This window comes from Pseudomonas sp. RGM 3321 (assembly GCF_022836805.1).
GTDB lineage: Bacteria > Pseudomonadota > Gammaproteobacteria > Pseudomonadales > Pseudomonadaceae > Aquipseudomonas.
Genome location: NZ_JALHBH010000084.1, coordinates 1 through 52,720, shown reverse-complemented (window position 1 = coordinate 52,720; position 52,720 = coordinate 1). Strand labels below are relative to the sequence as shown.

Here is a 52,720-nt window from a genome sequence, read left to right as displayed (position 1 = left end):
GAACTCAGTAGTGAAACGATGTATCGCCGATGGTAGTGTGGGGTTTCCCCATGTGAGAGTAGGTCATCGTCAAGATTAAATTCCAGAAACCCTCATCGCTTACGCGTTGAGGGTTTTTGTTTGTCTGCTGCACAAAAAGCCACCATGAAAATACGTTTTCGTTTCTATGCAGCATGCTCCTGCGTGGCTATTATGCGTGCCTCATTGCCGGGCGACTCCAAATGCTGACCTTGTTAACGCTTCTTGCCGATGGTGCATTTCATTCTGGACAGGTATTAGGCAGTGCCCTCGGCATAAGCCGCAGTGCGGTCTGGAAGCAGCTTCAGCAACTTGAAGCTGACCTCGGCATAGAGGTGCACAAAGTGCGCGGACGGGGTTATCGACTGGCAACGCCTATTTCGCTTTTAAGCCCCGCTGGCATAGCCCAGTGTGGATTCCCTGCCAGTTGGTCTGTACGCACCTACGACACTATCGACTCAACCAATGCAGAAGCCACGCGTCTGATTGCTCAAGGGGCTCCTATGCCTTTGCTGGTGGTGGCCGAGCAGCAAACCTCGGGAAGGGGCAGGCGTGGTCGAAAGTGGGTAAGTCCATTTGCCGAGAACCTTTATTACAGTCTGGTCCTGCGAATTGATGGTGGAATGCGTCAGCTGGAAGGTCTCAGCCTGTTGGTCGGATTGGCTGTGATGAAAGTACTGCGTGACATTGGGGTTCAAGGAGCGGGCCTGAAATGGCCTAATGACGTGCTGGTAGGGAGGCAGAAAATTGCCGGTATTTTGCTTGAGCTTGTTGGTGATCCGGCAGATGTTTGTCATGTGATCATCGGAATAGGGGTGAACGTGAACATGCGGTCATCGAGCGAAGTGGATCAGCTATGGACGTCGATTCGACTCGAAACTGGCAGCCTTGCTGATCGAAATCGGATTGCAGCCCTTATAAGCAGTCAGCTTGAGTCTCTTCTGGCAGTTCATCGCAAGGAAGGCTTCGTGGCTTTTCAGGACGAGTGGGAGCGCGGGCATTTGTGGCAGGGAGCTACCGTCAGATTGCTTTCAGGAGCTGAGGCAGTTGAAGGGGTGGTGTTGGGGGTCGATTCGCTTGGAGCGTTGCGTTTGGAAGTGAGCGGGGTAGAAAAGAGCTTTAGTGGTGGCGAGCTCAGCCTGAGGTTGCGAGATGATTCTTGAGCTCGACTGTGGCAACAGCTTCATCAAGTGGCGGATAACGGCGAAAGTTGATGCAACAGTGATTAGCGGCGGGGTTGTGGACTCCGATGCTGCCTTGCTGATGCATTTGAGCAATCTACCTGACAAATCATTCACTGACTGCCGTCTGGTGAGTGTGCGTAGCGCCGAAGAAACGGCGAGGCTTGTCTCTTTGCTGGCTGAAACCTTTTCCGTTGCGCCTGTCTGCGCGGAACCTGCTCAAGAGCTTGCTGGCGTGATTAATGGCTATGACGAGTTTGCGCGTCTGGGTCTGGACCGCTGGCTGGCTTTTGTAGGTGCTTACCACCTCGCCAGGAGCGCGTGTCTGGTGATTGATCTGGGAACCGCTGTGACGTCTGACTTTGTCGACGCAGGTGGCGCCCATCTTGGTGGCTTCATCTGTCCTGGAATGCCCTTGATGCGCAATCAGTTGCGTACCCATACCCGTCGTATCAGATATGACGACACAGAGGCTGAGAAAGCCCTAGCCCGTCTTGTTCCTGGGCGTGCGACTGCTGAGGCTGTAGAGCGCGGCTGCTCGTTGATGCTTCGCGGTTTTGCATTGACTCAGATGGAGATAGCGCAGGGGTACTGGGGCAATGATTTTGCTATTTTTGTGACTGGTGGGGATGCTGCACTGGTTGCGGATGTATTGCCGGGGGCTCGTATTGTTCCTGATCTGGTCTTCGTGGGTCTGGCTCTGGCTTGCCCTTTGCGTTGAGGTCTCTATGCGTTGGTTATTTCTTCTGCTGTTGATGCTTAATGCCTTTTATTACCTCTGGCATCAGCAGGAGGCTCCGCTCAGGGCCAAAGAGGTCATGCCACTGTCATTGCATCGCGCATCCCAGCAGGATATTCGTCTGCTTAGCGAGTCGGATGCGGGGCGCATGTCGCATGATGCCGAGACGAGGTGTCTGTATGTCGGTGGCTTTGCCAGGCAAGAGGATGCTCGGCTGGTGGAGCAGCGCTTGAACAGTCTGGATATCCAGTCTCAATTTCAGTCGCTGCAAACGAGCGGGGCGACGGCCTACTGGTTAAGGATTGCCCCGGAAAGCCGACGTCTTGTGGAGGCGGGGGTGATCAATCAATTGAGCCAGGATTTCCCGCAATTAAAAAATCAAATAATGTCGTGCGAGGGCATTGCAACTGCTGAGTAGTTTACATAGAATGGCGCCCGCTTCGCAGCGAGGTGAAAGTCTCGCGAACGAGGTGGTAGTAGTCAACGCATGTAACCTCAGGTTTTTACTGAGAAAAAGGTTGACAGAAGGGCGGCATGAGTTGAGAATGCTGCCTCGCTTAGGAGGGGTTCCCGAGCGGCCAAAGGGATCAGACTGTAAATCTGACGTCTACGACTTCGAAGGTTCGAATCCTTCCCCCTCCACCAGATTTAGCGCGATCTGCAAATTGCGCGGGTATAGTTTAGTGGTAGAACCTCAGCCTTCCAAGCTGATGATGCGGGTTCGATTCCCGCTACCCGCTCCAGGTTTGTGGCTCATGCATTGTGTTTTGCTCTTGTAGCTCAGTTGGTAGAGCACACCCTTGGTAAGGGTGAGGTCAGCGGTTCAAATCCGCTCAAGAGCTCCATTGCTAAAGGCAGATATGAAAATATCTGCCTTTGTTTTAGGTGGTTGCGTTGTGCGTGATCCGCTTGAAGCTTGTTCGTGGTTTGTTGCCTGTAAGGCGCTCACTGAATAAGGTGTTGAAAAACTCTCGTCAGGTCCGCATAATGGTCGGCCTGATTTTGCTTTTAGGTCAGTAGCTCAATTGGCAGAGCGACGGTCTCCAAAACCGTAGGTTGGGGGTTCGATTCCCTCCTGACCTGCCAGATTTCTAGATGTAATCTGGCTTTCTTTTCACAGGATCTCCGTAGATGAATCCCAAGGCTGAAGCATCAGACTCTCGCTTTGATATGCTGAAGTGGCTCCTGGTAGTCGTTTTGGTTGTCGTGGGTGTTGTCGGTAATCAGTATTACTCTGCTGAGCCGATCCTGTATCGCGTTCTTGCTCTCCTTGTGATTGCTGCTGCCGCTGCATTTGTAGCGTTGCAGACCGGTAAGGGCAAGGCCTTCTTCGTTTTGGCGAAAGAAGCTCGCGCTGAGATTCGTAAAGTCGTATGGCCTACTCGCCAAGAAACCACTCAAACCACGTTGATCGTTGTGGCAGTTGTGCTGGTTATGGCGTTGCTGTTGTGGGGGCTTGATTCCCTGCTCGGCTGGCTTGTTTCCTTGATAGTTGGCTAAGGGTGTCCCGTGGCTAAGCGTTGGTACGTAGTGCATGCTTACTCGGGTTACGAGAAGCATGTCATGCGCTCGTTGATCGAGCGTGTGAAGCTGGCAGGCATGGAAGATGGCTTCGGCGAAATTCTGGTTCCCACTGAAGAAGTGGTTGAAATGCGTAATGGCCAGAAGCGCAAAAGCGAACGCAAGTTCTTCCCAGGTTATGTGCTTGTCCAGATGGACATGAATGAGGGTACTTGGCACTTGGTCAAGGACACCCCGCGTGTCATGGGCTTCATCGGCGGTACCGCAGATAAGCCTGCTCCGATCACTGACAAAGAAGCAGAAGCGATTCTGCGTCGTGTTGCTGACGGTAGCGACAAGCCGAAGCCGAAAACTCTGTTTGAACCGGGTGAGGTTGTTCGTGTCACCGACGGTCCGTTCGCTGATTTCAACGGCACGGTTGAAGAAGTTAACTACGAAAAGAGCCGGATTCAAGTGGCGGTGCTCATTTTCGGACGCTCTACCCCGGTAGAGCTGGAGTTCAGTCAGGTCGAAAAGGCATAACTGAGCTGGAATCCCATACCCCGCAGCCCAAGGCTGTGGGGTTTTTTCGTCACTGGGATATACGCGTAAGTAACCGGGGAGCCTTTATTGGCGCTTGAACCCGTAATTGGAGTGCCTCATGGCCAAGAAGATAACCGCATACATCAAGCTGCAAGTGAAAGCCGCTCAGGCTAACCCAAGCCCGCCAGTTGGTCCTGCTCTGGGTCAGCACGGTGTGAACATCATGGAATTCTGCAAAGCGTTCAACGCCCGTACTCAGGGTATTGAGCCAGGCTTGCCGACTCCAGTGATCATCACTGTATACAGCGACCGTAGCTTCACTTTCGAAACAAAAAGTACTCCTGCATCGGTTCTGCTGAAGAAAGCTGCAGGCTTGACCAGCGGCTCGGCTCGCCCGAACACCGTTAAAGTTGGCACCGTGACTCGTGCTCAGCTGGAAGATATCGCTAAAGCAAAAAATGCGGATCTGACTGCAGCTGACATGGAAGCGGCCGTGCGTACCATCGCCGGTTCCGCTCGTAGCATGGGCCTTAACGTGGAGGGTGTGTAATGGCTAAGCTGACCAAGCGTCAAAAGGCAATCGCCAGCAAGATCGAAGCCGGTAAGTCTTACAATTTCGTAGACGCCGCAGCCCTGCTGACCGAGCTGTCGACCGTCAAGTTCAGCGAGTCTGTAGACGTTGCTGTTAACCTGGGTGTTGATCCTCGTAAGTCTGACCAGGTTGTTCGTAGCGCTACCGTACTGCCGCACGGCACTGGTAAAACTGTACGCGTTGCAGTGTTCACTCAGGGTCCTGCTGCTGAAGCTGCTCTGGCTGCCGGTGCTGATCGCGTTGGTATGGATGATCTGGCTGCTGAAATGAAAGCGGGCGATCTGAACTATGACGTGGTTATCGCTTCCCCGGACGCAATGCGCGTTGTGGGTCAGCTGGGTCAGGTTCTCGGTCCTCGTGGTCTGATGCCTAACCCGAAAGTCGGCACCGTTACTCCTGACGTGGCTAACGCCGTCAAGAACGCCAAGGCTGGTCAGGTTCGTTATCGCACCGACAAAAACGGCATCATCCACACTTCTGTTGGCAAGGTCGGTTTCGACGCCGTCAAGCTGAAGGAAAACGTTGAAGCCTTGATCGCTGATCTTAAGCGTATCAAGCCTGCTTCTTCGAAAGGTATTTACGTCAAGCGCATCACCCTGAGCACCACTATGGGCCCAGGCCTGGTCATCGACCAGGGTTCGTTGGAAGCGTAAGACAGAAGCGGTGCGGTTTTACGCCGCGCCGTTTGAAAGATTGGGGTCCCTGCCTGGCGGGGGCTATCCAAGACCGTAGGCGACGCAAGTCTTAAACCTCAAGCCTACGCAGATGGTGCTCCCGGTTCCTTACCGAATCAGACACCAAAACGACATCTGACTCCGGTCGGATGAAACGGTAACAAGCAGGAGTTAAACCCGTGGCAATTAAACTCGAAGACAAGAAGGCCATCGTCGCTGAAGTCAACGAGGCTGCCAAAGCTGGTCTGTCCGCTGTCGTGGCTGATGCCCGTGGTGTGACGGTCGGCGCTATGACCGGACTCCGTAAAGAGGCCCGTGAAGCTGGCGTTTACGTACGCGTTGTACGTAACACCCTGCTCAAGCGCGCTGTTGCTGACACTGAATTCAGTGTCCTCAACGACGTGTTCACTGGCCCGACCTTGATTGCGTTCTCCAACGAACATCCTGGCGCTGCTGCCCGTCTGTTCAAGGAATTCGCCAAAGGTCAGGACAAGTTCGAGATCAAGGCAGCTGCGTTCGAGGGCAAGTTCCTCGCAGCTAATCAGATCGATGTACTGGCAAGCCTGCCGACCCGTGACGAAGCAATTTCTCAGCTGATGAGCGTGATTCAAGGCGCTACCAGCAAGTTGGCTCGTACTCTGGCGGCTGTTCGCGACCAAAAAGAAGCAGCTGCAGCCTAAGGCTGAGTCAGATCTTTTCGCGTATTTTTGTTTATTTTGATGGTCGCGTAGGCCGTCCCCCAATTCAGGAAATTGAGTCATGTCCATCTCTCAAGACGATATCCTTAACGCCGTAGCTGAAATGTCCGTTCTGCAGGTTGTAGAGCTGATCAAGGCGTTCGAAGAGAAGTTCGGCGTTACCGCTGCTGCCGGTTCGGCTGGTCCAGCTGTTGCTGTCGCTGTTGCTGAAGAACAAACTGAATTCAACGTCATGCTGCTGGAAGCTGGCGAGAAGAAAGTTAACGTGATCAAGGCAGTACGTGAACTGACCGGTCTGGGCCTGAAAGAAGCCAAGGCAGTCGTTGACGGCGCGCCAGCAATGGTTCTGGAAGCTGTTGCCAAAGACGCAGCTGACAAAGCCAAAGCTACTCTGGAAGAAGCAGGCGCTAAAGTCGAGCTGAAATAAGCATCGACTTTGAGTGTCCAGCCCACGCGATTAGCGAAAGGCTGATGGCTGGTGGCTTTTGCCACCGGCCTTTTTCCGTTATAGACGATTGGCGCTGTCAACGTTTGTAATGTGCGGTATCCACCGATGGCGGTGGCGCAAACCAAGGGGTTTGCAAGATTTTCTGGCTGCTTCCGTCGGGAGGGAGCCAAACAAGCAGGTGACCAAGCTGGGGAACGCTGATGGCTTACTCATATACTGAGAAAAAACGTATCCGCAAGGACTTTAGCAAGTTGCCGGACGTAATGGATGTGCCGTATCTCTTGGCCATCCAGCTGGATTCGTATCGCGAATTCCTGCAGGCGGGAGCGACCAAAGATCAGTTCCGCGACGTCGGTCTGCATGCAGCCTTCAAATCCGTTTTCCCGATCATCAGCTACTCCGGCAATGCTGCGCTGGAGTATGTAGGTTATCGCTTGGGCGAACCGGCATTTGATGTCAAGGAATGCGTGCTGCGCGGTGTGACTTACGCAGTACCTCTGCGAGTCAAGGTCCGTCTGATCATTTTCGACAAAGAATCGTCGAACAAAGCGATCAAGGACATCAAAGAGCAAGAAGTCTACATGGGTGAAATCCCCCTGATGACTGAGAACGGTACCTTTGTAATCAACGGCACCGAGCGCGTTATCGTGTCTCAGCTTCACCGTTCGCCTGGCGTATTCTTCGACCACGACCGTGGCAAGACGCACAGCTCCGGTAAGCTGCTGTACTCCGCTCGTATCATTCCTTACCGCGGTTCGTGGCTGGACTTCGAGTTCGATCCGAAAGACTGCGTATTCGTCCGTATCGACCGTCGTCGCAAGCTGCCTGCGTCCGTACTTCTGCGCGCTCTGGGTTACACCACCGAGCAAGTGCTCGATGCGTTCTACACCACCAACGTATTCCATGTGCGCGGTGAAAACCTGAGCCTGGAACTGGTGCCTCAGCGCCTGCGTGGTGAAATTGCCGTTCTGGACATCCTGGACGACAAGGGCAAGGTCATTGTCGAGCAGGGTCGTCGTATCACTGCCCGTCACATCAACCAGCTGGAAAAGGCCGGGATCAAAGAGCTGGAAGTGCCTCTGGACTACGTCCTGGGTCGCACTACAGCCAAGGTCATCGTGCATCCGGCAACCGGTGAGATCATTGCCGAGTGCAACACCGAGCTGAACACTGAAATCCTGGCCAAGATCGCCAAGGCTCAGGTTGTTCGTATCGAAACCTTGTACACCAACGACATCGATTGTGGTCCGTTCGTCTCCGACACACTGAAGATCGACTCCACCAGCAACCAACTGGAAGCGCTGGTCGAGATCTATCGCATGATGCGTCCTGGCGAGCCGCCAACCAAGGATGCCGCTGAAACACTGTTCAACAACCTGTTCTTCAGTCCTGAGCGTTATGACCTGTCCGCTGTAGGTCGTATGAAGTTCAACCGTCGTATCGGTCGTACCGAAATCGAAGGTTCGGGCGTGCTGTGCAAGGAAGACATCGTAGCGGTCCTCAAGACCCTCGTTGATATCCGTAACGGCAAAGGCATCGTCGATGACATCGACCACCTCGGTAACCGTCGCGTTCGTTGCGTAGGCGAGATGGCCGAGAACCAGTTCCGTGTCGGTCTGGTCCGTGTCGAGCGCGCTGTCAAAGAGCGTCTGTCCATGGCAGAAAGCGAAGGCCTGATGCCTCAGGACCTGATCAACGCCAAACCTGTTGCGGCGGCGGTCAAGGAGTTCTTCGGTTCCAGCCAGCTTTCCCAGTTCATGGACCAGAACAACCCGCTGTCCGAGATCACGCACAAGCGTCGTGTTTCCGCACTCGGCCCTGGCGGTCTGACGCGTGAGCGCGCCGGCTTTGAAGTTCGAGACGTTCACCCGACTCACTACGGCCGTGTGTGCCCGATCGAGACGCCTGAAGGTCCGAACATCGGTCTGATCAACTCCCTGGCGGCCTATGCCCGCACCAACCAGTACGGCTTCCTCGAGAGCCCGTACCGTGTGGTCAAGGAAGGTCTGGTCACCGAAGAGATCGTGTTCCTTTCAGCGATCGAAGAAGCGGACCACGTCATTGCCCAGGCTTCGGCCGCAATGAACGACAAGCAAGAGCTGATCGACGAACTGGTTGCTGTGCGTCACTTGAACGAATTCACCGTCAAGGCGCCAGCCGATGTCACCCTGATGGACGTTTCGCCCAAGCAGGTTGTCTCGGTAGCTGCATCGCTGATTCCGTTCCTCGAGCACGATGACGCCAACCGTGCGTTGATGGGTTCGAACATGCAGCGTCAGGCTGTACCGACCCTGCGTGCCGACAAGCCGCTGGTAGGTACCGGCATGGAGCGCAACGTTGCCCGTGACTCCGGCGTTTGCGTCGTGGCCCGTCGTGGCGGCGTGATCGACTCTGTCGACGCCAGCCGTATCGTTGTTCGCGTTGCCGATGACGAAGTAGAAACAGGTGAGGCAGGTGTAGATATCTACAATCTGACCAAATACACCCGTTCGAACCAGAACACCTGCATCAACCAGCGTCCGCTGGTCAGCAAGGGTGATCGTGTTCAGCGTAGCGACATCATGGCCGACGGTCCGTCCACCGATATGGGTGAGCTGGCGCTGGGTCAGAACATGCGCATCGCGTTCATGGCCTGGAACGGTTTCAACTTCGAAGACTCCATCTGCCTCTCCGAGCGTGTAGTTCAAGAAGACCGCTTCACCACGATCCATATTCAGGAACTGACCTGTGTGGCTCGTGACACCAAGCTTGGGCCTGAAGAGATCACCGCCGACATCCCGAACGTGGGTGAAGCGGCTCTGAACAAGCTGGACGAAGCCGGTATCGTTTATGTGGGTGCCGAAGTTGGCGCTGGTGACATCCTGGTGGGCAAGGTCACTCCGAAAGGCGAGACCCAGCTGACTCCGGAAGAAAAACTGTTGCGCGCGATTTTCGGTGAGAAAGCCAGCGACGTTAAAGATACCTCCCTGCGCGTGCCTACCGGTACCAAGGGTACTGTCATTGACGTTCAGGTCTTCACCCGTGATGGCGTCGAGCGTGATGCACGTGCCCTGTCCATCGAGAAGTCGCAACTCGACGAGATCCGCAAGGATCTGAACGAAGAGTTCCGTATTGTCGAAGGCGCTACTTTCGAACGTCTGCGCTCTGCGCTGGTGGGTCGTGTAGCCGAAGGCGGTGCTGGCCTCAAGAAAGGTCAGGAAATCACCAACGAAGTGCTTGATGGTCTTGAGCATGGTCAGTGGTTCAAACTGCGCATGGCTGAAGATGCTCTGAATGAGCAGCTTGAGAAAGCTCAGGCCTACATCGTTGATCGTCGCCGTCTTCTGGATGACAAGTTCGAAGACAAGAAACGCAAACTGCAGCAAGGCGATGACCTGGCTCCAGGCGTTCTGAAAATCGTCAAGGTCTACCTGGCAATCCGTCGTCGCATCCAGCCGGGCGACAAGATGGCCGGTCGTCACGGTAACAAGGGTGTGGTCTCCGTGATCATGCCGGTTGAAGACATGCCGCACGATGCCAATGGCACGCCGGTGGATATCGTCCTCAACCCGCTGGGCGTACCTTCGCGTATGAACGTTGGTCAGATTCTCGAAACCCACCTGGGCCTCGCGGCCAAAGGTCTGGGCGAGAAGATCAACCGCATGCTTGAAGAGCAGCGTAAAGTTGCTGAGCTGCGCAAGTTCCTCAACGAGATCTACAACGAAATCGGCGGTCGTCAGGAAGCTCTGGAAGACCTCACCGACAACGAAATCCTGGACCTCGCCAAGAACCTGCGTAACGGCGTACCGATGGCTACCCCGGTTTTCGACGGTGCCAAGGAAAGCGAAATCAAGGCAATGCTCAAGCTGGCAGATATGCCGGAAAGCGGCCAGATGCAGCTGTTCGACGGTCGTACCGGCAACAAGTTTGAACGTGCTGTAACGGTTGGCTACATGTACATGCTGAAGCTGAACCACTTGGTGGACGACAAGATGCACGCGCGTTCCACTGGTTCGTACAGCCTGGTTACCCAGCAGCCGCTGGGTGGTAAGGCACAGTTCGGTGGTCAGCGTTTCGGGGAGATGGAAGTGTGGGCGCTGGAAGCATACGGCGCGGCGTACACTCTGCAGGAAATGCTCACAGTGAAGTCGGACGATGTGAACGGTCGTACCAAGATGTACAAAAACATCGTGGACGGCGATCACCGTATGGAGCCGGGCATGCCCGAGTCTTTCAACGTGTTGATCAAAGAAATCCGTTCGCTCGGTATCGATATCGATCTGGAAACCGAATAACACGTGACGCGAATCGGGGGCAGGGCGGTATTGCCTGCTCCCTGCTCCGCCAGGAGGAAAAGCCTTGAAAGACCTACTGAATTTGCTGAAAAACCAGGGTCAAGTCGAAGAGTTCGACGCAATCCGTATCGGACTTGCATCGCCTGAGATGATCCGCTCTTGGTCGTTCGGTGAAGTTAAAAAGCCGGAAACCATCAACTACCGTACGTTCAAGCCTGAGCGTGACGGTCTGTTCTGCGCCAAGATCTTTGGCCCGGTAAAAGATTACGAGTGCCTGTGCGGTAAGTACAAGCGCCTGAAGCACCGCGGTGTCATCTGCGAAAAATGCGGTGTTGAAGTAGCGCTGGCCAAGGTTCGTCGCGAGCGTATGGCTCACATCGAGCTGGCTTCGCCGGTTGCCCACATCTGGTTCCTGAAATCGCTGCCGTCCCGTATCGGCTTGCTGATGGACATGACCCTGCGTGATATCGAACGCGTTCTCTACTTCGAGAGCTATGTCGTTATCGATCCAGGCATGACCACCCTTGAAAAAGGTCAGCTGCTGAATGATGAGCAGTACTTCGAAGCCCTCGAAGAGTTCGGTGACGACTTCGACGCCCGCATGGGGGCCGAGGCTGTTCGTGAACTGCTGCACGCTATTGATCTGGAGCACGAAATTGGCCGTCTGCGTGAAGAGATTCCGCAAACCAATTCCGAGACCAAAATCAAGAAGCTGTCCAAGCGTCTGAAGCTGATGGAAGCCTTCCAGGGTTCCGGCAACCTTCCTGAATGGATGGTGCTGACCGTTCTGCCGGTTCTGCCGCCAGATCTGCGTCCTCTGGTTCCGCTTGACGGTGGCCGTTTCGCAACGTCCGACCTCAACGATCTGTATCGTCGAGTGATCAACCGTAACAACCGTCTGAAGCGTCTGTTGGATCTGTCTGCTCCCGACATCATCGTGCGTAACGAAAAGCGCATGCTGCAGGAAGCGGTCGATGCATTGCTCGACAACGGTCGTCGCGGTCGTGCGATCACAGGTTCCAACAAGCGTCCTCTGAAGTCCCTGGCTGACATGATCAAGGGTAAGCAAGGTCGTTTCCGTCAGAACCTGCTCGGTAAGCGCGTTGACTACTCGGGCCGTTCGGTAATTACCGTAGGTCCGACCCTGCGTCTGCATCAATGCGGTCTGCCGAAAAAAATGGCTCTCGAGCTGTTCAAGCCGTTCATCTTCGGCAAGCTGGAAATGCGTGGCCTGGCCACGACCATCAAAGCTGCCAAGAAGATGGTCGAGCGCGAGCTGCCAGAGGTCTGGGACGTTCTTGCTGAAGTCATTCGCGAACACCCGGTGCTTCTGAACCGTGCGCCAACTCTTCACCGTCTGGGCATCCAGGCGTTTGAACCAGTACTGATCGAAGGTAAGGCTATTCAGCTGCACCCGCTGGTCTGTGCTGCGTACAACGCCGACTTCGACGGCGACCAGATGGCCGTTCACGTACCTTTGACGCTGGAAGCTCAGCTCGAAGCGCGTGCACTGATGATGTCGACCAACAACATCCTGTCGCCAGCCAACGGTGAGCCAATCATCGTTCCTTCGCAGGACGTTGTACTGGGTCTGTATTACATGACTCGTGAAGCGATCAATGCCAAGGGCGAAGGTCGTGTGTTTGCGGATCTGCAGGAAGTCGACCGCGTATTCCGCGCCGGCGAAGCGGCTCTGCATGCCAAGGTCAAGGTTCGTATCCACGAAACGGTCAACGACCGTGATGGTGGCAGCGTCAAGAACACCCGTATCGTCGACACCACTGTTGGCCGTGCGTTGCTGTTCCAGGTGGTTCCGGCCGGCCTGTCCTACGACGTCGTCAACCAGCCTATGAAGAAGAAGGCGATCTCCAAGCTGATCAACCAGTGCTATCGCGTGGTTGGTTTGAAAGAGACCGTGATCTTCGCTGACCAGTTGATGTACACCGGTTTTGCCTACTCGACCATTTCGGGTGTTTCCATCGGCGTTAACGACTTCGTTATCCCGGATGAAAAAGCTCGCATCATCGACGCGGCCACCGAAGAAGTTAAAGAGATCGAAAGTCAGTACGCGTCCGGCCTGGTAACCCAGGGCGAGAAGTACAACAAGGTGATCGACCTCTGGTCCAAGGCCAACGACGAAGTGTCCAAGGCAATGATGTCGAACCTCTCGAAAGAGAAAGTCATCGATCGTCATGGCGTCGAAGTTGACCAGGAATCCTTCAACTCGATGTACATGATGGCTGACTCCGGTGCGCGTGGTTCTGCTGCCCAGATTCGTCAGCTGGCTGGTATGCGTGGTCTGATGGCCAAGCCTGACGGCTCCATCATCGAAACGCCGATCACTGCGAACTTCCGTGAGGGCTTGAGCGTACTTCAGTACTTCATCTCCACTCACGGTGCTCGTAAGGGTCTTGCGGATACCGCACTGAAAACAGCTAACTCCGGTTATCTGACCCGCCGTCTGGTAGACGTTGCTCAGGATCTGGTGGTTACCGAGGTGGATTGCGGTACCGAGCACGGTCTGCTGATGACTCCGCACATTGAAGGCGGTGACGTTGTAGAGCCGCTGGGTGAGCGCGTACTGGGTCGGGTTATCGCCCGTGACGTGTTCAAGCCGGGTACAGAAGACGTCATCGTTCCTGCTGGCACGCTGGTAGACGAGAAGTGGGTCGAGTTCATCGAGCTGAACAGCATCGACGAAGTGATCGTTCGCTCGCCAATCAGCTGTGAAACGCGCTACGGCATCTGTGCCAAGTGCTACGGTCGCGACCTGGCTCGCGGTCACCAGGTCAACATCGGTGAAGCTGTCGGCGTAATCGCTGCACAGTCGATCGGTGAGCCGGGTACCCAGCTGACAATGCGTACGTTCCACATTGGTGGTGCGGCAAGCCGGACCTCGGCAGCCGACAGCGTTCAGGTGAAGAATGGTGGTACTGTCCGTCTTCACAACCTGAAGCACGTTGAGCGTGTTGACGGTCACCTGGTTGCAGTATCCCGCTCCGGTGAGCTGGCCATAGCTGATGACTTCGGTCGCGAGCGTGAGCGTTACAAACTGCCATACGGTGCAGTGATTTCGGTGAAGGAAGGCGACAAGGTCGACGCTGGTTCGATCGTGGCCAAGTGGGATCCGCACACTCACCCAATCGTCACCGAGATGAAAGGTACTGTTACCTACGTCGGCATGGAAGAGGGCATCACGATCAAGCGTCAGACAGACGAATTGACCGGTATGACCAACATTGAAGTGCTTGATGCCAAGGACCGCCCAGCTGCTGGCAAGGACATCCGTCCTGCTGTGAAGATGGTAGGTCTGGACGGCAAGGATCTGCTGTTGCCGGGTACTGACGTACCTGCTCAGTACTTCCTCCCAGCCAACGCTCTGGTCGGTGTGGCTGACGGTGCGCAGATCGCGATCGGTGATGTTATCGCTCGTATTCCGCAGGAAACTTCGAAGACTCGTGACATCACCGGTGGTCTGCCGCGTGTTGCTGACCTGTTCGAAGCCCGTCGTCCGAAAGAGGCGTCGATCCTTGCAGAAGTTAGCGGTACCATCGCATTCGGTAAAGAGACCAAAGGCAAACGCCGTCTGGTCATTACCCCGAACGACGGCAGCGATCCGTACGAAGAGCTGATTCCGAAGTGGCGTCACCTGAACGTCTTCGAAGGCGAACAAGTGAACCGCGGCGAAGTTATCTCCGATGGTCCTAGCGATCCACACGACATCCTGCGTCTGCTGGGTGTGAGTGCGCTGGCCAAGTACATCGTCAACGAGATTCAGGATGTATACCGTCTGCAAGGCGTGAAGATCAACGACAAGCACATCGAGACGATTCTGCGTCAGATGCTGCGCAAGGTTGAAATTGCCGAGTCCGGCGATTCCAGTTTCATCAAGGGCGACCAGATGGAATTGACTCACGTACTGGTAGAAAACGAGCGTCTGAGTAAGGAAGACAAGTTTGTCTCCAAGTTCACTCGCGTGTTGCTGGGTATCACCAAGGCATCGCTGTCCACCGAGTCGTTCATCTCCGCGGCCTCCTTCCAGGAGACAACCCGCGTACTGACCGAGGCGGCTGTGACTGGCAAGCGCGATTACTTGCGCGGCCTGAAGGAAAACGTGGTTGTGGGTCGTCTGATCCCGGCCGGTACCGGTCTGGCTTATCACAGCGAGCGCAAGCGTCGCCGTGAAATGGACAAACCGACCCGTGTCAGCGCGAGCGAAGTAGAAGCCGCTCTGACTGAAGCGTTGAACTCCAGCGGTAATTGAGACTAAAGCCTCGGCATTTTCATCTGGCAGACAGCACATTTTCGTGTTGTCTGCCTCTTGAGGATGTCGGGGCTTTGTCTTGACTGGGGGCGGGATCCTCTTTAGACTCTTGTACCCCTAAATTTGGCGGGGCTTGTGCCCTGTCATTTGCTTTTCTTGTAAGACAATAGCGTCGCAAGACAACAGTGGAGCTAGTAGATGGCAACTATCAACCAGCTGGTACGTCAGCCGCGTAAGCGTATCGTCGAGAAATCCGACGTGCCTGCGCTGCAGAACTGCCCGCAACGTCGCGGTGTGTGCACTCGTGTGTATACCACCACGCCGAAAAAACCTAACTCGGCATTGCGTAAAGTCTGCCGTGTGCGCCTGACCAACGGTTTCGAGGTTTCCTCGTACATCGGTGGTGAAGGTCACAACCTGCAAGAGCACAGCGTGGTACTGATCCGTGGCGGTCGTGTAAAAGACTTGCCAGGTGTTCGTTATCACACCGTTCGTGGTTCTCTGGATACTTCCGGCGTTAAAGGCCGTAACCAGGGTCGCTCGAAATACGGTACCAAGAAGCCTAAGTAGTTTTTGGCTTCTGTGTGAAATTGCAGATTTCTATTTTTCTGAGTCGATAAGAGTAAGGTCGGGCGCATCCCTTGCAGGATGGTGGTCCCGAGCTAACCTGAAGACCGTTTGAGGGCTTATCCATGCCAAGAAGACGCGTAGCAGCCAAGCGCGAAGTGCTTGACGATCCAAAATACGGCAGCCAGATCCTGGCCAAGTTCATGAACCACGTTATGGAAAGCGGCAAGAAAGCCGTTGCCGAGCGTATCGTTTATGGCGCGCTGGAAAAGGTTAAAGAACGCAAGAACAGCGACCCCCTGGAAATCTTCGAGAAAGCTCTCGACGCCATCGCTCCGCTGGTCGAAGTAAAGTCGCGCCGTGTAGGCGGTGCTACTTACCAGGTTCCTGTCGAAGTTCGTCCGTCCCGTCGTAATGCTCTGGCAATGCGTTGGCTGGTAGACTTCGCGCGCAAGCGCGGTGAGAAGTCAATGGCGCTGCGTTTGGCTGGCGAACTGCTGGACGCCGCCGAAGGTAAAGGTGCTGCGGTCAAGAAGCGTGAAGACGTGCACCGTATGGCTGAGGCCAACAAGGCTTTCTCGCACTACCGCTTCTAATTTCAGCGTCACTAATTTTGCGAGGGCTTTATGGCTCGTACTACTCCGATTGGCCGCTACCGTAACATTGGTATCGTTGCTCACGTGGATGCTGGTAAAACCACCACCACCGAGCGCGTCCTTTTTTACACCGGCAAAAGCCACAAAATGGGCGAGGTGCATGACGGCGCCGCGACCACGGACTGGATGGTTCAGGAGCAGGAGCGTGGTATTACCATTACTTCTGCTGCTATTACTGCCTTCTGGCAGGGTTCCGAGAAGCAACACAAAGACCAATACCGTTTCAACGTTATTGACACCCCGGGCCACGTTGACTTCACCATTGAAGTTGAGCGTTCCCTGCGTGTACTCGACGGCGCGGTCGTTGTGTTCTGTGGCACTTCCGGCGTAGAGCCGCAGTCCGAAACCGTATGGCGTCAGGCCAACAAGTACGGTGTTCCACGTATCGTTTACGTGAACAAGATGGACCGTGCTGGTGCGAACTTTCTGCGCGTAATCGCTCAGATCAAGCAGCGTCTGGGTCACACCCCGGTGCCGATCCAGCTGGCCATTGGTGCCGAAGACAACTTCCAGGGTCAGATCGATCTGATGTCCATGGAAGCTGTTTACTGGAACGATGCCGACAAGGGTATGGTTCCACGTCGTGAGCCTATCCCTGCTGAACTGCAGGAGCTGGCTGACGAGTGGCGCAGCAACATGGTTGAGGCTGCGGCCGAAGCCAGTGAAGAGCTGATGAACAAGTACCTCGAAGGTGAAGAGCTCACCAACGAGGAAATCAAGGCCGCTCTGCGTCAGCGTACTATAGCTGGTGAGATCGTTCTTGCTGTTTGCGGTTCTTCCTTCAAGAACAAGGGCGTTCCCCTGGTTCTCGACGCCGTGATCGACTACCTGCCGGCTCCAATCGATATTCCAGCTATCAAGGGTTCCGATCCTGATAACGAAGAAATCCTGATGGAGCGTCATGCAGACGACAACGAGCCGTTCTCGGCTCTGGCGTTCAAGATCGCTACCGACCCATTCGTGGGTACCTTGACTTTCGTCCGTGTTTACTCGGGCGTGTTGGCATCCGGCGACGGCGTGATCAACTCGGTGAAAGGCAAGAAAGAGCGTGTGGGTCGTATGGTGCAGATGCACGCCAACGCCCGCGAAGAAATCAAGGAAGTTCGCGCTGGTGACATCGCGGCCTTGATCGGCATGAAGGACGTCACCACTGGTGAAACCTTGTGCAACGCTGACAAGCCAATCATCCTGGTTCGCATGGACTTCCCGGAGCCGGTTATTTCGGTTGCCGTTGAGCCAAAAACCAAGGATGACCAGGAAAAAATGGGTATCGCTCTGGGCAAACTTGCTCAGGAAGACCCTTCTTTCCGCGTCAAGACTGATGAAGAGACTGGTCAAACGATCATCTCTGGCATGGGCGAGCTGCACCTGGACATCCTGGTTGACCGGATGCGCCGTGAGTTCAACGTCGAAGCCAACATCGGCAAGCCTCAGGTTTCCTATCGTGAGCGCATCACGAAGAATTGTGAAATCGAAGGCAAGTTCGTTCGTCAATCTGGCGGTCGTGGCCAGTTCGGTCACTGCTGGATCCGTTTTGCACCTGCTGACGAAGGTCAGGAAGGTCTGCAATTCGTAAACGAAGTGGTAGGTGGTGTTGTTCCCAAGGAATACATCCCGGCTATCCAGAAGGGTATCGAAGAGCAGATGAAGAACGGCGTTGTTGCCGGCTATCCGCTGATCGGCCTGAAGGCTACCGTGTTTGATGGTTCCTACCATGACGTCGACTCGAACGAGATGGCGTTTAAGGTGGCTGCTTCCATGGCGACCAAGCAACTGGCCCAGAAGGGCGGTGGTGAGTTGCTTGAGCCTATCATGGCGGTAGAGGTTGTTACGCCTGAAGACTATATGGGTGACGTGATGGGCGACCTTAACCGTCGTCGCGGCATGATCCTGGGTATGGAAGATACGGTTTCCGGCAAAGTAATTCGTGCCGAGGTTCCGTTGGGTGAGATGTTCGGTTATGCGACCGACGTTCGCTCCATGTCCCAAGGTCGCGCAAGCTACTCTATGGAATTCAAAAAATACAATACAGCTCCGTCGCACATCGTCGAAACTGTAACCAAAAAACAAGGCTGATTCAGCGCCTTTAGGCTAGGAGTTATTTGTCGTGGCTAAAGAAAAATTTGATCGTTCCCTCCCGCACGTCAACGTTGGCACCATTGGTCACGTTGACCACGGTAAAACCACGCTGACCGCTGCTCTGACTCGCGTCTGCTCCGAAGTTTTCGGTTCGGCTCGTGTTGACTTCGACAAGATCGACAGTGCACCAGAAGAAAAAGCTCGTGGTATCACCATCAACACTGCGCACGTTGAATACAACTCGCTGACCCGTCACTACGCTCACGTTGACTGCCCAGGTCACGCTGACTACGTGAAGAACATGATCACCGGTGCTGCCCAGATGGACGGCGCTATCCTGGTTTGTTCGGCTGCTGATGGTCCGATGCCACAAACTCGTGAGCACATCCTGCTGTCCCGTCAGGTAGGTGTTCCGTACATCGTGGTCTTCCTGAACAAGGCTGACCTGGTAGACGACGCTGAGCTGCTGGAACTGGTTGAGATGGAAGTGCGCGATCTGCTGAGCACTTACGATTTCCCGGGCGACGACACTCCGATCATCATCGGTTCTGCTCGTATGGCTCTGGAAGGCAAAGACGACAACGAAATGGGCACCACTGCCGTTCGTAAACTGGTTGAAACACTGGACAGCTACATCCCAGAGCCAGTTCGTCTGACCGACAAGCCATTCCTGATGCCAATCGAAGACGTGTTCTCGATCTCCGGTCGCGGTACTGTTGTGACTGGTCGTGTTGAGCGCGGTATCGTCAAGGTTCAGGATCCACTGGAAATCGTTGGTCTGCGTGACACTACCGTCACCACCTGCACCGGTGTTGAAATGTTCCGCAAACTGCTCGACGAAGGTCGTGCTGGCGAGAACTGCGGCGTTCTGCTGCGTGGTACCAAGCGTGACGACGTTGAGCGTGGCCAGGTTCTGGTCAAGCCAGGCACCGTCAAGCCGCACACTCAGTTCGAAGCTGAAATCTACGTTCTGAGCAAAGAAGAAGGCGGTCGTCACACTCCGTTCTTCAAAGGCTACCGTCCACAGTTCTACTTCCGTACTACTGACGTAACTGGTAGCTGCGAACTGCCGGAAGGCGTAGAAATGGTTATGCCAGGTGATAACGTTAAAGTTTCCGTTACCCTGATCAAGCCAATCGCAATGGAAGACGGTCTGCGTTTCGCAATCCGTGAAGGCGGTCGTACCGTCGGCGCTGGCGTCGTGGCCAAAATCATCGCGTAAGCGTTGATTCCTTAAAAGAGCCCCCGCAACGCGGGGGCTTTTTTATTGGGTTGACACCTAGTGAGGTCGTCTATAGAATTGCGCCTCCTTTTAACGGGCGTATTGCGCTCGGTGGGAACAGCAATCTGGAGTCTGAATCCAATGCAAAACCAGCAAATCCGTATCAGGTTGAAGGCTTTTGACCATCGCCTGATCGACCAATCAACCCAGGAAATCGTGGAAACCGCGAAACGTACTGGTGCACAGGTGCGTGGTCCGATTCCACTGCCGACTCGTAAAGAGCGGTTCACCGTTCTGGTTTCTCCGCACGTCAACAAAGACGCGCGCGACCAGTATGAGATCCGTACTCACAAGCGTGTTCTGGACATTGTTCAGCCAACGGAAAAAACCGTTGATGCGCTTATGAAGCTTGATCTTGCGGCCGGTGTGGAAGTTCAGATCAGCCTCGGCTAAGACTTGGGTCTTAGTCGTGTAACGCTCTGAAATGGGCGGCCATAGCGGGTGAAAGCCCCGTACACTCATGAGGTTTACAACATGACTATTGGTGTAGTCGGTCGTAAATGCGGTATGACCCGTATTTTCACCGAAGAAGGTGTCTCCATTCCGGTCACGGTCATTGAGATCGAACCGAATCGCGTCACTCAGTTCAAAACCGAAGAAACCGATGGCTATCGTGCAGTGCAAGTCACTGTCGGCGAGCGTCGTGCTTCGCGTGTTACAGCCGCTCAGGCTGGCCACTTCGCTAAGGCGAACGTTGCCGCCGGTCGTACCGTCATGGAATTCCGTCTTGAAGAAGGCGACTACCAGGCTGGCGATCAGATCAGCGCTGAAATCTTCGCCGCTGGTCAACTGGTTGATGTAACCGGTCAGTCCAAGGGTAAAGGCTTCCAGGGTACGATCAAGCGTTGGAATTTCCGTGGTCAAGACAATACCCACGGTAACTCCGTCTCCCACCGCGTCCCAGGCTCTATCGGCCAGTGCCAGACTCCTGGTCGTGTATTCAAGGGCAAAAAAATGTCCGGTCATATGGGCGCTGAGCGCGTGACCGTGCAGTCCCTGGAAGTAGTGCGCGTGGACGCTGAACGCAATCTGTTGTTGGTCAAGGGTGCTGTTCCTGGCGCTACTGGCGGCAACCTGGTTGTACGTCCGGCAGCCAAGGCTCGCGGTTAAGGGGAAGCTGACATGCAATTAAATGTAAATGACGCTCAGGCAATCGAAGTTTCCGAACTGACATTTGGCGGCGAATTCAACGAGACGCTGGTTCACCAGGCAGTCGTGGCCTACATGGCTGGCGGTCGTCAGGGTAGCAAGCAGCAAAAGACCCGTTCCGACGTTCGTGGTGGCGGTAAGCGCCCTTGGCGTCAGAAAGGTACTGGCCGTGCTCGTGCCGGTACTATCCGTAGCCCAATCTGGCGTGGCGGCGGTACCACTTTCGCAGCTCGTCCTCAGGATCACACTCAGAAGCTCAACAAGAAGATGTATCGCGCTGCTCTGCGCTCCATCCTTGCTGAACTGGTTCGTACTGATCGTCTGGTCGTGGTTCAGGACTTCGCTGTTGAAGCACCGAAAACCAAAGATCTGCTGAACAAGCTGACTGGCATGGGCCTTACTGACGTCCTGATCGTGTCTGACGCTGTTGACCAGAATCTGTACCTGGCTGCTCGTAACCTGCCGCACGTCGATGTACGTGATGTTCAAGGTTCCGATCCAGTTAGTCTGATCGCATACGACAAGGTGTTGATCACTGTGTCGGCCGTGAAGAAATTCGAGGAGCTGCTGGGATGAACCAGGAACGCGTATTTAAAGTTCTGCTTGGCCCGCACGTTTCCGAAAAGGCTACGGTTCTTGCAGACAAAAAAGGTCAGTTCGTTTTCAAGGTTGCTACTGACGCAACCAAGCTGGAAATCAAGAAGGCCGTCGAAAGCCTGTTCAGCGTGAAGGTAGAGCGTGTTACTACCCTGAATGTTCTGGGTAAGAGCAAGCGCACTGCTCGCGGTCTGGGCAAGCGTAATGACTGGAAGAAGGCAGTTATCTCCCTTCAGCCAGGCCAAGATCTCGATTTCAGCAGCAGTGCTGAGTAAGGAAGGGGTGCATCATGGCAATCGTTAAATGCAAACCGACTTCCCCTGGCCGCCGTTTTGTGGTCAAGGTGGTCAACCAGGAGCTGCATAAAGGGGCTCCTCACGCACCGCTGCTCGAGAAAAAATCGAAGTCTGGTGGTCGTAACAACAATGGTCGTATTACTACCCGTCATATCGGTGGTGGCCATAAGCAGCATTATCGTCTGGTCGATTTCCGTCGCAACGATAAGGATGGCATCGCTGCCACCGTCGAGCGTATCGAATACGATCCAAACCGTACTGCTCACATTGCTCTGCTGCTTTACGCAGACGGCGAGCGCCGCTACATCATCGCCCCTAAAGGCGTGAGTGCTGGCGACCAGCTGATTGCAGGTGCTCTGGCACCAATCAAGCCGGGCAACGCTCTTCAACTGCGCAACATTCCAGTTGGTAGCACCGTACACGGCATCGAACTGAAGCCAGGTAAAGGCGCACAAATCGCCCGTTCCGCTGGTGCTTCCGCACAGCTGATCGCTCGTGAAGGTGTGTACGTAACCCTGCGTCTTCGCTCCGGTGAAATGCGTAAAGTACTGTCTGAATGCCGTGCAACGCTGGGCGAAGTCTCGAACTCCGAGCACAGCCTTCGTTCGCTGGGTAAAGCTGGTGCCAAACGCTGGCGTGGCGTTCGCCCAACCGTTCGTGGTGTTGCCATGAACCCGGTTGACCACCCACATGGTGGTGGTGAAGGTCGTACCTCTGGTGGTCGTCATCCGGTATCGCCGTGGGGCTTCCCGACTAAGGGCGCGAAGACTCGTGGTAATAAGCGTACCGACAAAATGATCGTCCGTCGTCGCAAGTAAATAGAGGGATACGACAGTGCCACGTTCTCTGAAAAAAGGTCCTTTTATTGATCTTCACCTACTGAAGAAGATCGAAGTGGCGGCGGAAAAGAACGATCGCAAACCAGTTAAAACCTGGTCGCGTCGTTCGATGATCCTGCCACAAATGGTCGGTCTGACCATCGCAGTGCATAACGGTCGTCAACATGTTCCAGTTCTCGTGAACGAAGACATGGTCGGCCATAAACTAGGCGAGTTTGCCGGTACCCGCACATATCGTGGGCACGTGGCAGACAAGAAAGCCAAGCGTTAAGGGGTAAGGAACGATGGAAGTAGCCGCTAAGTTGTCGGGCGCTCGAATCTCCGCCCAGAAAGCCCGCTTGGTCGCCGACCAGATCCGCGGGAAGAAGGTGGGCGAAGCGCTCAACCTGTTGGCTTTCAGCAGTAAGAAAGCCGCCGAGATCCTGAAGAAAGTGCTGGAGTCGGCTGTAGCCAACGCCGAGCATAACGAAGGCGCAGACGTTGATGACCTTAAGGTCTCCACCGTTTTCGTCAACGAAGGGCGTTCGCTGAAGCGCATCATGCCACGTGCTAAAGGCCGTGCTGATCGCATCGTCAAGCGGTCTTGCCATATCACTGTCAAGGTTGCTGACAAGTAACGGAGTCGAAGAGATGGGTCAGAAAGTACATCCCATTGGCATTCGCCTGGGAATCGTCAAGGAGCACACCTCCGTCTGGTACGCAGGCGGTCGGACTTATGCGGACTATTTGTTCGCTGATCTGAAAGTGCGTGAGTACCTCCAAGACAAATTAAAAAGCGCGTCCGTCAGCCGTATCGATATCCATCGTCCGGCTCAGACAGCACGTATCACCATCCACACCGCTCGTCCAGGTATCGTTATCGGGAAGAAAGGTGAAGATGTTGAGAAACTGCGTCAGGACCTGACCAAGCAAATGGGTGTGCCTGTGCACATCAATATCGAAGAGATCCGCAAGCCGGAGCTCGACGGTATGCTGGTTGCGCAGAGCGTAGCTCAGCAGCTGGAGCGTCGTGTAATGTTCCGTCGCGCTATGAAGCGCGCTGTTCAGAACGCCATGCGCATTGGTGCCAAAGGCATCAAAATCCAAGTGAGCGGTCGTCTCGGCGGTGCTGAAATCGCACGTACTGAATGGTATCGCGAAGGTCGTGTGCCACTGCACACCCTGCGTGCCGACATCGACTATGCCAACTACGAAGCTCACACCACTTACGGTGTGATCGGTGTAAAGGTTTGGATCTTCAAAGGCGAAGTAATTGGTGGTCGCCAAGAAGAACTGAAACCACAAGCACCAGCGCCTCGTAAAAAAGCTGCTAAGTAAGGGGTACGCCAAATGTTGCAACCAAAGCGTACGAAGTTCCGCAAGCAGATGACCGGCCACAACCGTGGTCTGGCACTGCGCGGTAGCAAAGTCAGCTTCGGCGAGTTCGCGCTGAAGTCTGTTGCTCGTGGTCGTCTCACCGCTCGTCAGATCGAGTCAGCGCGTCGTGCTCTGACCCGTCACGTTAAGCGTGGCGGCAAGATCTGGATCCGTGTGTTCCCGGACAAGCCTGTTACCAAGAAGCCACTCGAAGTTCGGATGGGTAAAGGTAAGGGTAACGTGGAGTACTGGGTTGCCCAGATTCAGCCAGGCAAAGTCCTGTATGAAATCGAGGGTGTTACTGAAGAGCTGGCGCGTGAGGCTTTCGCCCTGGCTGCTGCAAAGCTGCCGCTCGCCACCTCCTTTGTTAAGCGGACGGTGATGTGATGAAAGCGAATGAACTTCGTGACAAATCAGCACAGCAGCTGAACGAGCAACTGCTCGGCCTGCTGCGCGACCAGTTCAATCTGCGTATGCAGAAAGCAACTGGCCAGTTGGGGCAGTCTCATCTGCTCTCGCAAGTTAAGCGTGACATCGCTCGCGTGAAAACTGTGCTCAACCAGCAGGCAGGTAAGTAATCATGGCTGAAGCCGAAAAAACTGTCCGTACGCTGACTGGCCGTGTTGTCAGCGACAAGATGGACAAGACCATCACCGTTCTGATCGAGCGTCGCGTTAAGCACCCGATCTACGGTAAATACGTTAAGCGTTCGACTAAGCTGCACGCGCACGACGAAACCAACCAATGCCATATCGGCGACAAGGTCACGATTCGTGAAACTCGTCCGGTAGCCAAGACCAAGTCTTGGGCGTTGGTTGATATCCTCGAACGCGCTGTGGAAGTCTAAGGGCTAGGGGTCGGAGAAATTATATGATTCAGACTCAATCCATGCTCGATGTGGCCGATAACAGCGGCGCACGCCGCGTTATGTGCATCAAGGTGCTGGGTGGCTCCCATCGTCGTTACGCTGGTATCGGTGACATCATCAAAGTGACCGTCAAGGAAGCAATTCCGCGCGGTAAGGTGAAAAAAGGCCAAGTGATGACTGCAGTTGTAGTCCGCACTCGCCACGGCGTTCGTCGTGCAGACGGCTCCATCATCCGCTTTGACGGCAACGCTGCTGTTCTGTTGAACAACAAGCAAGAGCCGATCGGTACCCGTATCTTTGGGCCAGTGACCCGTGAACTTCGTACTGAGAAGTTCATGAAGATCGTCTCGCTCGCCCCTGAAGTGCTTTAAGGAGATCAGACATGCAAAAGATTCGTCGTGACGACGAGATCATCGTGATCGCCGGCAAAGACAAAGGTAAGCGCGGTAAGGTGCTCAAGGTTCTCGCTGACGACCGTCTGGTTGTTGGTGGGATCAACCTGGTGAAGCGTCATACCAAGCCAAACCCGATGTCGGGCGTACAGGGCGGTATCGTCGAGAAAGAAGCGCCACTGCACGCTTCCAACGTCGCCATTTTCAACGGCGCAACCAACAAGGCTGACCGCGTTGGTTTCAAAGTTGAAGACGGCAAGAAAATTCGTGTCTTCAAGTCGACCCAAAAAGCGGTTGATGCTTGAACACTGCTAGGTAGAAGACCATGGCACGACTAAAAGAGATTTACCGGAAGGAAATCGCTCCGAAACTTAAGGAAGAACTTAAGCTTTCGAACGTGATGGAAGTTCCGCGCGTTACTAAAATCACCCTGAACATGGGTCTGGGCGAAGCGATCGGCGACAAAAAAGTCATCGAGCACGCTGTTGCTGACCTGGAAAAGATCACCGGTCAAAAAGTCGTTGTGACTTACGCTCGGAAATCCATTGCTGGCTTTAAAGTCCGCGAAGGTTGGCCGATCGGCGTCAAAGTGACTCTGCGCCGCGATCGTATGTATGAATTCCTGGATCGTCTGCTGTCGATCTCCCTGCCTCGGGTTCGCGACTTCCGCGGCCTGAATGCCAAGTCCTTCGATGGTCGTGGTAACTACAGCATGGGCGTAAAAGAGCAGATCATTTTCCCGGAAATCGACTACGACAAGATCGATGCTCTCCGCGGTCTGGACATTACCCTGACCACCACTGCCAAGAACGATGATGAAGGCCGCGCATTGCTGCGTGCTTTCAAATTCCCGTTCCGCAACTGATTGGAGTAGGAAAATGGCCAAGAAGAGCATGAAAAACCGTGAGCTGAAGCGTCAGCTCACCGTTGCCAAGTACGCCAAGAAGCGTGCAGAGCTGAAAGCTATCATCGTTGATCTGAACGCAAGTCCAGAAGCACGTTGGGAAGCGACCGTAGCCCTGCAGAAGCAACCACGTGACGCAAGCGCTGCGCGCATGCGTAACCGTTGCCGCATCACTGGTCGTCCGCACGGCGTCTATCGCAAGTTCGGCCTCGGCCGTAACAAGCTGCGTGAAGCAGCAATGCGTGGCGACGTTCCAGGTCTGGTTAAAGCCAGCTGGTAAGGCGACACCTCTCGCTTCGTCCCGTCGGTTACGCAAGTCGCCGGTCGGGATGAGGCCTGAATTTGAATCGAGCCCCTTTTGGGGCTTGATTCATTTCCGGGGTAGGACTAGAATTGCCGGCTCGCCTGAGCCCGTGTTTTTACTTGCCCGGAAGTTCTCGGCGATCAAGCTGTAGCCGCAAGGCTAATTATTTTGTTTTAGGAGCGTCTAGCCCATGAGTATGCAGGACCCGTTAGCGGACATGCTAACTCGTATCCGTAATGCCCAGATGGCTGAAAAGCCCGTCGTAAGCATGCCATCTTCCACGTTGAAGGTTGCTGTAGCAAAAGTCCTGAAGGACGAAGGCTACATTGCGGGTTATCAGATCAGCAGCGAAGTTAAATCCTCGCTGTCCATCGAGCTTAAGTACTTCGAAGGCCGTCCGGTCATCGAAGAGGTTAAGCGCGTCAGCCGCCCAGGCTTGCGTCAGTACAAGTCCTCCGATGATCTGCCGAAAGTTCGTGGCGGTCTTGGTGTGTCTATCGTCTCCACCAGTAAAGGTGTGATGACGGATCGTGCTGCGCGCGCTGCCGGTGTCGGTGGCGAAGTGCTTTGCACTGTGTTCTAAGGGGGGATAAGCATGTCACGCGTAGCTAAGAACCCCGTTAAGTTGCCATCCGGCGTCGAAGTTAAACTCGTCGGCCAGCAGCTTTCGGTGAAGGGTGCCAAGGGCACTCTAGAACTGAACATCCATTCGTCCGTTGAGATTGTTGAAGAAGCTGGTGAGCTGCGTTTCGCTGCTCGCAATGGCGATCAACAAACCCGCGCAATGGCAGGCACCACTCGTGCACTGGTTAACAACATGGTCCAGGGCGTAAGCCAAGGCTTTGAGCGTAAGCTCCAGCTGGTCGGTGTTGGTTACAAGGCGCAAGCAAAAGGCACGGTCCTGAACCTTGCACTTGGCTTCTCGCACCCGGTGGACTATGAATTGCCGAATGGCATCACCGCTGAGACCCCCAGCCAGACCGATATCCTGATTCGCGGTATCGATAAGCAGTTGGTTGGTCAAGTGGCCGCTGAGATCCGCGACTTCCGCCGTCCTGAGCCTTACAAAGGCAAAGGTGTGCGTTACGCGGACGAAGTCGTCCGCCGTAAAGAAGCCAAGAAGAAGTAGGGCATAGCAAATGACCGTCAAAAAAGTTACCCGACTGCGTCGCGCTCGCAAAGCACGCCTGAAAATGCACGAGCTAGAAGTCGTGCGTCTCTGCGTGCACCGCTCTTCGCAGCACATTTATGCCCAGGTCATCTCGGCCGACGGCAGCAAAGTCCTGGCAAGCGCCTCGACTTTGGACAAAGAACTGCGTGATGGCGCCACTGGCAACATCGACGCGGCCACTAAGGTTGGCAAGCTGGTCGCCGAGCGCGCGAAAGCCGCGGGTGTATCGCAAGTCGCTTTCGACCGTTCTGGCTTCAAGTACCACGGCCGTGTCAAAGCGCTGGCTGATGCTGCTCGTGAAGGCGGGCTGGAGTTCTAAGTTATGTCAAATCACGACCAAAAACGCGACGAAGGCTACATCGAGAAGCTGGTTCAAGTTAACCGCGTGGCCAAAACCGTAAAAGGCGGCCGTATCTTCACTTTCACTGCGTTGACCGTAGTGGGTGATGGTAAGGGGCGCGTTGGCTTCGGCCGTGGCAAGTCACGTGAAGTGCCTGCTGCGATCCAGAAGGCGATGGAAGCTGCTCGTCGCAACATGATTCAGGTTGATCTGAACGGCACTACCTTGCAGTACGCAATGAAGTCTGCTCATGGCGCCTCGAAGGTGTACATGCAGCCTGCTTCTGAAGGTACCGGTATCATCGCTGGCGGCGCAATGCGCGCAGTGCTGGAAGTTGCTGGTGTCCAGAACGTATTGGCCAAGTGCTACGGTTCGACTAACCCGGTAAACGTGGTTCACGCCACTTTCAAGGGTTTGAAGGGCATGCAGTCTCCTGAGTCGATCGCTGCCAAACGTGGCAAGCGTGTTGAGGAGATCATCTGATCATGGCTACCGTTAAAGTAACGCTGATCAAAAGCATGACCGGCCGCATCCCTAATCACAGATTGTGCATTAAGGGTTTGGGTCTGCGTCGCATCGGTCACACTGTAGAAGTCCTGGATACTCCCGAAAATCGCGGGATGATCAACAAGGCTTACTACATGCTGCGAGTCGAGGGTTAATCGATGAAACTCAATGATCTAAGTCCAGCGCCGGGTTCCCGTCGCGAAAAGCATCGTCCGGGCCGTGGTATCGGTAGCGGTTTGGGCAAGACCGGTGGCCGTGGCCACAAAGGTCAAAGCTCCCGCTCCGGTGGCACTATTGCTCCGGGCTTTGAGGGCGGCCAACAGCCGCTGCATCGTCGCCTGCCAAAATTCGGTTTCGTTTCCCTGAAAGCCATGGACCGCGCAGAAGTGCGTCTGTCCGAGCTGGCTAAAGTGGAAGGCGACATCGTAACTGTGCAGTCCCTGAAAGATGCCAACGTGATTAACCAGAACGTTCAGCGTGTGAAAATCATGCTGTCGGGCGAAGTTACTCGCGCTGTTACTATCAAGGGTATCGCCGCCACCAAAGGTGCGCGTGCGGCTATCGAAGCAGCTGGCGGCAAGTTCGAGGAATAAATGGCTAAGCAAGGTGCTCTCTCTGCGCTCGGCAAAGGCGGTATGTCTGAACTCTGGGCTCGTCTGCGTTTTCTGTTCCTGGCGATTATCGTCTACCGAATAGGCGCACACATCCCGGTTCCAGGTATTAACCCTGACCGACTCGCAGAACTGTTTCGACAGAATGAGGGGACCATTCTTAGCTTGTTCAACATGTTTTCCGGTGGCGCGCTGGAACGGATGAGCATCTTTGCATTGGGGATCATGCCGTATATTTCGGCATCGATCATCATGCAGTTGATGACCGCCGTCAGCCCACAACTGGAGCAGTTGAAGAAGGAAGGTGAAGCTGGCCGTCGCAAGATAAGCCAGTACACCCGCTATGGCACCGTTGTCCTGGCTCTCGTTCAAGCTATCGGCATGTCCGTTGGCCTGGCGAGTCAGGGCGTCGCGTTTTCTGGGGACCTGGGTTTCCACTTTGTGGCCGTAACTACCTTCGTGGCAGGTGCGATGTTCATGATGTGGCTGGGCGAGCAGATTACCGAACGCGGTGTCGGCAACGGTATCTCGATGTTGATCTTCGCAGGTATCGTCGCTGGTCTTCCGAGAGCAATTGGGCAGTCTTTCGAGTCTGCCCGTCAGGGTGATATCAACATCTTCGCTCTGGTTGCTATCGGTTTGCTGGCAGTAGCGATCATCGGTTTCGTGGTGTTTATTGAGCGTGGTCAGCGTCGTATCGCTGTTCATTACGCCAAGCGTCAGCAGGGCCGCAAGGTTTTCGCTGCACAGACAAGCCACTTGCCGCTGAAAGTGAACATGGCTGGCGTTATTCCAGCCATTTTCGCGAGCAGCATTTTGCTGTTTCCGGCTTCGTTGGGGTCCTGGTTTGGTCAGTCTGAAGGTCTGGGCTGGTTGCAGGACATCTCGCAGTCGATCGCTCCTGGTCAGCCGTTGAATATTCTGCTGTTTAGTGCAGGGATTATTTTCTTCTGCTTCTTCTATACGGCGTTGATGTTCAATCCGAAAGACGTAGCGGAAAACCTGAAGAAGTCCGGTGCCTTTATTCCGGGTATTCGTCCAGGTGAGCAGTCGGCGCGCTATATTGATGGCGTTTTGACTCGCTTGACCATGTTCGGTGCTCTATATATGACGGCCGTGTGTCTGCTTCCCCAGTTTCTGGTGGTTGCGGCAAACGTACCGTTCTACCTTGGCGGGACCTCGTTGCTGATCGTGGTCGTGGTTGTGATGGACTTTATGTCGCAAGTGCAATCTCACCTCGTTTCGCACCAGTATGAATCCCTGATGAAGAAAGCCAACCTGAAGGGCTACGGTGGCAGCGGCGGTATGCTGCGCTGAAGCACCCCTAAGGTTCGAGGAGTTGGTGATGAAAGTTCGTGCATCGGTGAAAAAGCTGTGCCGTAACTGCAAGATTATTCGCCGCGAAGGTGTGGTTCGAGTAATTTGCAGCGCGGAACCACGTCATAAGCAGCGCCAAGGCTGATTGTGATTTGTGCTTAAGCCCAGCAGCTAGTGCGCTGCTGGGTTGATTATTTGTTACTACAGCGATATTATCTCGCGCCCTATTTCTTGGCTTCCGGGGCGTAGGTAGCTGTCAATTGGAGTCCCACTGAATGGCCCGTATTGCAGGCGTTAACATTCCAGATAACAAGCATACTGTTATCTCGCTGACCTACATCTATGGTGTTGGTCGCACCACTGCACAGAAAATTTGTGCAACCACCGGTGTAAACCCGGCGGTGAAAATCAAAGATCTGAGCGACGAGCAGATTGAACAGCTGCGTGGCGAAGTGGCGAAGTTCACCACTGAAGGTGACCTGCGTCGCGAAATCAACATGAAAATCAAGCGCTTGATGGACCTGGGCTGCTACCGCGGTCTGCGTCATCGTCGTGGTCTTCCAGTACGCGGTCAGCGTACCAAGACCAACGCGCGTACTCGCAAAGGTCCGCGTAAGCCGATCCGCAAGTAATCGCACCAGCGCAACGACAGGAATTTAGTCATGGCAAAACCTGCTGCTCGTCCTCGTAAAAAAGTTAAAAAGACAGTGGTTGATGGCATCGCCCACATCCACGCGTCGTTTAACAACACAATCGTCACCATTACCGATCGTCAAGGTAACGCTCTTTCATGGGCTACCTCCGGCGGTTCGGGTTTCCGTGGTTCGCGCAAGTCCACCCCGTTCGCTGCTCAAGTAGCTGCTGAACGTGCTGGTCAAGCTGCGCTGGAGTACGGTCTGAAGAACCTCGACGTCAATGTCAAGGGTCCAGGCCCAGGTCGTGAATCCGCTGTCCGTGCATTGAACGGCTGTGGCTATAAGATCGCCAGCATCACCGACGTGACGCCAATCCCGCACAACGGGTGCCGTCCGCCGAAGAAGCGCCGCGTGTAATCCAGGAGACTGTAAGAAATGGCTCGTTACATTGGTCCAAAATGCAAACTTGCTCGTCGTGAAGGCACCGATCTCTTTCTGAAGAGCGGCGTTCGCGCTATCGAATCCAAGTGCAACATCGAAGCAGCTCCAGGTATCCACGGCCAACGCCGCGGTCGCCAGTCCGATTACGGTACTCAGCTGCGTGAAAAGCAAAAAGTCCGTCGTATCTACGGCGTTCTCGAGCGTCAGTTCAGCGGCTACTACAAAGAAGCCGCCGGCAAGAAAGGTGCAACAGGCGAGAACCTGCTGCAACTGCTCGAATGCCGTCTGGACAACGTTGTATACCGCATGGGCTTCGGCTCGACGCGTGCCGAATCCCGTCAATTGGTTTCGCACAAGTCGGTCAGCGTAAACGGCAAAACCGTTAACGTTCCTTCTTATCAGGTTCGTGCTGGCGACGTTGTTGCTATCCGCGAAAAAGCTAAGAATCAGCTGCGTATTGTCCAGGCTCTCGATCTGTGTGCCCAACGTGGCCGCGTAGAATGGGTAGAAGTAGACACTGAGAAGAAATCGGGCGTTTTCAAGAACGTTCCAGCTCGCAGTGATCTATCCGCCGACATCAACGAAAGCCTGATTGTCGAGCTCTACTCCAAGTAAGGGCTAGAAAATAGGTGCATCCATGCAGATTTCGGTAAATGAGTTCCTGACACCCCGCCATATTGATGTGCAGGTTGTCAGTCCAACCCGCGCCAAGATCACTCTCGAGCCTCTCGAGCGTGGTTTCGGCCATACCCTGGGCAACGCGCTTCGCCGCATTTTGTTGTCCTCCATGCCCGGCTGTGCAGTAGTCGAGGCCGAGATTGACGGTGTACTCCATGAGTACAGCGCCATCGAAGGTGTACAGGAAGACGTCATTGAAATCCTGTTGAACCTTAAAGGTCTGGCTATCAAGCTGCACGGTCGAGACGAAGTTACGCTGACCTTGTCGAAGAAGGGTTCGGGGGTGGTTACCGCTGCCGATATTCAGCTGGATCATGATGTCGAGATCGTTAACCCCGATCACGTAATCGCTAACCTGGCGTCTAACGGCGTCTTGAACATGAAGCTCACAGTAGCTCGTGGTCGTGGTTATGAGCCGGCAGACTCGCGTCAAAGCGATGAAGACGAAAGCCGCAGCATTGGTCGCTTGCAGCTTGACTCTTCGTTCAGCCCGGTTCGCCGTATCGCATACGTGGTGGAAAACGCCCGTGTCGAGCAGCGTACTAACCTGGACAAGCTGGTTATTGATCTGGAAACCAACGGTACTCTGGACCCTGAAGAGGCTATCCGTCGCGCTGCAACCATCCTGCAACAGCAGTTGGCTGCGTTCGTGGACCTCAAAGGCGACAGCGAACCAGTGGTAATCGAACAGGAAGACGAGATCGATCCGATCCTGCTTCGTCCGGTTGACGATTTGGAACTGACCGTGCGTTCGGCCAACTGCCTTAAGGCGGAGAACATCTACTACATCGGCGATCTGATTCAGCGCACCGAAGTAGAGCTGTTGAAGACTCCGAACCTGGGCAAGAAATCCTTGACCGAGATCAAGGACGTTCTGGCTTCTCGTGGTCTCTCCCTCGGCATGCGCCTCGACAACTGGCCGCCGGCAAGTCTTAAGAAGGACGACAAGGCTACGGCCTGATCGTCGTAATCACCGAACGCGAGTTTGGTAAGGAATGAACCATGCGTCATCGTAAAAGTGGACGTCACCTGAGCCGTACCAGCTCTCACCGCAAAGCCATGTTTCAAAACATGGCGGTGTCGCTGTTCGAGCACGAGCTGATCAAAACTACCCTGCCGAAAGCCAAGGAACTGCGTCGCGTTGCCGAGCCGCTGATCACCCTGGCCAAGGAAGACAGCGTTGCTAACCGTCGTCTGGCTTTCGACCGTACTCGTTCGAAAGAAATCGTCGGCAAGCTGTTCAACGATCTGGGCAAGCGCTATGCAACCCGTCAGGGCGGCTACCTGCGTATCCTCAAGTGCGGTTTCCGTGCTGGCGACAACGCGCCAATGGCGTACGTCGAGTTGGTTGATCGTCCTGTCGGTGGCTCTGTAGAAGCCGCTGAATAAGACGTCAGTTTGAACAAGAAACCGGGCCTTGCGCCCGGTTTTTTGTTGCCTGGCATTAAAAAAACCTATTGATAGTCATGATGCAATGAATTCGACGCTGCAATAGTTTTCCACAATACTTCCTCTCAAGCCAATTAACCGGCTATACACGCCAGAGGAAGACTTACATGAGCCAGAAGACCCTTACGACCGCCAGCGGTGCACCAGTCGCCGACAACCAGAATTCCCGCTCGGCAGGCCCGCGTGGTCCTTTACTGCTCGATGATTTCCACCTGATTGAAAAGCTTGCTCATTTTAACCGTGAGAATATTCCGGAACGTCGTGTACACGCCAAAGGATCGGGAGCTCATGGCACGTTCACCGTTACCCGTGATATCAGCCAATACAGCAGCGCCAAGCTGTTCGACACGATCGGTAAGCAGACCCCGATTTTTCTACGTTTCTCCACTGTAGGTGGTGAGCGTGGCTCGGCGGACACCGAACGTGACCCGCGCGGCTTTGCAATCAAGTTTTACACCGAGGAAGGTAACTGGGACATCGTGGGTAACAACACGCCAGTGTTCTTTATCCGTGACCCGCTGAAATTTCCTGACTTCATCCACACCCAGAAACGTCTTCCGCAAACCAACCTGAAAAGTCCGCAAATGATGTGGGATTTCTGGTCGCACTCGCCTGAGGCGTTGCACCAGGTCACTATTCTGTTCTCGGACCGAGGCATTCCGGACGGCTATCGCCACATGCACGGCTTTGGTAGCCATACGTACAGCCTGATCAGCGCTGCAGGGGAGCGTCATTGGGTGAAGTGGCACTACAAGACCCGGCAGGGCATCAAGAACCTCACGTCAGCCGAGGCCGCGCGCATTGCGGGCACTGATCCCGATTACGCCCAGCGCGACCTGTTCACTGCTATCGAGAGGGGCGACTTCCCCAAGTGGCAGGTCTGCATTCAGCTGATGAGCGAAGCCCAGGCTGCGAACCACCACGAGAATCCGTTCGACGTGACCAAGACCTGGTCGCAGAAGGAATATCCGCTGATTGAAGTCGGTGAACTGGAGCTGAACCGTAACCCGCTCAACTACTTTGCCGAAGTTGAGCAAGCAGCGTTTGGTCCCAGCAACATGGTGCCCGGTGTTGGCTTGTCGCCGGACCGTATGTTGCAAGGGCGCGTATTTGCGTACGCTGATGCACATCGTTATCGCGTAGGTACCAATCACCAGCAATTGCCGATCAATGCACCGCGGAACCCAGTCCATAGCTACCAGCGTGACGGGTCGATGGCCTTCGGTACCAATGGCGGGGCGGCTCCGAACTATGAGCCAAACAGCTATTCGGATGCACCGAAAGAAGATCCACGCTATGCAGAACCCGCGCTGGCTTTGAGCGGTGCCGCAGGTCGTCATGATCATCGTGTGGATGGCGATTACTACAGTCAGGCGGGCAAGTTGTTCAACCTGATGAGCGCTGATCAAAAAGCGCTGCTGATCAGTAACATTGCGGGCGCGATGGGTGGTGTTTCCAGTGACATCGTTCAGCGTCAACTGCAGCATTTCTACAAGGCTGACCCTGCCTACGGGGAAGGCATCGCCAACGCTTTGGGTGTAAAACTGGGCTGAGTCGAAGTGAGAAACAGAACCGCCCTCATTTGGGCGGTTTTTCGCTTCTTAACGGCGTAATTTCGCCACTTTTCGTCGGTTTATTGCGTTTTTCTCAGTGACCTCGCGCGGCGCTTGGTTCAAACTATCGGCTTTGAAGCAGGAGTCTGGTGCGATGCAAGGCCACCCCGAAGTAATCGATTATCTCAACACGTTGCTCACGGGCGAACTGGCAGCTCGTGACCAATATTTCGTTCACTCGCGCATGTATGAAGACTGGGGCTTTTCAAAGCTCTATGAGCGTATCAACCACGAGATGGAAGAAGAGGCACAACACGCTGATGCGCTGATGCGTCGTATCCTGATGCTTGAAGGCACGCCACGCATGCGTCCGGATGATCTGGACGTCGGCACCACAGTGCCTGAGATGCTCGCCAGCGATCTGCGTCTGGAATACAAGGTTCGCGCTGCGCTGTGCAAGGGCATTGAGCTCTGTGAGCTGCACGGCGACTACGTGACCCGTGAAATCCTGCGTGTGCAACTGGCTGATACGGAAGAAGACCACACTTATTGGCTTGAACAGCAAATGGGCTTGATCAAGTCCATCGGCCTGCACAACTACCTGCAATCGCAGTTCTGATTCGGCAGCCATAAAAAAAGCTCCTGCACTTGCGTGACAGGAGCTTTTTTGTATCCGGGTCTGACTGAAGCCAGACCCGTTTTCGCAACGCCGGTTAAGCCCTGTCTCTGATCAACAGGGGCTTCAGGTAATGCCCGGTGTACGACTGTTCCATCTCGGCGACCTGTTCAGGTGTGCCGGTCGCAATGATCTGCCCACCTCTCGAACCGCCTTCCGGCCCCAGGTCCACCAGCCAGTCGGCCGTCTTGATGACATCCAGATTGTGCTCGATCACCACCACGGTATTGCCGTGGTCGCGTAGGCGATGCAATACATCCAGCAACTGCTGAATATCCGCGAAGTGCAGGCCTGTGGTCGGCTCGTCGAGGATGTACAGCGTCTTGCCAGTGTCACGCTTGGACAGCTCACGCGACAGCTTGACGCGCTGCGCCTCGCCGCCTGACAAGGTCGTCGCCGATTGCCCCAGCTTGATATAGGAAAGTCCTACGTCCATCAGGGTTTGCAGCTTGCGCGCCAGTGCCGGAACGGCGTCGAAGAACTCACGCGCTTCCTCGATGGTCATTTCCAGCACTTCGTGGACGTTCTTGCCTTTGTACTTGATCTCAAGCGTTTCACGGTTGTAACGCTTGCTCTTGCACACATCGCAGGGCACGTAGATGTCCGGCAGAAAGTGCATCTCGACCTTGATAAGCCCGTCGCCCTGGCACGCTTCGCAGCGTCCGCCCTTGACGTTGAACGAGAACCGGCCCGGACCGTAGCCCCGTGAGCGCGATTCAGGTACACCGGCAAACAGTTCACGAATCGGCGTGAACAGCCCGGTATAGGTCGCCGGGTTTGAGCGCGGCGTACGACCAATAGGGCTCTGGTCAATGTCGACGACCTTGTCCAGATGCTGCAGACCATTGATGCTGTCGTGGGCGGCCGCCTCAAGCGTCGTGGCACCGTTCAGCGCCGTGGCGCTCAGCGGAAACAGTGTGTTGTTGATCAGCGTCGACTTGCCCGACCCGGAAACACCCGTCACGCAGGTCAGCAGACCAATCGGAATATCGAGATTGACGTTCTGCAGGTTGTTGCCACGCGCACCTTTGAGCGTCAGCGACAGCTTTTTGTTACGCGGCGTGCGCTTGGCGGGCACAGCAATCTTCACACGGCCCGACAGGTATTTGCCGGTCAGTGAGTCAGGATGCGACATCACTTCGTCCGGCGTACCTTCGGCAACGATATGACCACCATGCACGCCCGCGCCCGGGCCGATGTCGACCACATAGTCGGCCAGACGAATCGCATCTTCATCGTGCTCCACCACAATCACGGTGTTGCCAATGTCGCGCAGGTGCTTGAGCGTGCCCAGCAAACGATCGTTATCGCGCTGGTGCAGGCCAATGGACGGCTCATCGAGGATGTACATCACCCCGACCAGGCCCGCGCCGATCTGGCTGGCCAGGCGGATACGCTGAGCCTCACCGCCGGACAGAGTGTCCGCGCTGCGATCCAGTGTCAGGTAATCCAGCCCGACATTGACCAGAAACTGCAGACGCTCACGGATTTCCTTGAGAATCTTGTCGGCAATTTCGCCTCGCCGTCCGGTCAGCTTGAGCGTTTCGAAGTAATGCGTGGCATCGCCAATCGGCAAATTGGTCACCGCAGGCAAAGTCTTTTCACCTACCCACACATGGCGCGCCTCACGACGCAAGCGGGTGCCTCGGCAATCGGGGCAGGGCTGCGTGCCCAGAAACTTGGCCAGCTCTTCACGCACGGTCGCTGATTCGGTTTCCCGGTAGCGACGTTCCAGATTCGGCACGATGCCTTCGAACGGGTGCGCGCGCTTGACGATATCGCCGCGGTCGTTCAGATAGCGGAAGTCGACGTTCTGCGAGCCGCTGCCGTTGAGCAGAATTTTCTGCATGTCGGCCGGGATTTCTTTGAACGGCACTTCCAGACTGAAACCGTAGTGCTTGGATAACGACCCCAGCATCTGGAAGTAATAGACGTTACGCCTGTCCCAGCCTCGTATCGCGCCTTCGGCAAGCGTCAACTCGGCATTTACCAGCCGCTTGATATCAAAGAACTGCTTTACGCCCAGACCGTCGCAGGTCGGGCAAGCGCCGGCCGGGTTGTTGAAGGAGAACAGCTTCGGTTCCAGCTCGCTGATCGCATGGCCACAGATCGGGCAGGCGAAGCGGGCAGAGAAAATCACTTCTTCGCCCGGCTCATCGTCCATGGGCGCGACCAACGCAATACCGTCGGCCAGCTTCAACGCGGTTTCAAAGGATTCCGCCAAGCGCTGCTGCAGATCGGCGCGGACCTTGAAACGGTCTACTACCACATCAATCGAGTGCTTCTTCTGCTTGTCCAGCTTCGGCAGCTCATCCAGCTCGCACAGCTTGCCGTTGACCCGCGCGCGAACAAAACCTTGCGCGCGCAGCTCTTCAAAGACCGACAGATGTTCACCCTTGCGCTCACGGATAACCGGCGCAAGCAGCATCAACTTGCTACCCTCGGGCTGGGTCAACACCAGATCGACCATCTGGCTGACGGTCTGCGCTTCCAGCGGGATATCGTGGTCCGGGCAGCGAGGCTGTCCGACTCGCGCATATAAAAGACGCAGGTAATCGTAAATCTCGGTGATTGTCCCCACGGTGGAGCGCGGGTTGTGCGACGTGGATTTCTGCTCGATGGAGATGGCTGGTGACAGACCTTCGATCGTGTCGACGTCCGGTTTTTCCATCATCGACAGGAACTGCCGGGCGTAGGCAGACAGCGACTCGACATAACGGCGTTGCCCTTCGGCATACAGCGTATCGAAAGCCAGCGAAGACTTGCCTGAGCCGGAGAGCCCGGTGATAACGATCAGTTTGTCGCGGGGAAGTGTCAGGTCAATATTTTTCAGGTTGTGGGTTCGTGCCCCACGTATCAGGATCTTGTCCACTGCGGCCTCGCTTGGCGGGCATAAACGACGGAGTATAAGGCTCCGAGCCATTACGCGGCAAAGCGTCGCGTATGTGCTGTACAACGATGGGACTGGTAGAATCGCCGCCGGTTCACACGAGGTTATTCCATGCACGATACCCACAGCGAGCGTATGAGTAGCGGCGAGACCCGCGCAGCAGGCGGTCTGGCCCTGGTGTTCGCGTTCCGCATGCTTGGCATGTTCATGGTTTTGCCGGTTCTGGCAACCTACGGCATGGACCTGGCGGGCGCGAGCCCTGCACTGATCGGTCTGGCGATTGGCGCTTATGGCCTGACTCAGGCTGTGCTGCAGATTCCGTTCGGGATCATTTCCGACCGTATCGGACGGCGACCGGTTATTTACCTTGGCCTGATCATTTTTGCGATTGGCAGCGTGGTGGCGGCAAATGCCGATTCGATCTGGGGAATCATAGCCGGGCGCATCCTGCAGGGGGCTGGCGCGATTTCCGCCGCGGTCATGGCCTTGCTCTCTGACCTGACCCGCGAACAGCATCGCACCAAGGCCATGGCCATGATCGGCATGACCATTGGTCTGTCGTTCGCCATCGCCATGGTGGTCGGCCCGGTGATCACCGGCATGTTCGGTCTTTCGGGATTGTTCCTGGCCACAGGCGGTATGGCCTTGCTGGGGCTTCTGATCGTCGCGTTTGTGGTGCCCAAGGCCAATGGCCCGTTGATGCACCGCGAATCCGGCGTTGCCAGACAGGCCCTTGGGGCGACCTTGCGTCATCCCGACCTGCTACGCCTGGATTTGGGTATCTTCGTGTTGCACGCCATGCTCATGTCGAGCTTCGTGGCCTTGCCGCTGGCGCTGGTCGAAAAAGCCGGTTTGCCCAAGGAAGAGCACTGGTGGGTCTACCTGACCGCCTTGCTGGTTTCGTTCTTCGCGATGATCCCGTTCATCATCTATGGCGAGAAGAAGCGTCAAATGAAGCGCGTTCTGCTGGGCGCTGTCACAGTTTTAATGCTGGCTGAGCTATTCTTCTGGGCATACGGCGACACGTTGCGGGCACTGGTCATCGGGACAGTGGTATTCTTCACTGCGTTCAACCTGCTGGAAGCGTCGTTGCCGTCGTTGATCAGCAAGGTTTCACCGGCTGGCGGAAAAGGCACGGCAATGGGAGTTTATTCCACCAGCCAGTTTCTTGGATCGGCCGCAGGTGGGATACTGGGCGGCTGGTTGTTCCAGCACGGTGGGCTCGATGTGGTGTTCCTTGGTGGTGCAGCCATGGCCGCCGTCTGGCTCGCCTTCGCAGTGACCATGCGAGAACCGCCTTACGTGACCAGCCTACGTCTGCCGTTGTCGCCGCAGGCGCAGCGTGAAGCAGGCCTGGCAGAGCGTTTGATGTCCGTAGCAGGCGTGACAGATGCAGTGGTGGTTGCTGAAGAGGCGGCCATCTACATAAAACTCGACACAAAATTATTGGATCGCGCCTCTCTCGAAAAGCTGGTCAATCCAGCGTCAGAAGCGTGCGAAGCCTAGGAGAACGTTATGGCCCGTGGGGTTAACAAAGTCATATTGGTCGGTACATGCGGCCAGGATCCCGAAGTTCGCTACTTGCCTAACGGTAACGCCGTGACCAACCTGAGTCTGGCAACCAGCGAACAATGGACTGACAAGCAGAGCGGTCAGAAAGTCGAAAAGACCGAATGGCACCGTGTATCGATGTTCGGCAAGGTCGCCGAAATCGCTGGCGAATACCTGCGCAAGGGTTCGCAGGTCTACATCGAAGGCAAGCTGCAGACCCGCGAGTGGGAAAAAGACGGTATCAAGCGCTACACCACTGAAATCGTCGTCGACATGCAGGGCACCATGCAACTGCTGGGCGGCCGTCCACAAGGCGACTCCCAACAAGGTCAGGGCGGCGGCAACTACAACCAGTCCGCACCGCGTCCACAGCAGTCGCGCCCACAGCAATCGGCGCCGCAGCAGTCCGCACCTCAGCAGAATTACAACCAGCAGCCGCCACAACGCGACGCGCGCCCAGCGCCGCAACAACAGGCGCCGCAGCCTGCTGCTGATTTCGACAGCTTTGATGATGATATTCCGTTCTAGGGTATAGCTGGAACCTGCCGTTCAGGCCCAGAGCCCCCGTATATCGGGGGCTTCGTCGTTTTCAGGCGTCAGAAAGCGCTGAACCGCTCTGGCGGTACTGCTGCCATGAAGGCTGCTGTGCGCCTAAAACCGCGCATCCTTCTGTGTTTGCGCGTTTTCGAAACAATGTGCGATCACCCAGCTCGCCGGCTTCACCTCACCTCGTGGGCCAAACGCCAATGCCCGTTGTGCCAACGGCCCGTTGCTGGCCGTGGCGCCTGCAACATGCGGGCTGTCCCAAACACCCCACGTAATAACGGTAGATACCGAGCGCGTGGCAAGCACCACGTCGAGATACCGCTTATAAGTCGCTGCAACTGATCCATCGCGTTCTGCGATAGACCCCGTCAAGTGGCTGTCGTCGACGTCCAGTTCCGTGATGTGTATCGACAACCCCATATCACGCACTGCCAGAATAAAGCGAGACAGGCCCGGACCAAATGTGTCGCCTGCACGCAGGTGGGACTGAATGCCCAAGCCGTGTATCGGAATGCCGCGTTGCTTGAGCCCGCGCAGCATGGCGAGCACGGCAGTGCGTCGGCTTTCGCCATAATGGGTATCCTTTTCCAGGCCGTAATCGTTGTAGCAGAGCAGGGCGTCCGGGTCGGCCTTGTGCGCAGCCTTGAAGGCTATGTCCATATAGCGAGGCCCGAGCATCTGATACCAGAATGAATTGCGCAGCCCGTCAGGCTGGCCGTCCTCCAACTGGATGGCTTCGTTGACGACGTCCCATGCGCTGATAAGGCCACGATAATGGCTGGCGACGGTACTGATGTGCGCCGTCAGCACCGCTTCGGCGTTCGTCGGGGTGACGGTGTGGTGAACCCAGTCGGGTAAAGAGCGATGCCAGCAGAAAGTGTGGCCGCGCATACGCTGGTCATGCGCTTTCGCAAACGCCGCGATTGCGTCGGCGGGCGCGAAGTTGTAACGGTCTGGTTCGGGGTGGACGGTCTGCCACTTCAAGGCGTTTTCTGGCACTACGATGCTGGCCTGACGGGCGACCAGTTGCCGATAGGCCGCATCGTCATTAAGCTTTGCCGGATCAACCGCAAAGCCGAACCGAATACCTTTCTCGGCTGCAGGCTGGCGCAATGCGGGAAAGGGTTCTGCCGCCAGCAGCCTGCTGTTGATGAAGGGCATACACGCCAGCAGGCGGACAAACGCAGTCAGAAAACTGCGTCGACTAGCCCGGCGCATTACGCACCAAAAATCCCCATCAACTCCTCACGCCCGACCATCACGGTCATTGATCCTTGCTTCTGCTCGCCTTCAATCGTGCACAGCAATCCAGCTTCTCGACAAATAACCGCGCCCGCTGCGATGTCCCACAGGCTGGTGAATTTCTCCATGTACCCATCCGTTTGCCCCAGCGCGGCGAACGCCAGGCCGATGGTGGCGCAGCGATAACCAGCAAGGCCCCAGCCCTGTCGGCGCAGGCTCAAGTGCAGTTTGCCCATCTCTTCGGCGTCCCAGCGGGTGTTTTCGCCAACGCCGGCGATGCGCAGGTGCTCGGGTGGTTGAGGGCGGATAAAAGGGACGCCGTTGCGCAGCAAGCCATCGCCCGTGCGGGCTGCCAGGGTGTAGCCCAGTGCCGGGTAGGCGACGACGCCGATTTCGGGCTCGCCTGCCGACATGTACGCCACCGCGATTCCCCACAATGGGGTGCCCCGCAGGTAGTTGCCGGTGCCGTCGATGGGATCGATGACCCAGCCGTCGGTGATGAATTCGCCGCCCATTTCTTCGCCGAGGATTGTATCGTCGGGGAAGTGTTTGCTCAGTTCTGCACGCAGCAGTTGTTCCACTTCAAAGTCGGCGCGGGAGACGAGGTCTTGCGCGCTTTTGGTGGTGATGTCGAGGGTGTGGCGGTCGTTAAAATACGCCATGGCCAGGCCAGTGGCCTGTTCTACGGCGTGCATGGCGACGCTGAGTCGGTTGTTCATTGCAGACAGCCTCCGTTCGGCAGGTTCAACAAGTCCGGGTAATCACTGAGAATCGACTGTGCGCCATGTTCCAGCAGGTAGCGCGCACGTTTCGGGCTGTTGATGGTAGCCACGGCGAATTCGACGCCGCTGCTTTTCAGGCGAACAAGGTGATGGTCATCGAGCATATCGTCAAGTACGTGAAGTATTCGGCAGTCATATTCGGCCAACAGCGCGACCGGGTCGGCAGGCGCCACCACCGAGGCAATAGCCAGTGGTACGTCGTTCCATAAGCGTCGGGCGGCCGTTAGCGAGCGCACCGAAAAACTGGAGACGAACAACCGGTCGTTGTCGGCGGGCCACAGGTTTTTGAGGATCGGCATCACCACTTCCGCCGTCTCGACATCGTCGCCAATGGTCGGCTTGAGTTCGACCTGCAGACCCAGGTTGAGGCGCAGCGCACAGGCCACGATCTCTTCAAAGGTCGGGACCTGCAAGCCGGCGAATTCAGGCGCGAACCAGCTGCCCGCGTCCAGTGTGCGGATAGCTTTCAGATCATGCAGCACGACGGCGCCGCGCCCGTTGGTGGTGCGGTCCAGCAAGTCGTCATGAATCACGACAGGCTGGCCATCGCGGGTCAGCTTCACGTCGATCTCGACCCACTCGGCGCCGCATTCGGCAGCTTTTTCCAGGGCCAGCAGAGTGTTTTCCGGCACGTAAGCCTTGGCACCGCGATGGGCAATCAGGGGCGAGCGGACGAGGGGAGCAGGTTTGAGCATGGGGGGGCACTTGGTGGTGTGGGAAAAGGTCACGAGCTGGCGCTGGCCGGTCTCGATATCGAACAGCAAGGGCGTGGAATTGATCGCCAGTCGAACCTGGGTGCCGGGTATCTGGTGTTGCCGTCCGGCGAGGCTGACAACGCAGCGCGTTCCAGCCAGTTGGCAATACAGCAGCGTGTGGCTGCCCAGATTCTCTGAAGACTCCACTGTGGCAGTCACGCCTTGTTGATCGAGCATGAAGGTCTCGGGGCGCAGGCCCATCAGCCATTTGCCGGTCCGGTTGCTGGCAATGCCGAGCTTGATGGGCAGGCGTTGACCATCGGCGAGCATCAAGAGCTTGTCGTCCAGGCAGTGCACCGGCAGTAGGTTCATGGGCGGCGTGCCGATGAAGCTGGCGACGAATGTGCTGGCGGGTTGATCGTAGATCCGGGCAGGCGTGCCGATCTGCTCGACACGGCCTTTGTCGAGAATCACCACGCGCTCGGCGAGGGTCATGGCTTCGGTCTGATCGTGGGTGACATACAGGATCGTCGCGCCGGTCTGCCGGTGCAGGCTGCGAATCAACAGACGCATTTCATGACGTAGCGCGCTGTCCAGGTTGCACAGCGGCTCATCGAACAGCAGCACCGGCGGTTTGCGGATCAACGCCCGACCGATCGCGACGCGCTGACGCTGACCGCCGGAAAGCTCTCCGGGCTTGCGTTGCAGCAACTCCTCCAGCCCCAGCGAACCGGCACACTCGCGAATACGCTGTTCGCGCTCCTTGCGTGAGATGCGTGCCAGCCTCAGCGCGTAACCGATGTTGTCGGCGACGCTCATGTGCGGATAGAGCGCATAGTTCTGAAACACCATGGCGCAGCCGCGTTCCTTGGGCGGTAGACGCGTGACGTCACGGCCACCCATGAGGATCTGCCCTTGGCTGACCTCTTCCAGCCCGGCCACCATGCGCAGCAGCGTGGACTTGCCACACCCGGACGGGCCGAGGATCACGTTAAGCTCGCCCGCCTTGAAAACAAGGTCGAGCCCGTGAAGGATGCGCTCGGTGCCGTAGGTTTTGTGCAGGTCCGTGAGGATAATATCCGGCGCGCAGGTAATAGGGGTGAGCGCGTTCATTTACCGACTCCGATCAGGCCTTTGACAAACCAGCGCTGCATGAGCGCAATGACGAGGATGGGCGGCAGCATGCTGACCACAGCAGCGGCCATCAGCAGGTTCCACTCGGGGACCTGGGTTGCATCGGTCGGCAGAAAGCTGGCCACGCCCAGCACCAGCGTGCGCATGTCCTCGCGATTGGTTGCCACCAGCGGCCACAGGTAGTCTTTCCACGCGCCGATGAATACCAGCGTGCCGAGCGCCGCGAAGTTGGTCTTCGACAGCGGCAGCAGAATGTCGACAAAAAAACGCCAGGGTCCTGCACCGTCCATGCGGGCGGCCTCGACCAGTTCGGCGGGCAGAGTCTGGTAGAACTGCCGGAACAGAAAGGTGCCGGTGGCTGAGGCGATCAGCGGCAAGGCGAGCCCGGTGTAACTGTCGAGCAGGTTGATGGTCGGCACCGGCAGCCACTGGATGCCCAGCCATTGCAACAGGTTGCGTAGCGGCCCGAGCAGGTCGCTGGCCACCGCATACGTGGGGATGATGCGTACTTCCAGCGGCAATAGCAGAGCGCCCAGCACGGCAAAGAAGATCACCGAGGTGTAGCGGCTGCGAAAGTACACCACGGCAAATGCCGTCAGCGCCGAAAGTGTCAGCTTGCCGATCACCACCAGCGTGGCGACCAGCAGGCTATTGCCCAGCAAGCGCAGCAGGTCGAGACGTCGGGTGACTTGTTGCAGATTCTCCAGCAGTTGGTCGCCGGGTATCAGCGCAAGGCCGTGGGCGAACAGTTGTGGGTTGCTGACCGTTGCCGAGCAGACTGCGACGGACAGCGGCCCCAGCGCGAACACCAACCCGAGCGTCAGCAGCAGATAAGCGCCCGTATCGAGCAAGCGGTGACGCTCGATCATGCTTTCACTCCACGGCGCTGGAAGCGGGACAAGAGTTTGAATTGGGCGACGCTCAGCGCCACCACCGCCAGCAGCATGAGCACTGACAGGGTCGATGAGCCTGCCAGATCCAGGCCCATGAAACCGTCGGTGTAAATCTTGTAGGCCAGCACATTGGTGGTATCGCCGGGCCCGCCGTGGGTCAGGGTGTCGACTAGCCCAAAGCTGTTCGACAGGCTTTCCAGCAGGTCGATGACAAACACGAACAGCAGATAGGGCGCAATCAGCGGCAGCTGTATGTCGAGCATGCGTCGCAAGGGGCCTGCTCCGTCCAGTGCGGCGGCGGCGAGGTAGTCATCGGGGACGGACTTCAAGCTGGCGACCAGCATCACGAAGTTGAACGGCACCAGGCACCACGCATACGCCACGATCAGCAACGACATACTCTGCATCGGGCTGGCATAGGGTGCCCAGGTGCCGGGGGCAATCGCGTTGAGCCAGGCGAAAATTCCCATCACCGGATTGGTCAGCACGTGAAAGACAATGCCGATGGTGGCACCCGATACCGCGTAGGGCCAGATCAGCAGATTGCGAAACACTGCGTTGCCGCGCAGTTTCAGTTCAAGGCACAGCGCAAGCACCAGTGCGATGAGGATCGAAAGCACAACGCTCGACAGGCTGAACACCAGCGTCGAGCCTAGCGACGCGAGCACGCCAGGGTCTCTCAACACCCGCCAATAGTTGCTCAGGCCGACAAAAATTTCGTTACCGCCGAAGGGCGGTACCAGATGAAACGACCACCAGATTGCCTGGACTGCAGGCCAATAAAAGAACAACCCGAGTGCCAGCAATTGGGGCAGGGCAAACAGCAGCGCCAGGCGCGGTTGCGGAAAATGCGCACGAGGCTTCATGGCGTTGCCCTGTCTGACTCGTTGCTGGCCTGGGCCTGATGCATCTGCTGAAACAGACTGAGCAATTCGTTGGCGCGCAGCGTTGTCTGACGCAGGGCGTGTTCAACGCTCTGCCGACCTGCGAGCGCGTTTTCCATTTCCTGCGACCAGATAAGACGCATCAGCGTGATAAAACCGCAGCGCAAAGGCGCAGAGGGCTGGCCGTCGATGTCGTGAAGTGCCGCAAGCCCGACCATCACGGCCGACGCCTCTCTGCCTGCGAATTGCAATCTTGCTGCGGCTGTCTGAGTGACTGGCAGGTAGCCGGTCCGGGCACTGAATACCAACTGATTATCCGGTTGCAGTACGAACGCCAGAAACTCCGAGACCAGCCGGTAATCCCGCGCGGCATGCCCACGCATCACCCACAGCGAGGAACCTCCGGGAGCGTTGGGACGGCGTTGGGTGTTGGCGTAGATCGGCAGTGCTGTGACGTCGATATCGGATTTGAGCGTGCTGTGCACGATATTCCAGGCACCGGTGGAGTCCATCAGCATGGCGCAGTCGTCGGTGGCGAACGCCAGCGCCTGTTGGCCGCTGCGGGTCGAATCCTCGTGCACAACCAGACCTTCGGCGGTCCATTGCGCCAGATCGTTCATCAGCCGCAGGTGGGCGCCTTTGTCGAACTGATAGCGTTCGGTGCCAGCGGCGCGAACCGCGACTTCGGTACCTTGCGCTGCACTGGTCTGCTCCAGCCAGATCCACGGCGAAAATTCGCTGACGACAGGGCACGTGTGGCCGTTTTTCTTCAAGGCCCGCAAGGCAGTAGCAAATGCTTCCCAAGTGGCGGGTGGCTCGCTGATACCGGCTGCGGCCAGGGCATTTCGGTGCGTATAGAGCACGGCTGTGGCCGCCGCAAAAGGCTGGGCCGCCAGAGCGCCGTGATCATCGGAGTAATAGCGCCGCAAGGCTGGCAGAAAAGTGTCGTCGGAATAGGCTCTTTGATGATCGGCCATGATGGTCTCGACGGGCAGAGTGGCTCCGCCCAGCAGCATGTCAGGCGTGGCCACATCGTAAATTTCGACCAGCGCCGGGCCTATGCCTGCACGGTACGCGGCGACGGTCTTCTGCAACGTCTGCTCATAACTGCCCTGGCGGATACAGTGCAGGCGATCCCCATCCTCACGCTGCGCATTGAAGCTTCTGCACAAATCTGCAATGGCACTTCCGGCCGCGCCGCCGTGGCTATACCAGAACTCGGCTGGAGTGGCGAAGACCTGAGCAGCGAGCGGCAGCAGTGCCAGCATGGAAAGCGTCTTACTGATGAAAGGCATGAGGACACCCACGAGAACTCAGTGCCATTTAATACAGCTTGTGTGTAGTATTTGTGACCTGCGCGACTTTTATTAAATTTTCATGATGGAAGTGTGCAATGGGTGGCGGGCGATACACTGCTTTATATGCCCACTGTTTTAATCCTCCTCTGATTTGTAGATTCCATGCCCCTCGACCTTGATACGCCACTTTATGCGCACCAACCGCTGAGCCTGAATGAACGCAAATTGCTGGATATCCTTCGCCGTCGAGGTGTGATCACCCGCGCCACGGTTTCGACCGAGATGGACCTGGCTCAGCAGTCGGTGCACCGCCTGATCGAAGAACTGATCAGCCGAGGCCTGCTGCGCAGCGGCGAGCGAGTGAAGAACGGCCGTGGTCAGCCCAGCCCGCGCATTGAGCTGGTCAACGAGGCGGTGTATGTCATCGGCGTATCGATCAATACCGACTCGGCAGTGGTCTGCATCGCCGATCTGGGCTGCAATGTGCTGGAACAGGTCACCTTGCGTACGCCGCCGTTGAGCCGCAACAGCACGCTGGATTCGCTGGATCAGACCATCGAACGCATGCTTCAGCGCAATGGCATCGAGGCGCAACGAGTGATTGGTATGGGCTTCGCCATCGCCGGTTTTTTTCTTGAGAACCGCCAGATCAACGCACCCGAACCGCTGCGCGATTGGTCATTGATTGACTTGCAACCGATACTCGAAGAGCGCTTCGGCATGCCGGTCTGGCTGGAAAACAACGCCACCACTGCGGCCATCGGTGAAAGTCTGGTAGGCGTGGGGGCCTGGGCCAGCAACTTCATCTACCTGTCGTTCAACTTCGGTTTCGGCGCAGGCGTAGTGATCAACGGCAAACCTTATTTCGGCAGCCACGGCAACGCGGGCGAGATCACCCTCTACAACGACGAAGAGTCGATAAACCGTCCGGCCCTGCGTTACCTGCTGGATGAATTGCATCAGAACGGCGTACAGGTGGACTCAATCGAAGACCTGCGCCTGCGCTTCGACCCCGACTGGCCCGGCGTGGACACTTGGCTGGCACGCGTCAAACCAACCCTGGATCGTCTGGTTAACGCACTGGCGGGCCTGTTCGATCCACAGGCGGTGGTGTTTGGCGGGCAATTGCCGCCCGAACTGGGCAGACGCCTGATTGCGGCGACGGCTTTCTGGGGAGTCCACCGCTACAACGCGCCACCGCCTCGGCCTCAGTTGTTGCTTAGTGAGACCAATGGCGATGCGGCGGCTATCGGGGCGGCACTGGTGCCGTTGAAAGAGCGGTTTTTTGTTTGATCTTTCGTCAGCGATAGCTCATTGCGGGGTACTGCACGTTGCGGCCAAGGCAATGGTCATGCAGCAAAAGACACCTCGGCCTGTACAGTTCGAGACTATCGCTCGGACGCAGCAGGCAGGTGTATCGGCTGGCCGATCAATATTTCTTCATGCCGTCGTTGCTTAAGATTCAAGAACCTCGGCCGATAATATTAGATGGCTGGGCTTAAGTTGGCGCCCATCACCGTTGACTAAGAAGTTATTATACATGTGGAGTGGACAAGTGAACTTACGCCTAGGCTGCAAAGCTATAATGATCGCCCTGTCTTTTGCTTTGTCGAATATGGCCGCGTCTGAAGAGCTGAACGTCTACAAGTTTTCGCCTGTCAATCAATACAATCTTAATCTTTCAGCCGGTTTTTGGAATCCAATCATAAATTATGTGTCCGAAAAAAGCGGTGTGAATCTCACGCTGAAATTAGGGCGGACCTCCTCTGATACAACAAGTTATGTGCTCGCGCAAGAAGTTGACTTCGCGTTCACCAACCATCTTTTTAGCCCGGAACGCGACAAGATGGGCTGGAAGGTGTTTGGTCGCCGTGACGCGCCTGCCATCGAGGGGCAAATCGTGGTACCTGCCGACTCGCCAATTCATAGCCTTTCGGAGCTAGAGGGCAAGGAAGTCGTGTATCCGGGACCGGAAGCGTTCATCGCTTATAAAGTCACAAGCTCGGAATTGGTAAAGAAAGGGATCAACACGTCTACTGTGTTTGCCGGAAACATGGATGGCGCGTTCAGCCAACTCTTTAGTGGCAAGGCTCAAGCGATGGGGGCCAACTCACAGCTTGTAAGCGGCTACACTGAGAGAGAAGGAAAGTCGTTCCGCGTACTGTGGAGTTCGGCCTCGTTCAATGACCTGGCCCTCATGGCATCCCCTCGAGTGTCTAAAAAAGAGCGTGATGCGGTAGCCAGCGCATTTTTTAATATGCAACATGATCCTTACGGTAGCAGGATTCTTCGTCAGGCGACCGAGTTAGTCCATGCACCCGTACCCATTACCTTTATTCCTGCGACGGAAGCGGACTATGCGTCCTATCGTGATTTTTATAATGCCTTGCCAGCAAGCCTTAAGTAAGTAATTTCACATTGAGCTGGAGAGGCTGTTAATGAATTTCTTTAAAAGCCTGCTGCCCAAATCACTGACGTCGCGCATCCTGACGATGTTATCTATTTTGATACTGACTTTTCTGACGACTGGCTTGGTTCTGTTTTATAAAAATCAGCTGCTTCAGCACATTGAAGAGATACAAGACACCGCTAACATGCTGATAGAGGTTGCCGCGCAAGCTGTAGAGGAAAGTGTTGTCATCGGTGATTACGACACCATCAAAAGGACCCTCGAAAAAACGCTGGCTCGCTCGCCGTTCAAGTCGGCCGTGTTCATTGACCTGTCGGGTGGCGTCATTCGCCTGCGGGCAGCCAGTGCGCCTGTTGGAAGGGCCCCTGCGTGGATAGAGTCCGAAGTCGCTGCGAGATTATTCGATGTCAATCGCCCGATCACTGTCGGCGGGAAAGATTATGGCGTGATGCGTCTGTCTTTTAATGCCGAGAGAATTGCTACTGAACTCTATAGCCTGGTGGTTCAGGCCACACTGTTTGCAGCATTTTTTTTACTGATCAGTTTGATTTTAATGGGGTTCATGATCAAGCGTTCGCTTGCTCATCTGGGAAAACTTCATTCTTACGAGGCAGAAATTGCTTCAGGCGCAGTGGCAGCTGAAGCTATGTTGGTCGCTGATGCCCCCATGGAAATACAGGAGGCTATAAAAGCGGTAAACCGCACTGCCGCCAGTATGCGCAATCACTTTGGCCTGCGTATCGACTCGCTGATGAATACTCTGGTGCAGCACAAAAATGCCCTGGATGAGGTTTCAATCGTTTGCGAAGTTTCGGCCTCCGGACGTATCACCTACGTTAACGAACGATTCGTGACAAGCTCACAGCATTCGCGAGCTGAGCTTTTAGAGTTGACGATCGATGAAGTCTGGACCGGTATGTCTTCAGCCTCTGAGCCGTGGCGATGGGCTCCTGAAAATGAGGTGTGGAACGGTGAGGTCAGGCTTTCGGGTCGTACCGGTAAGGACGCATGGCATCGACGCACCATAATACCTATTCTCGATGACATGGGTGGCGTTGAAAAATATATTTGCATCGATATCGATATTACTGATCGAAAGGAGTTTGAGGTCGCGATTCTGGATAACGCCAGAAAGCAAAACCTTATCGCCTTGTTTGGTCAGCAGGCATTGACAGAAGAAAACGTCAGTGCGCTAGGTGAGCTGGCAGCACTGACTGCAGCGCAAGGATTAACATTGAGCAAGGCGGCTTTGTTAGTCGTTGATCGAGTGAGTCACGGGGTCATCCTCAACGCGGAGGTTGGCTTGAATCACGTTGAAGTCCGCAGTGGTTACCACAATGATTTTCTGAACGGTACTGCTTCTTCCGCAGGGTGCGTCATTAATTCTGATACACCTGATAACAGGTACACGCTGCTGCCGGGTGAAACAGTGGAGGCTTGCGGTATTAGAGGTGGTCTAGAGATTGAGATATCCTGCAGGGAGGTTTTCAAGGGTGTTCTTGGGGTGTATGCCCGCACTGACTACTCTTTTACACGTGAAGATGTCAGCTACCTTCAAACACTTGCTAACCTGTTGGCCGCCGCGCTTGAACGGTATGACGCCAAGAAAAAGCTAATCTATCTGGCCGAAAATGATTCGCTCACCCATCTGCCTAATCGCTGGTTTCTCAGCAATTATCTGCGCGATATAATCAGTCGGAAAACGTCAGTGCCAGATGCAGTAAGCGTCATATTCATCGATTTGGACAGATTCAAAGCAGTGAATGACACCATGGGGCATTCAGTGGGCGACCAATTGCTTATACAGGCGGGTCGACGCTTGAAAGACTGCATTGATGAAAATAGTGTGGTTGCGCGGCTGGGAGGCGACGAATTTTCTATCGTCGTTACACATCATGTTTATTGCGAAAGCCTTATAAAAACCCTTGCGACCCATGTTGTTGATGCGTTGGGGAAACCATTCAATCTGGACGGCCAGGATGTATTTGTTTCAGCGAGTGTCGGCATCGCTAATTATCCGTTTGATGGGCGTGACACTGGCGTTATCCTGAAGAATGCAGATACCGCCATGTACCATGCGAAAAAAAGTGGTCGTAATAATTACAAGTTTTATAACGCCACGATGAACGAAAGTTTAGTCAGACGCTTGCAAACTGAAACGCTCTTGCGAGGTGCGCTTGATCGTGATGAGTTTATTCTACATTTCCAGCCAAAGGTCAGCCTCACCGATGGCAGAATAAGTGGTTTGGAGGCTTTGTTGCGGTGGAATCACCCGGAGCAGGGTATGGTTTCTCCGGCTGAGTTTATCCCTATTCTTGAGGACACTGGCCTCATAATTCCTGTCGGCGAATGGGTTATCCGCAACGTGTGTGAAACCATAAAAAGCTGGGAAGAGAATAATATCAGGCAGGTACCGATCGCCATCAATCTGTCCGTCAGGCAGCTTCAGGTAAGAGGCCTGGCTGAGACCGTCAAACATATCGTTGAAGGGTACGGTATCAACCCTGCTCTTTTAGAGTTCGAATTGACCGAGTCGATGCTGATGATCGATCCCGAGTCGGCGGTTGAAATGCTTCGGGATATAAAATCGTATGGTATAAGCCTTTCGGTCGATGATTTCGGAACGGGCTATTCGAGTTTGGCTTACTTGAAGCGATTTCCTCTTGACGCCCTAAGGAAGGTCTGAAATAGGCATCGATTTTTGACGCCCTCGTGGCCTCAGGTTCAAAAAAGCTCGCCTGGTCAGATAATCAGACTTTTCCCGCTTTTAACTCATCGATTTCCCTTAAAACAGCGC

At 55.6% G+C, this 52,720-nt stretch carries 57 protein-coding genes, 4 tRNA genes and 1 pseudogene; 54 read left to right on the top strand and 8 right to left on the bottom strand.

Annotated elements, in window-relative coordinates:
- The first annotated feature begins 221 nt into the window (after positions 1-221).
- The 49 genes from birA (at position 222) to bfr (ending at position 35,541) form a co-directional block, all read left to right on the top strand.
- On the top strand, positions 222-1,181 hold the full coding sequence (gene birA, locus RGM3321_RS02790; protein ID WP_244391475.1) for a bifunctional biotin--[acetyl-CoA-carboxylase] ligase/biotin operon repressor BirA: 960 nt from the start codon (positions 222-224) through the stop codon (positions 1,179-1,181).
- Positions 1,171-1,920, top strand: a complete 750-nt coding sequence (locus RGM3321_RS02785; protein ID WP_244391473.1) for a pantothenate kinase — start codon at positions 1,171-1,173, stop codon at positions 1,918-1,920. The genes birA and RGM3321_RS02785 overlap by 11 nt, the downstream gene beginning before the upstream one ends.
- A gap of 7 nt (positions 1,921-1,927) precedes the next feature.
- Entirely contained in the window at positions 1,928-2,356 is a 429-nt protein-coding gene (locus tag RGM3321_RS02780) for a hypothetical protein (RefSeq protein ID WP_244391471.1), read from the top strand.
- A 142-nt stretch (positions 2,357-2,498) separates the two neighbouring features.
- Positions 2,499-2,583: transfer RNA gene (locus RGM3321_RS02775), tRNA-Tyr, on the top strand.
- 24 nt (positions 2,584-2,607) lie between these two features.
- A tRNA-Gly gene (locus tag RGM3321_RS02770) sits at positions 2,608-2,681 on the top strand.
- Positions 2,682-2,707: 26 nt separating this feature from the next.
- Positions 2,708-2,783: transfer RNA gene (locus RGM3321_RS02765), tRNA-Thr, on the top strand.
- A gap of 165 nt (positions 2,784-2,948) precedes the next feature.
- Positions 2,949-3,024 (top strand) — tRNA-Trp (locus RGM3321_RS02760).
- Positions 3,025-3,069: 45 nt separating this feature from the next.
- Positions 3,070-3,438, top strand: a complete 369-nt coding sequence (secE, locus tag RGM3321_RS02755) for a preprotein translocase subunit SecE (protein WP_002555502.1) — start codon at positions 3,070-3,072, stop codon at positions 3,436-3,438.
- Positions 3,439-3,447: 9 nt separating this feature from the next.
- Positions 3,448-3,981 carry a transcription termination/antitermination protein NusG gene (gene nusG / locus RGM3321_RS02750; RefSeq protein WP_002555501.1) on the top strand — a complete coding sequence of 178 codons (534 nt, stop codon included), beginning with the start codon at positions 3,448-3,450 and terminating at the stop codon, positions 3,979-3,981.
- Positions 3,982-4,099: 118 nt separating this feature from the next.
- Complete coding sequence (rplK, locus tag RGM3321_RS02745) at positions 4,100-4,531, top strand: 50S ribosomal protein L11 (RefSeq protein ID WP_002555500.1); 432 nt, start codon at positions 4,100-4,102, stop codon at positions 4,529-4,531.
- On the top strand, positions 4,531-5,226 hold the full coding sequence (rplA, locus tag RGM3321_RS02740) for a 50S ribosomal protein L1 (RefSeq protein ID WP_002555499.1): 696 nt from the start codon (positions 4,531-4,533) through the stop codon (positions 5,224-5,226). The genes rplK and rplA overlap by 1 nt, the downstream gene beginning before the upstream one ends.
- 200 nt (positions 5,227-5,426) lie before the next feature.
- On the top strand, positions 5,427-5,927 hold the full coding sequence (rplJ, locus tag RGM3321_RS02735; RefSeq protein ID WP_003431816.1) for a 50S ribosomal protein L10: 501 nt from the start codon (positions 5,427-5,429) through the stop codon (positions 5,925-5,927).
- Between the two features lie 79 nt (positions 5,928-6,006).
- Positions 6,007-6,372 carry a 50S ribosomal protein L7/L12 gene (gene rplL / locus RGM3321_RS02730; RefSeq protein WP_054071944.1) on the top strand — a complete coding sequence of 122 codons (366 nt, stop codon included), beginning with the start codon at positions 6,007-6,009 and terminating at the stop codon, positions 6,370-6,372.
- Between the two features lie 221 nt (positions 6,373-6,593).
- Positions 6,594-10,667 carry a DNA-directed RNA polymerase subunit beta gene (gene rpoB / locus RGM3321_RS02725; RefSeq protein WP_244391469.1) on the top strand — a complete coding sequence of 1,358 codons (4,074 nt, stop codon included), beginning with the start codon at positions 6,594-6,596 and terminating at the stop codon, positions 10,665-10,667.
- Between the two features lie 64 nt (positions 10,668-10,731).
- Positions 10,732-14,931, top strand: a complete 4,200-nt coding sequence (gene rpoC, locus RGM3321_RS02720; RefSeq protein WP_244391467.1) for a DNA-directed RNA polymerase subunit beta' — start codon at positions 10,732-10,734, stop codon at positions 14,929-14,931.
- Positions 14,932-15,129: 198 nt separating this feature from the next.
- Positions 15,130-15,501 carry a 30S ribosomal protein S12 gene (rpsL, locus tag RGM3321_RS02715; RefSeq protein WP_002555494.1) on the top strand — a complete coding sequence of 124 codons (372 nt, stop codon included), beginning with the start codon at positions 15,130-15,132 and terminating at the stop codon, positions 15,499-15,501.
- 122 nt (positions 15,502-15,623) lie between these two features.
- Positions 15,624-16,094, top strand: a complete 471-nt coding sequence (rpsG, locus tag RGM3321_RS02710) for a 30S ribosomal protein S7 (RefSeq protein WP_002555493.1) — start codon at positions 15,624-15,626, stop codon at positions 16,092-16,094.
- Between the two features lie 30 nt (positions 16,095-16,124).
- On the top strand, positions 16,125-18,230 hold the full coding sequence (fusA, locus tag RGM3321_RS02705; RefSeq protein WP_003317109.1) for an elongation factor G: 2,106 nt from the start codon (positions 16,125-16,127) through the stop codon (positions 18,228-18,230).
- A 31-nt stretch (positions 18,231-18,261) separates the two neighbouring features.
- Positions 18,262-19,455, top strand: coding sequence for an elongation factor Tu (gene tuf, locus RGM3321_RS02700; RefSeq protein ID WP_004658287.1), 1,194 nt, complete (start codon positions 18,262-18,264; stop codon positions 19,453-19,455).
- Between the two features lie 141 nt (positions 19,456-19,596).
- Entirely contained in the window at positions 19,597-19,908 is a 312-nt protein-coding gene (rpsJ, locus tag RGM3321_RS02695; protein WP_002555491.1) for a 30S ribosomal protein S10, read from the top strand.
- Positions 19,909-19,989: 81 nt separating this feature from the next.
- Positions 19,990-20,625: a 50S ribosomal protein L3 gene (rplC, locus tag RGM3321_RS02690; protein ID WP_122234782.1), complete on the top strand. Its 636-nt coding sequence runs from the start codon at positions 19,990-19,992 to the stop codon at positions 20,623-20,625.
- 12 nt (positions 20,626-20,637) lie between these two features.
- On the top strand, positions 20,638-21,240 hold the full coding sequence (rplD, locus tag RGM3321_RS02685) for a 50S ribosomal protein L4 (RefSeq protein WP_002555489.1): 603 nt from the start codon (positions 20,638-20,640) through the stop codon (positions 21,238-21,240).
- Complete coding sequence (gene rplW, locus RGM3321_RS02680; RefSeq protein WP_002555488.1) at positions 21,237-21,536, top strand: 50S ribosomal protein L23; 300 nt, start codon at positions 21,237-21,239, stop codon at positions 21,534-21,536. Before rplD ends, rplW begins: the two co-directional genes overlap by 4 nt.
- Before the next feature lie 14 nt (positions 21,537-21,550).
- A complete protein-coding gene (gene rplB / locus RGM3321_RS02675; RefSeq protein WP_003317104.1) occupies positions 21,551-22,375 on the top strand; it encodes a 50S ribosomal protein L2 in 825 nt (274 codons plus the stop codon).
- A 16-nt stretch (positions 22,376-22,391) separates the two neighbouring features.
- A complete protein-coding gene (gene rpsS, locus RGM3321_RS02670) occupies positions 22,392-22,667 on the top strand; it encodes a 30S ribosomal protein S19 (protein ID WP_002555486.1) in 276 nt (91 codons plus the stop codon).
- A 13-nt stretch (positions 22,668-22,680) separates the two neighbouring features.
- Entirely contained in the window at positions 22,681-23,013 is a 333-nt protein-coding gene (rplV, locus tag RGM3321_RS02665; protein WP_002555485.1) for a 50S ribosomal protein L22, read from the top strand.
- 13 nt (positions 23,014-23,026) lie between these two features.
- Positions 23,027-23,713, top strand: a complete 687-nt coding sequence (rpsC, locus tag RGM3321_RS02660; protein ID WP_244391465.1) for a 30S ribosomal protein S3 — start codon at positions 23,027-23,029, stop codon at positions 23,711-23,713.
- A 12-nt stretch (positions 23,714-23,725) separates the two neighbouring features.
- A complete protein-coding gene (rplP, locus tag RGM3321_RS02655; protein ID WP_002555482.1) occupies positions 23,726-24,139 on the top strand; it encodes a 50S ribosomal protein L16 in 414 nt (137 codons plus the stop codon).
- Positions 24,139-24,330 carry a 50S ribosomal protein L29 gene (gene rpmC / locus RGM3321_RS02650; RefSeq protein ID WP_065759204.1) on the top strand — a complete coding sequence of 64 codons (192 nt, stop codon included), beginning with the start codon at positions 24,139-24,141 and terminating at the stop codon, positions 24,328-24,330. The genes rplP and rpmC overlap by 1 nt, the downstream gene beginning before the upstream one ends.
- Before the next feature lie 2 nt (positions 24,331-24,332).
- Positions 24,333-24,599 carry a 30S ribosomal protein S17 gene (gene rpsQ / locus RGM3321_RS02645; RefSeq protein WP_002555480.1) on the top strand — a complete coding sequence of 89 codons (267 nt, stop codon included), beginning with the start codon at positions 24,333-24,335 and terminating at the stop codon, positions 24,597-24,599.
- Between the two features lie 23 nt (positions 24,600-24,622).
- Positions 24,623-24,991 carry a 50S ribosomal protein L14 gene (gene rplN / locus RGM3321_RS02640; protein ID WP_002555479.1) on the top strand — a complete coding sequence of 123 codons (369 nt, stop codon included), beginning with the start codon at positions 24,623-24,625 and terminating at the stop codon, positions 24,989-24,991.
- A gap of 11 nt (positions 24,992-25,002) precedes the next feature.
- Positions 25,003-25,317, top strand: coding sequence for a 50S ribosomal protein L24 (gene rplX / locus RGM3321_RS02635; protein WP_002555478.1), 315 nt, complete (start codon positions 25,003-25,005; stop codon positions 25,315-25,317).
- A gap of 20 nt (positions 25,318-25,337) precedes the next feature.
- Positions 25,338-25,877 carry a 50S ribosomal protein L5 gene (gene rplE, locus RGM3321_RS02630; protein WP_002555477.1) on the top strand — a complete coding sequence of 180 codons (540 nt, stop codon included), beginning with the start codon at positions 25,338-25,340 and terminating at the stop codon, positions 25,875-25,877.
- Between the two features lie 13 nt (positions 25,878-25,890).
- Positions 25,891-26,196 carry a 30S ribosomal protein S14 gene (rpsN, locus tag RGM3321_RS02625; RefSeq protein ID WP_002555476.1) on the top strand — a complete coding sequence of 102 codons (306 nt, stop codon included), beginning with the start codon at positions 25,891-25,893 and terminating at the stop codon, positions 26,194-26,196.
- A 214-nt stretch (positions 26,197-26,410) separates the two neighbouring features.
- Positions 26,411-26,803: a 30S ribosomal protein S8 gene (gene rpsH, locus RGM3321_RS02620; protein WP_002555475.1), complete on the top strand. Its 393-nt coding sequence runs from the start codon at positions 26,411-26,413 to the stop codon at positions 26,801-26,803.
- 12 nt (positions 26,804-26,815) lie between these two features.
- Entirely contained in the window at positions 26,816-27,349 is a 534-nt protein-coding gene (rplF, locus tag RGM3321_RS02615) for a 50S ribosomal protein L6 (protein ID WP_003369019.1), read from the top strand.
- A gap of 10 nt (positions 27,350-27,359) precedes the next feature.
- Entirely contained in the window at positions 27,360-27,710 is a 351-nt protein-coding gene (rplR, locus tag RGM3321_RS02610; protein WP_002555473.1) for a 50S ribosomal protein L18, read from the top strand.
- Positions 27,711-27,713: 3 nt separating this feature from the next.
- Positions 27,714-28,214 carry a 30S ribosomal protein S5 gene (gene rpsE, locus RGM3321_RS02605; RefSeq protein WP_003317099.1) on the top strand — a complete coding sequence of 167 codons (501 nt, stop codon included), beginning with the start codon at positions 27,714-27,716 and terminating at the stop codon, positions 28,212-28,214.
- Positions 28,215-28,216: 2 nt separating this feature from the next.
- Entirely contained in the window at positions 28,217-28,393 is a 177-nt protein-coding gene (gene rpmD / locus RGM3321_RS02600) for a 50S ribosomal protein L30 (RefSeq protein WP_002555471.1), read from the top strand.
- Positions 28,394-28,396: 3 nt separating this feature from the next.
- Positions 28,397-28,831: a 50S ribosomal protein L15 gene (gene rplO / locus RGM3321_RS02595; RefSeq protein WP_002555470.1), complete on the top strand. Its 435-nt coding sequence runs from the start codon at positions 28,397-28,399 to the stop codon at positions 28,829-28,831.
- Entirely contained in the window at positions 28,832-30,166 is a 1,335-nt protein-coding gene (gene secY, locus RGM3321_RS02590) for a preprotein translocase subunit SecY (protein WP_002555469.1), read from the top strand. It abuts the gene before it with no gap.
- A 28-nt stretch (positions 30,167-30,194) separates the two neighbouring features.
- Positions 30,195-30,311 carry a 50S ribosomal protein L36 gene (gene rpmJ / locus RGM3321_RS02585; RefSeq protein ID WP_002555468.1) on the top strand — a complete coding sequence of 39 codons (117 nt, stop codon included), beginning with the start codon at positions 30,195-30,197 and terminating at the stop codon, positions 30,309-30,311.
- Positions 30,312-30,441: 130 nt separating this feature from the next.
- On the top strand, positions 30,442-30,798 hold the full coding sequence (rpsM, locus tag RGM3321_RS02580; protein WP_002555467.1) for a 30S ribosomal protein S13: 357 nt from the start codon (positions 30,442-30,444) through the stop codon (positions 30,796-30,798).
- 30 nt (positions 30,799-30,828) lie between these two features.
- Entirely contained in the window at positions 30,829-31,218 is a 390-nt protein-coding gene (gene rpsK / locus RGM3321_RS02575) for a 30S ribosomal protein S11 (protein WP_002555466.1), read from the top strand.
- Positions 31,219-31,236: 18 nt separating this feature from the next.
- Complete coding sequence (rpsD, locus tag RGM3321_RS02570; RefSeq protein ID WP_002555465.1) at positions 31,237-31,857, top strand: 30S ribosomal protein S4; 621 nt, start codon at positions 31,237-31,239, stop codon at positions 31,855-31,857.
- A gap of 22 nt (positions 31,858-31,879) precedes the next feature.
- Positions 31,880-32,881 (top strand): DNA-directed RNA polymerase subunit alpha, encoded by a 1,002-nt coding sequence (rpoA, locus tag RGM3321_RS02565; RefSeq protein ID WP_002555464.1) that lies wholly within the window; start codon positions 31,880-31,882, stop codon positions 32,879-32,881.
- 41 nt (positions 32,882-32,922) lie between these two features.
- The gene (rplQ, locus tag RGM3321_RS02560; RefSeq protein WP_002555463.1) at positions 32,923-33,309 is read left to right on the top strand and encodes a 50S ribosomal protein L17; all 387 of its coding nucleotides are present in this window, start codon (positions 32,923-32,925) and stop codon (positions 33,307-33,309) included.
- Between the two features lie 167 nt (positions 33,310-33,476).
- A complete protein-coding gene (locus tag RGM3321_RS02555; protein ID WP_244391464.1) occupies positions 33,477-34,922 on the top strand; it encodes a catalase in 1,446 nt (481 codons plus the stop codon).
- 154 nt (positions 34,923-35,076) lie between these two features.
- Positions 35,077-35,541: a bacterioferritin gene (gene bfr / locus RGM3321_RS02550; protein ID WP_244391462.1), complete on the top strand. Its 465-nt coding sequence runs from the start codon at positions 35,077-35,079 to the stop codon at positions 35,539-35,541.
- 94 nt (positions 35,542-35,635) lie between these two features.
- Here bfr and uvrA read toward each other — a convergent pair whose 3' ends face one another.
- A complete protein-coding gene (uvrA, locus tag RGM3321_RS02545; RefSeq protein ID WP_244391460.1) occupies positions 35,636-38,470 on the bottom strand; it encodes an excinuclease ABC subunit UvrA in 2,835 nt (944 codons plus the stop codon).
- Positions 38,471-38,599: 129 nt separating this feature from the next.
- Between uvrA and RGM3321_RS02540 the strand changes: the two genes are divergently transcribed.
- Together RGM3321_RS02540 and RGM3321_RS02535 are read left to right on the top strand one after the other, a co-directional pair.
- The gene (locus RGM3321_RS02540; RefSeq protein WP_002555459.1) at positions 38,600-39,994 is read left to right on the top strand and encodes an MFS transporter; all 1,395 of its coding nucleotides are present in this window, start codon (positions 38,600-38,602) and stop codon (positions 39,992-39,994) included.
- 9 nt (positions 39,995-40,003) lie between these two features.
- Complete coding sequence (locus RGM3321_RS02535; RefSeq protein WP_244391458.1) at positions 40,004-40,567, top strand: single-stranded DNA-binding protein; 564 nt, start codon at positions 40,004-40,006, stop codon at positions 40,565-40,567.
- Between the two features lie 123 nt (positions 40,568-40,690).
- Here RGM3321_RS02535 and RGM3321_RS02530 read toward each other — a convergent pair whose 3' ends face one another.
- The 7 genes and pseudogenes from RGM3321_RS02530 to RGM3321_RS02500 form a co-directional block, all read right to left on the bottom strand.
- Positions 40,691-41,803: an endo-1,4-beta-xylanase gene (locus RGM3321_RS02530; RefSeq protein ID WP_244391456.1), complete on the bottom strand. Its 1,113-nt coding sequence runs from the start codon at positions 41,801-41,803 to the stop codon at positions 40,691-40,693.
- Entirely contained in the window at positions 41,803-42,546 is a 744-nt protein-coding gene (locus RGM3321_RS02525; protein ID WP_244391455.1) for an inositol monophosphatase family protein, read from the bottom strand. The genes RGM3321_RS02530 and RGM3321_RS02525 overlap by 1 nt, the downstream gene beginning before the upstream one ends.
- Positions 42,543-43,304: a glycerophosphoryl diester phosphodiesterase gene (locus RGM3321_RS02520; protein ID WP_003400412.1), complete on the bottom strand. Its 762-nt coding sequence runs from the start codon at positions 43,302-43,304 to the stop codon at positions 42,543-42,545. Before RGM3321_RS02520 ends, RGM3321_RS02525 begins: the two co-directional genes overlap by 4 nt.
- A gap of 9 nt (positions 43,305-43,313) precedes the next feature.
- Positions 43,314-44,417, bottom strand: a pseudogene (gene ugpC / locus RGM3321_RS02515) (sn-glycerol-3-phosphate ABC transporter ATP-binding protein UgpC); the annotation flags it as partial.
- Positions 44,414-45,307 (bottom strand): ABC transporter permease subunit, encoded by an 894-nt coding sequence (locus RGM3321_RS02510; RefSeq protein WP_244391454.1) that lies wholly within the window; start codon positions 45,305-45,307, stop codon positions 44,414-44,416. The pseudogene ugpC and the gene RGM3321_RS02510, both read right to left, overlap by 4 nt.
- On the bottom strand, positions 45,304-46,197 hold the full coding sequence (locus RGM3321_RS02505; RefSeq protein WP_244391452.1) for a sugar ABC transporter permease: 894 nt from the start codon (positions 46,195-46,197) through the stop codon (positions 45,304-45,306). Before RGM3321_RS02505 ends, RGM3321_RS02510 begins: the two co-directional genes overlap by 4 nt.
- Positions 46,194-47,510 carry an extracellular solute-binding protein gene (locus tag RGM3321_RS02500; protein WP_244391450.1) on the bottom strand — a complete coding sequence of 439 codons (1,317 nt, stop codon included), beginning with the start codon at positions 47,508-47,510 and terminating at the stop codon, positions 46,194-46,196. The genes RGM3321_RS02505 and RGM3321_RS02500 overlap by 4 nt, the downstream gene beginning before the upstream one ends.
- A 165-nt stretch (positions 47,511-47,675) precedes the next feature.
- Here RGM3321_RS02500 and RGM3321_RS02495 point away from each other — a divergent pair, with 165 nt between their 5' ends.
- The 3 genes from RGM3321_RS02495 to RGM3321_RS02485 all read left to right on the top strand — a co-directional run bounded on the left by RGM3321_RS02495 (position 47,676) and on the right by RGM3321_RS02485 (position 52,609).
- Positions 47,676-48,806 carry an ROK family transcriptional regulator gene (locus RGM3321_RS02495; protein WP_244391448.1) on the top strand — a complete coding sequence of 377 codons (1,131 nt, stop codon included), beginning with the start codon at positions 47,676-47,678 and terminating at the stop codon, positions 48,804-48,806.
- Positions 48,807-49,098: 292 nt separating this feature from the next.
- A complete protein-coding gene (locus tag RGM3321_RS02490) occupies positions 49,099-49,920 on the top strand; it encodes a phosphate/phosphite/phosphonate ABC transporter substrate-binding protein (RefSeq protein WP_244391446.1) in 822 nt (273 codons plus the stop codon).
- Between the two features lie 31 nt (positions 49,921-49,951).
- Positions 49,952-52,609 (top strand): EAL domain-containing protein, encoded by a 2,658-nt coding sequence (locus RGM3321_RS02485; protein ID WP_244391445.1) that lies wholly within the window; start codon positions 49,952-49,954, stop codon positions 52,607-52,609.
- Positions 52,610-52,720 lie beyond the last annotated feature (111 nt).

Bases quoted from the DNA above. Each gene is read 5' to 3' on its own strand.
- birA (WP_244391475.1), top strand. From the start codon at position 222: ATGCTGACCTTGTTAACGCTTCTTGCCGATGGTGCATTTCATTCTGGA.
- RGM3321_RS02785 (WP_244391473.1), top strand. From the start codon at position 1,171: ATGATTCTTGAGCTCGACTGTGGCAACAGCTTCATCAAGTGGCGGATA.
- RGM3321_RS02780 (WP_244391471.1), top strand. From the start codon at position 1,928: ATGCGTTGGTTATTTCTTCTGCTGTTGATGCTTAATGCCTTTTATTAC.
- secE (WP_002555502.1), top strand. From the start codon at position 3,070: ATGAATCCCAAGGCTGAAGCATCAGACTCTCGCTTTGATATGCTGAAG.
- rplK (WP_002555500.1), top strand. From the start codon at position 4,100: ATGGCCAAGAAGATAACCGCATACATCAAGCTGCAAGTGAAAGCCGCT.
- rplA (WP_002555499.1), top strand. From the start codon at position 4,531: ATGGCTAAGCTGACCAAGCGTCAAAAGGCAATCGCCAGCAAGATCGAA.
- rplL (WP_054071944.1), top strand. From the start codon at position 6,007: ATGTCCATCTCTCAAGACGATATCCTTAACGCCGTAGCTGAAATGTCC.
- rpoB (WP_244391469.1), top strand. From the start codon at position 6,594: ATGGCTTACTCATATACTGAGAAAAAACGTATCCGCAAGGACTTTAGC.
- rpsL (WP_002555494.1), top strand. From the start codon at position 15,130: ATGGCAACTATCAACCAGCTGGTACGTCAGCCGCGTAAGCGTATCGTC.
- rpsG (WP_002555493.1), top strand. From the start codon at position 15,624: ATGCCAAGAAGACGCGTAGCAGCCAAGCGCGAAGTGCTTGACGATCCA.
- fusA (WP_003317109.1), top strand. From the start codon at position 16,125: ATGGCTCGTACTACTCCGATTGGCCGCTACCGTAACATTGGTATCGTT.
- rpsJ (WP_002555491.1), top strand. From the start codon at position 19,597: ATGCAAAACCAGCAAATCCGTATCAGGTTGAAGGCTTTTGACCATCGC.
- rplC (WP_122234782.1), top strand. From the start codon at position 19,990: ATGACTATTGGTGTAGTCGGTCGTAAATGCGGTATGACCCGTATTTTC.
- rplD (WP_002555489.1), top strand. From the start codon at position 20,638: ATGCAATTAAATGTAAATGACGCTCAGGCAATCGAAGTTTCCGAACTG.
- rplW (WP_002555488.1), top strand. From the start codon at position 21,237: ATGAACCAGGAACGCGTATTTAAAGTTCTGCTTGGCCCGCACGTTTCC.
- rplB (WP_003317104.1), top strand. From the start codon at position 21,551: ATGGCAATCGTTAAATGCAAACCGACTTCCCCTGGCCGCCGTTTTGTG.
- rplV (WP_002555485.1), top strand. From the start codon at position 22,681: ATGGAAGTAGCCGCTAAGTTGTCGGGCGCTCGAATCTCCGCCCAGAAA.
- rpsC (WP_244391465.1), top strand. From the start codon at position 23,027: ATGGGTCAGAAAGTACATCCCATTGGCATTCGCCTGGGAATCGTCAAG.
- rplP (WP_002555482.1), top strand. From the start codon at position 23,726: ATGTTGCAACCAAAGCGTACGAAGTTCCGCAAGCAGATGACCGGCCAC.
- rpmC (WP_065759204.1), top strand. From the start codon at position 24,139: ATGAAAGCGAATGAACTTCGTGACAAATCAGCACAGCAGCTGAACGAG.
- rpsQ (WP_002555480.1), top strand. From the start codon at position 24,333: ATGGCTGAAGCCGAAAAAACTGTCCGTACGCTGACTGGCCGTGTTGTC.
- rplN (WP_002555479.1), top strand. From the start codon at position 24,623: ATGATTCAGACTCAATCCATGCTCGATGTGGCCGATAACAGCGGCGCA.
- rplX (WP_002555478.1), top strand. From the start codon at position 25,003: ATGCAAAAGATTCGTCGTGACGACGAGATCATCGTGATCGCCGGCAAA.
- rplE (WP_002555477.1), top strand. From the start codon at position 25,338: ATGGCACGACTAAAAGAGATTTACCGGAAGGAAATCGCTCCGAAACTT.
- rpsN (WP_002555476.1), top strand. From the start codon at position 25,891: ATGGCCAAGAAGAGCATGAAAAACCGTGAGCTGAAGCGTCAGCTCACC.
- rpsH (WP_002555475.1), top strand. From the start codon at position 26,411: ATGAGTATGCAGGACCCGTTAGCGGACATGCTAACTCGTATCCGTAAT.
- rplF (WP_003369019.1), top strand. From the start codon at position 26,816: ATGTCACGCGTAGCTAAGAACCCCGTTAAGTTGCCATCCGGCGTCGAA.
- rplR (WP_002555473.1), top strand. From the start codon at position 27,360: ATGACCGTCAAAAAAGTTACCCGACTGCGTCGCGCTCGCAAAGCACGC.
- rpsE (WP_003317099.1), top strand. From the start codon at position 27,714: ATGTCAAATCACGACCAAAAACGCGACGAAGGCTACATCGAGAAGCTG.
- rpmD (WP_002555471.1), top strand. From the start codon at position 28,217: ATGGCTACCGTTAAAGTAACGCTGATCAAAAGCATGACCGGCCGCATC.
- rplO (WP_002555470.1), top strand. From the start codon at position 28,397: ATGAAACTCAATGATCTAAGTCCAGCGCCGGGTTCCCGTCGCGAAAAG.
- secY (WP_002555469.1), top strand. From the start codon at position 28,832: ATGGCTAAGCAAGGTGCTCTCTCTGCGCTCGGCAAAGGCGGTATGTCT.
- rpmJ (WP_002555468.1), top strand. From the start codon at position 30,195: ATGAAAGTTCGTGCATCGGTGAAAAAGCTGTGCCGTAACTGCAAGATT.
- rpsM (WP_002555467.1), top strand. From the start codon at position 30,442: ATGGCCCGTATTGCAGGCGTTAACATTCCAGATAACAAGCATACTGTT.
- rpsK (WP_002555466.1), top strand. From the start codon at position 30,829: ATGGCAAAACCTGCTGCTCGTCCTCGTAAAAAAGTTAAAAAGACAGTG.
- rpsD (WP_002555465.1), top strand. From the start codon at position 31,237: ATGGCTCGTTACATTGGTCCAAAATGCAAACTTGCTCGTCGTGAAGGC.
- rpoA (WP_002555464.1), top strand. From the start codon at position 31,880: ATGCAGATTTCGGTAAATGAGTTCCTGACACCCCGCCATATTGATGTG.
- rplQ (WP_002555463.1), top strand. From the start codon at position 32,923: ATGCGTCATCGTAAAAGTGGACGTCACCTGAGCCGTACCAGCTCTCAC.
- RGM3321_RS02555 (WP_244391464.1), top strand. From the start codon at position 33,477: ATGAGCCAGAAGACCCTTACGACCGCCAGCGGTGCACCAGTCGCCGAC.
- bfr (WP_244391462.1), top strand. From the start codon at position 35,077: ATGCAAGGCCACCCCGAAGTAATCGATTATCTCAACACGTTGCTCACG.
- RGM3321_RS02540 (WP_002555459.1), top strand. From the start codon at position 38,600: ATGCACGATACCCACAGCGAGCGTATGAGTAGCGGCGAGACCCGCGCA.
- RGM3321_RS02535 (WP_244391458.1), top strand. From the start codon at position 40,004: ATGGCCCGTGGGGTTAACAAAGTCATATTGGTCGGTACATGCGGCCAG.
- RGM3321_RS02530 (WP_244391456.1), bottom strand. From the start codon at position 41,803: ATGCGCCGGGCTAGTCGACGCAGTTTTCTGACTGCGTTTGTCCGCCTG.
- RGM3321_RS02525 (WP_244391455.1), bottom strand. From the start codon at position 42,546: ATGAACAACCGACTCAGCGTCGCCATGCACGCCGTAGAACAGGCCACT.
- RGM3321_RS02520 (WP_003400412.1), bottom strand. From the start codon at position 43,304: ATGCTCAAACCTGCTCCCCTCGTCCGCTCGCCCCTGATTGCCCATCGC.
- RGM3321_RS02510 (WP_244391454.1), bottom strand. From the start codon at position 45,307: ATGATCGAGCGTCACCGCTTGCTCGATACGGGCGCTTATCTGCTGCTG.
- RGM3321_RS02505 (WP_244391452.1), bottom strand. From the start codon at position 46,197: ATGAAGCCTCGTGCGCATTTTCCGCAACCGCGCCTGGCGCTGCTGTTT.
- RGM3321_RS02500 (WP_244391450.1), bottom strand. From the start codon at position 47,510: ATGCCTTTCATCAGTAAGACGCTTTCCATGCTGGCACTGCTGCCGCTC.
- RGM3321_RS02495 (WP_244391448.1), top strand. From the start codon at position 47,676: ATGCCCCTCGACCTTGATACGCCACTTTATGCGCACCAACCGCTGAGC.
- RGM3321_RS02490 (WP_244391446.1), top strand. From the start codon at position 49,099: ATGATCGCCCTGTCTTTTGCTTTGTCGAATATGGCCGCGTCTGAAGAG.
- RGM3321_RS02485 (WP_244391445.1), top strand. From the start codon at position 49,952: ATGAATTTCTTTAAAAGCCTGCTGCCCAAATCACTGACGTCGCGCATC.